The following is a 56,533-nucleotide window of genomic DNA, read 5'->3' on the forward strand; positions in this document are numbered from 1 at the left end:
GCCCGAACGGTCGAGACGATGAGGGAGAACGTGGAGTGCCCGTCGCTGTCACCGGACGGCACCCGAATCGCCTTCAAGGAGGCGATCGACGCCGACCCGGCGAAGGGTTGGCGGCTGTCGGTCCTCGACCTGGCGACCATGCGGGTCACCGCGACCGCGGAGACCGCCAGCGTCGATGACCAGGCCGCCTGGCTGGACGACGCGACACTGGCCTACACACTGCGCCAGGACGACGGCAGACCCGACGTGTGGAGCGTCCCGGCCGACGGGTCCGGTCCGCCGAAGTTGGTGATCCCCGGCGCCGAATCGCCGTCCCCGCTCACCTGACCGCCTTGGTGCGGACAGCATTCCGTCATGCCGGACTCCGCGCCGCAGCCATCGCCGTTCATCGACGCCTTCGAGGGTATGGCGCATGACAAGGCTGGGCCGTCGCACAATCATCCTTTGTGGACGGGCTGCCGTGGGTGCCGCGGGTGACACCCTGTCTCGGGGTCAGCCGGCGTGGCCGGGATCGCCGCTGCCTCTCGGCGCCGCGCCGTCGGGGGAGGGCGACGGGTTGTCCGTGGCCCGCAGGGTGATCGTGTCGTCGGAGTGGGAGACCTCAAACAGCGTCCCGGCAGGGAAGGCGGCCAGCGTCTCCGGCGGCAGCTGGATCGTGCCGTCACCGGCCGCCACGGCGAAGTCCCGGCCGTTACGCCCCTCGGCGCCGACCCGGCCGTCGCGGATGGTGACCGCTCGGCCCAGCTGGGCACCGACCTCGCCGTCATGGGTCACCACGACCACCGTGGTGCCCCGCTCCGCGTTGACGGTGGCCAGCGCCGCGAGCACCTCGTCGCGACCCGCCACGTCGAGCTGACTGGTCGGCTCGTCGACCAGGAGCAGGCCGGGCCCGGCCGCGAGCCCCTGCGCCAGAGCCGCCCGCTGGCGCTGCCCCGGCGTCAGATCGCCCACCCGCCGTGCGCCGGCACCGGCGAGACCGACCAGATCGAGGATCGCCTCCGGTGGGTCGAGCCGGCGTCCAGCGAGGCGCGCCGCGGGTCGCTGCGCCAACCAGATATTGCGGGACAGCGACAGGTACGGCAGCAGGTTGCGCTCGGCGCCCTGGAGCACAGTGCCCACCGTGGCCCCGCGCAGGGCGGCCAGGCCCTTGGAGGAGAGTCGGGACAGCTCGTCGTCGCCCACGTAGACCCGCCCGGCGGAGGGTTGCATGAGCCCACCGAGGATCGCCACCAACGTGGACTTGCCAGAGCCGGACGGGCCTACCAGCGCCAGCATCTCGCCGGCCGCGATGTTCAGGTCCACGCCGGAGAGAGCGACGACGTCACCGGTGGCGGTGGGGTAGATGTGGATCAGCCGGTGGCAGGTGACGGCCACGCCCCCGTCCGGCTCTGCGGCGGTCACCGGCGCGTCCTGCCGCGCGGCGGTCATCGACCGCTCCGACGGCGCACCGAGGCGGCGACGATCCGACCGAGCACGACCGCCGTGAGGGCGAACAGAATGACGGCTGGCACCGCGAACAACAGCAGCCGGCCGACGTCCGGCCAGTCGGGTAACGGGACCGGTGATCGGCCGTCACTGAACAGACGCTGCCCGCCCCGGGTGAGGAGCCAGATCACCAGGGTGACGAGAGCACCCGACCCCACCGCGAACACGACCGGCCACCCGTAACCGCCACGCACGGCGCGTGGTGGCAACCCCTGCCGACGGAGGGCCACCAGCATGGCCACCCGGGCGCGCTGCTCGGCGGAGGCCGTCGCCACCATGCCGGCCGCCCCGATCAGCACCCCGGCCAGCGCGGCAAACACGTTGAAGCGCAGCGCCAACGCCGCTCCCTGCCGATCGAAGTCGTCTCGTACCTGGGCGATCGTCCGGTCATTCCGCACGACCAGACCCTGTGCGCGAAGCCGGTCGAGGACGTCTGCGGGAGCCGACCGCGTCAACCAGACCTCCTCGTTGCCGTTCTGACTGGCGACGGCGAGTCGGTCCGCGTACTCCAGGTCGACGATGAGACCGGATCCACCGAGCCGCGGCAGGCGGTCGGCCAGACCTCGAACCGACCCATTGGTCGGTGTCCCGTCGACACCGTCGTACGGGTGAGACCCGCCGAGCCCTGTCCCCTTCGACCGGGTCAGGTAGATGGGCAGCGGGAACGGCGCATCGACGACACCGACACCGGCCGGCATTGCCCGGCGGTTTTCCGAGATCTCGAGGACCAGCGCCGCCTTCGTCCCGCTCGCGGCGCTGAGAAACGTGTCATCCGGATCGAGCAGCCGCCACCGCCGCGGATCGGCGAGCTGCGCGCCGGTCAGCACGACCGTCTCGCCTTCGCCTTCGGCTTCGCTGGTGCGCAGCTCCTCGAACTGGACCTTGAGTTGCCGGGACACCACGGGAGCGACGATTTCGATCTTGACCAGGCGGCATTCCTGCGCGCACTCGGGCACCTGGAGGACGTAATCCTTGCGGCCGGGCAGGATGTCGTCGCGCGGGGGGAGGACCACCCGGGTGCCGTTCCTTCCGGAGATCGTGACGGCGAGGCGGACCCGATTCCCGGCGAAGACCTCGGCGTCGAAGTCGGCGGAGACCGCCATGATGAGCTGTCGACCCCGCAGCTGCACCGGTGCGCCCGGTGCGGCTGGGTGGATCTTTCGGGCGATGTCCGCCAGGGACACGCCGTAGGACGGATGCGACGCGGCCACCGTCGCCAGCCGGTCGGAGTCCACGGCCAACAGCGGTGTGCCGGCCGCGGCGGGCGAACCCGACACCACAGCGGCCATCGCGAATCTGCCCTCGGGATCGACCGCCCGCACGGCTGCCAACAGGTGTGAACGGGACGTCGCGTCGACCTCGACGACGCGAGGCGCGCCGACCTCGACGGCCGCCCGGTCGCGATAGGCGGCCGAAGCGACCTCACTCGTCGCGACGGTGAAGGCGAGCATTGCGACGACCACGGTGAGCAGGGCGATCAGGGGCCGGAACCGTGGTTGCCGGGCCACCTGCACCAGCGCCAGACCGACCGCTGTCCGGCCGCGCACGAGCAGCGCCGCACCCACCGCGGCACCGGCGATCATCGCGACCCGCGCCAGCAACACACCTGCGGCGAGCGCTCCGGCGATCGGTGCCACCAGCGCCAGGCCACTGGGCGATCCGCCGGAGCGCAACTGCACCACGGCGGCCACGGCGATGGAAACCGCGACGACGTCTCCGATGGTCGCCCGCCACCCTCGTACCCGTGCCGGCACCCGGCGCAGCAGGTCGACGACCGGCGCGGACATCATCCGAGCCTGGGCCAGCAGCACCGCGGCGAACGCGCCCACGGCGCCGATGGTGGCGAATCCGATCGTGGTCGCGTCCACCGCGACGTCGGCGTGGGTCGGGAGGGTGTGCGCGGCGAGCAGTTTGGCAGCGGCCAGACCGGCCAGGCAGCCGAGGGGAATCGCGACCAGGACGGGCACGGCGTGCTCGCCGATCGCCAGCGCCCACAGTCGTCGGCGCTGCACGCCACGGAGCAGGAGCAGGCCCTGCTCCGGTCGCCGCTGGTCCGCCGCCGAACCGACCGCGACGAAGAGGACCAGCCAGCAGAGCAGGACGAGCAGCCCCGCGCCCAGCACCACGCCGTCGGCCAGCTGCCCGCGTTGCAGCGTGACGCGATCCAACAGACCGGGCAGGCTGGTGCCGCCCCCGAAGCCTTCACGACTCCCGTCGCGCTCCAACACCGCGAGCGCCGCCTGCAGGTCCTGCACGGATCGGCTGTCCAACAACTGCTCGGTGGCGTAGAGATCGGCCGTCGACCGGTACAGGATCACCTGATCGTCGACGAGGGGTGAGGCCTCGGCGCTGAAGATGGCGTCCTCGGCGCTACCCGGGATCGACGTCGTGGCCGAGTCCGCCGCGGGTGGCCGAATGAGCTCCTCGCCAAGCCAGAACGGATCCTTCACGTCCAGCGGCTGGTAGACGCCGGTCACCCGCACCGGCACCGCGCCGAACGTGAACTGATCCCCGACGGCGACACCGAGCCGCGCCGCGGTGTGCGTGCTGACCATGACCTCGGGGAGCTGACCCCTCGAGGTGGCCCGGGGGCAGGCGCCGGTCACGGTGACCCGTTCGCAGACCCCCGCCCGATAGGTCAGGTTCGAGGTCACCGTGCCGACACGGCCGGCGGCGACACCCCCGCTCTGGGCGCCCAGGACGACGTCGAACCCGGCCGGCGTCAACTGCCGGACCTTGCCGGCGAACACCGACCTGCTGGGATCGCCGGGCATCCCCGGAAATTCGACCGGCTCGGTGAGTCGCACCCGGAGTTCGTTCGGCTGCGCGGTGGACAGTTCATGGCGTGCCAGGGCCTGCCCGGCCGCGGCGACGTAAGTCGGTGCGGCCGCGGCGGCGGCACTGGCGAGCAATGCGAGCAGGAGCACGGCCGTGGCCTGCGCCCGGCGGGCCGCGAGCGCTGCCCAGATGATGGTCAGCATTGCCGGTGATGGTATCGGCGAGGCCCTCCGCGTGTTGCCCCCTGCGGGTGCCTTGAGACCTGCCGGTTATGGCACGCCCATCAACCGCGGACGATCTCCGCCCGACCCTCGACAAGGTGCAGCTCCGCTTCGCAGGCGGCGGCCACCTCCGGGTCGTGGGTGGCGAACACGACGGCCGCACCCCGGCGTGCCTCGTCGTGCAGCAGATCCAGAACCCGCTGCCGATTGCCCGCGTCCAGTTCGCTGGTCACCTCGTCGGCCAGCAGCACGCCGCCGCGCAGCGCCAGACCGCGAGCGATGGCCGTACGCTGCTGCTGGCCGCCGGACAGCTCCTCGACCAACTGGTCAGCCTGGCCGGAGAGACCCAACCGATCCAACATCGCGGCGGTCTGCTGGCGGGCCTCCGGTGCTGCGACGCCGCCGGCGACCAGTGCCACCTGCAGGTTCTCGGCCGCGGTCAGGATCGGGGCCAGACCGTTGTCCTGCGGGACGAGGACGATGCGGTGCTCCACCGCGTGATCACGGTCGCGTAGCGCCTTCCCGTCGACTGTCACTGTGCCGTCTCGCGGGCCCAGCAGCCCGGCCATCGCGTTGAGCAGGGTGGTCTTACCGGCACCCGACGAACCGGTCAACGCCAGCACCCGACCCGGACGGACCGTCACCGACACGTTCCGCAGGACGGCTGGCGCGTCGCCGTAGCCGACCGACACCCTTTGAAGAGTCAACATCTGCGCCCGCCCCCTCCGGTATCGGCGTTCCGCACAGTGCCACGCCCGACGGGATCGCGCAATCCTCGTCCACGGGCCTGCCGGGCACGGCGAGCAGGGCGGTGCGCAGCCCGACGGCGGCCAGCGCGGGCAAGGAATCCAGGATGTAGAAAACCTTCGATATGTTCGTTGACTTCGACGATTTGCTACATGACAATCAGCGTCAATATCGACGGTTGTCTCTCGGTTGTCATCCGGAAGGGGACTCCCGGGGCGGAAACCGGCGGCCCGAAACCACATCCGAGAGCGAGGCCACGATGAGACACGGTCGACGACTGGTCGGCGGCGCAGCCGCGGCCCTGTTGATGGTCACGAGCCTGATCGGGGCGGCCCCCAGCGCCGCCGCCGCGGCCGTCACCCCCGCGCTCACCGCCGCGGTGACCGCCAAGCTGCTCGGTTCCGCCGAGCTGTCCACGGCCGACGCGCGACCGGACACTCGGATCACCGTCAGCCGCACCAGCGGCCGGTGGGCGTTCGGCACCGCCGTCGCGCTCGCGCCCCGCCAGGAGGACGCCCACCCGACCGGGTCGATCTTCATCGCCCGGTCCGAGCCCGCCGGGTGGCGGATCGCCTTCGACGGCGAGGCCGCCTTCGGTGAACTGGCCGCCGAGTCGCCCCTCATGACGGGTCAGGAGAAAAGCGTGCTCACCACCACGCCGGCCCCGATGTACGCGGGCGGCGACTACCGGACCGGAATGGCCCTGCCGTTCGGTGTGGGCCAGACGTGGACGCTCACCAGTGGCCCGCACGGCTGGGGCGGAACCGAGTCGCCGTACAGCTCGGTCGACCTGGCCGGCGGTGACCAGGTGGTCCGTGCGACCCGGGCCGGAACGGCGTACACGATGTGTCAGGGGTGGATCCGAGTCATCCACGACCGGGGCTACTCGACCGACTACTACCACCTGTGGAACAGCATCTCCGTCAACGGCGCGGGCGTCGGGCAGGGCGCTGTCCTGGGCAACACCGGCACCGACGTCACCTGTGGCGGCGCAGCCTACGGCCGGCACGTCCACTTCGGGCTGCGGCAGAACAGCGCGTACGTGCCGATCGCCGGCCACGACATCGGCAAGTGGGTGCTGGCCAACGGCGGCGCCGCCTACCAGGGCGGGGCACGGCACGGGTCGGCCTATGCCGGTGTCGGCGGCGGCCTCTACAACTACGGCGCGCTCGGCTTCAACCAGGGGGTGGTCGACGCGAACGGCGGTGGGGTGCTCACCCGACGTGCCGGGCCGGGGACCGGCTACGGCTCGCTCGGCTCGGTGGCCGACGGCGCCACCGTCACCATCTCCTGCTCCGCCAACGGCACCGCCCACACCGGGCGGTACGGCACCACGGCGCTCTGGAACCGGCTGAGCGACGGCAGTTGGGTGTCCGACGCCTACCTGTCGACGGGTGTGAACGGCCCGATCAACGGCTGGTGCTGACGAGTTCGACCACCGAGGTTGGCGGCTCACGGGCCGCCAACCTCAGTCACCGCAAGGAGTGCTCATGTCCGTTCGAAGCTTCCACCGAGCCCGGCTCCTGCTCGCCCTGACCACCGCCCTCGCCGGAGTCGTCACGGTCGCGTCACCGGCCGCGGCCGATCCCAGCGGGACGTCAGCGTCGTCCCGCCCGCTGGCGACCGCGTTCGACACCGCCGCCGCCCGATACGACGTTCCGCGCGACCTGCTGGTGGCACTCGGATATGCCGAGTCGCGGCTGGACATGCACCGCGGCGTGCCGAGCGCGGCCGGCGGGTACGGGCTCATGCACCTGGCGCGCAACACGCAGGTGCACACCCTGGAGGAGGCGGAAACGCTCACCCGGCTCACCCCGGGCGCGCTACGGGACGAACCCGCCGCGAACGTCCTCGGGGCGGCCGCCGTGCTGCGCTCGTACGCCGATCAGGCCGGCCTCACCGACGTGGCCCGCGACGACGTGAACGGTTGGTACGGACCGGTCGCCCGGTACGGCGGCTCCACCGAGCCGTCGGTCGCGCGGCTCTACGCGGACACCGTCTACGACCTGCTGCGCGCCGGGTTCACCTCGGCGCGCGGCGAGACGGTGGTCGGGCGGCCCGTCGCGCCCCGGCGGGGTGGCCTGGAGCGGGCCGCCGTGCTCGGCGGGATCGGCACCCTCAGCACCGACTACGGGCCGGCCGCGTGGGCGCCGGCCAGCACGAGCAACTACACCGTGGCCAGTCGACCGGGCAGCCACCCGGTCACCCGCATCGTCATCCACATGACGCAGGGCTCGTACGCCAGCGCTGTCAGCTGGTTCCAGAACCCGGCCGCCCAGGCCAGCGCGCACTACACCTTCCGTTCCTCCGACGGGGCCGTCACCCAGTCGGTGCGGGAGAAGGACATCGCCTGGCACGCCGGCAACTGGACCTACAACACCGGGTCGATCGGCATCGAGCACGAGGGGTACGTCGACAATCCCGCCTGGTTCACCGATGCGATGTACCGCGCCTCCGCGGTGCTCACCCGTAGCCTCGCCACGAAGTACGGCATACCGAAGGATCGGGCGCACATCATCGGGCACGCCGAGGTGCCCAGTGCCAGCCACACCGACCCGGGCCCGAACTGGAACTGGACCTACTACCTGCAACTGGTCAACGGGATCACCGGCATCGGCTCCGGCACGGTGAGCACCAGCGCGAGCACCCTGAACGTGCGCTCCGGCCCCGGTGCCAGCTTTCCGGTCGTCGGCTCGGTCGCCGACGGTGCCACCGTCGCCATCTACTGCCAGGCCGTCGGGAGCACGGTCACCGGCCCGTACGGCACCACGTCCGTCTGGGACCGGATCGGCACGAATCGCTACGTGTCCGACGCCTACCTGCTGACCGGCTACGACGGATACATCCCGAACGTGCCGCGCTGCTGACGCGGTTCGGCACCTGACCGCGGTCGCTCAGGCACCTGTCGGCGAGCCAAAGAGCAGGTCCAGCTGGGCATCCAGCGCGCCCAGCGCCTGCTCGGCGGTGTACTGCCCGCCCAGCAGATAGAGGCCCAGCCCTTCCATCAGCGCCAGCAGGCCGGCAGCGGCGGCGTCTCCATGCCCGTCGGGCAGGACGCTGGCGATGAACTCGGTGAGCTGCCTGGTGTCCTCACGCAGGCCGGGCGCGGCGGCCGGACGCACCGCCGTGTAGGCGAGGAACGCCAGTGCCACCCGTCCGTCGTCACGGGTCCGTTCGTCGAGCGGTAACAGCGCCGCGATCATCGTGCGCAGCAGCAGCCGGGGGGAGGGGCTCTCACCCAGGCGCGTCAGGGCCTCGGTGACCCGGATCTGGCCGCGCTCGCGGACCACTGCCAACGCGAACGCCATCATCTCGTCCTTGGTCCGGAAGTAGTGCTGGACCATCCCGGCGGACACGCCGGCCTCGGCAGCGACGTGGCGGAGGCTGACGGCCTCCAGGCCCTGGTCCGCGGCGACCCGCATCAACGCGTCCGCGATGAGGGTACGTCGCTCCTGGTGATCGACCTTCTTGGGCATGACCTCGATCGTTTCACAGTGGGTGGTCCGGAGACTCCGCCTGCGTGGGCACCTATCGGCTGACCGCTCCGGTCGCGGGGGTGCCGCGAGCACTGCGCAGCAGGCCGGCCGGGTCGTCGGCATACAGTCGCACCTCGTCGACGGGCTCGGTCCGGCCCCCGGGCAGGTCGAAGGTCATCGGCCGGCGTAACCGGACGTCGACGCTGGTCTGACTGCCGACCGAGATGTGCAGCACCCGGCGGTCTCCCTCCAGCTCAATCTGCACGGATTTGCTGGAGGGCAGCGAGCGGTAGCGCTTGTGCAGCGCCTCGACGTCCGTCCACGGGATCCACAGGTCGATGCCCGAACTCAGCCGCACCCGCAGGCCCGTGTCGCCCACGACGTGTGGGTGGATCTTCATGCTCGCGAGGAGGCCGAGCATCCAGAGCAGGCCCCAGACGCCGAGTACGAGCACAATCCAGCGAGCTGGTCGCCACGGCACCACGTTGCTGACGATGAGGTCGAAGATGGGAATCTCGATCGCCGACAGGGCGATGAAGATGCCGAGGATCGGCTTGACCACGTCGAGGTAGCCGAACGGGTCGTCGCCCGGAGTCAGCGGCAGCGGCCTGCGCCGCGCCCAGACGTACAGGCTGCGCCACATCGCGCCCTCGGCTGCGGCGGCCCGGCGTAGCAGCGGGCCGATCGTGGCCCGGGCTGGGGGGTTCGTGTCGATCATTCCTCGTCCTCCGGGTGGTGATCGGGAGGACGGCGCGATCATCCGCGAGCCCACCCCTACGCAATGCGGTTGCAATGCAACCCACCGTACCCCTTTTGGCAATGCGACTGCAATGCCATCGGTCGGGGGTGAACGGCGGACCGCGACCCGCAACGGACGCCTTGCCGGCGTCTGCCATGCTCGGGCCGGTGACGACCGGCCGCCCCACCAGAGCCCGCACCCATCGCCGCCCGCGGAGCCGAACCATCGGCCTGCTCGTCGCACTCGTCGCGTTGGCGGTCGTCGTCGGCGTGGCCCTGGTCGTCGTGCCGCTGCTGCGGCCGGTGGGCCCACGCCCGCTCTTCCAGATGCCTGTCACCTGCGGGGAGACCTGGCAGCTCAGCACCTATCCCGGCCACGACGACTACGACGTCGACCTGTTTCCGATCGAGGGCGAGGCGTGGGGGCGACCGGTGCTCGCGTCCTACGACGGAACCGTCACCGTGGCGGGCATCAACGGGTCACTGGGTGGGCGTACCCCGGAGAACCCGGAAGGTCCGCGCGGTCGCGGCGGCGGTTACTGGGTGAAGATCGACCACGGCGGCAAGTGGGAGACGCAGTACCTGCACATGCTCGAACCGCCACTGGTGAAGGTCGGTCAGGAGGTCGCGCAGGGTGACCAGATCGGGCGACTCGGCAGCACCGGCAACTCCGGCGCGCCGCACCTGCACTACGAGCAGCGCCGAGGCTGGGACAAGGTCGAGACCTATTTCGACGGTACGGCGTCGGGCATCACCACCGACGAACGCGAACAGACGCTCCGGCGGGTGAGCAACAACTGCGGTCCGGTCTGAACGTCAACGGCGTCGGGCCGTCTCCTGGGGACGGCGGGGTTTTCCCCGGCACGGCTCGGGGCACTGAACCGGTGGACAGTTCAGACGCGGAAAGGAGCCGGCGATGGTCAAGGGTGACGTTGACACTTACCACGAGGACGGGCAGTGGAAGAACCGCCCGGAGGGCAACGAGCGGGCCAGCAGCACGCACGACTCCAAGGCCGACGCGCAGGCGCAGGGCCGCGAGATGGCGGCCGACCGTGGCGTGGAGCACGTGATCAAGAAGCAGGACGGCACGATCGGTGAGAAGAACACGTACCCCCGCAGCCGTGACCCCCGGGACATCGAGGGCTGACAGCTTCCAGCCCCTGTGGACTGACCCCTTCGGCGTGGCCGACGGGGTCAGTCCGCTTTTGTCAGGCCGGAACCACGTAAGGGAACGTGTCGGCGCGAGCGCTCCTGGTCACGTCCGCCGTGAGGCCGGAGGTCATGGCGGTGTTCAGCACCAGGGCGAACATCACCTCGGGCGCGTTGTCGGCCATCGTGCGGCCGTTGCGGGCGGCGAAGCCGTAGTTGGCCGCCGTCCCGACCTTGTAGGTCAGCACGTCGGGATAGAGCTGCCGCGCCACGCTCCAGCCGTACGCCTGCGGGTCTGGCGCGGTGCCGTTCGCGGCGACGACCCCCGCGACCGACGATGCGATCCCCTCGCCGTCCTCCTTGAGATCGTCGCTGGGGTGCCGGACGTTGGCCGGGTTGGAGAAATCGGTGTCGGTGGGCCAGAAGATCGGCCACATCATCGGGTGACCGGCGCGGTTGATCTGCCGCCACCCGCCGGCGTCGGTGGCCAGCATGGTGCGACACCAGACACCGATCTCGGTGCCGTCGCGCAGCAGCGGCTCGTCGTGGGAGACCTCCAGGACGATCGACTCGACGGTCGTGCCGGCGAAGGTGTTCGTGGCCTTGTCGGCTCGCCAGGTCGAGTGGTCCACCTTCGCGCCGTTCTGGACCGCGCCGTTGATGGTCGCGAGCCCGTCGAGGTCGACGAAGAACGGGTCGGTGATCCGCCCGGCCCAGACCCGGGCGTTGCCGCCGGTCGACACCTCTCCGGTCCGGCCCTGGACGATGGGCGTGCCCATGGCGGCGTCGTCGCGGGCATCCGCGCTGGTGAGCTCGTACAGCTGGAAGGTCTGCCGACTGTCCCCGTCCGGCTCACCGAAGGCGAATCGGTAGGTCAGTTCCTCGTTCTCCCCGCCGTTGAAGTGAATCTTGAACTCGTACCGCGCCTCGGCGTGGAAGCCCCGCTTGATGTCAGCCTTCGTCACCGAGCTGTTGACGTCCATGACGAACACCGTGGAGCGGTCGCCGCCGAAGACGAACAGGTCGTCGATGAAGAGCTGGCCGCTCTTGGCGGCGAGAGGGGTGTCAAGGTGGTGCGACATGGGTTCACTCCTGGCGGGGTCGGACTTTCGGGAATAATCCGAACATAACGCCCGTGTTGTGGCTTCCTCGCGGCAACGGCGGAAGCGGCCCCGTACGCGCCGATGCCGGCGGGTCAGAGCCTTCGCTGGGCGATGATGGCCGCGCGGAGACGGTCGAGGGCTTCCGCGCGGGCGCCGGTCAGCGACGGCTCCTCCGCCAGCCGTGCCGGGCGTACCTCGACGTGGCGGGGCATCCGGGTGAAGGCCGTGATGATGGCGTCGAGGATCGTCGGGTGGCCGCCCCAGGAGCCGCCGATCATCACCAGCCGCGGATCGGTGAGCGCGACGATGGCGGCGAGCACGCCGCTGACAGCGCGCCCCAGCGCAGCCCTGCCGGCCGCCGGGAGAAGGCGGACGCGCTCCACGTCGATGGCCGTCGTGCCAGCGTGGCGAAGGTCGAGGTCGTCGAACACGTCGATGAACCGGGTTGCCCGGTCGTGCGGGCCGGTGGTCACCAGGTGCGCGATCTCGCCAGCGACCCCGGTGTGGCCCCGGCGTACCGCGCCGTCGCTGACGACCGAGCACCCCAGTCCCTCACCGAGGAAGACGTAGGCGAAGTCGCTCAGGCCCGCCGGATCGATGTCTCGTTCGGCCTGCGCCGCCCAGTTGACGTCGTTGTCGACGATGACTGGGCCGGCGACGTGTGGCGTCAGCACCTCGACCGGGTCGAGTTCGCCGAGCAGGAACGGGGCGTCGGGCAGCCGAATCAGCCTGCCGGTGGCGCGTTCCACCGGGTCGGCGGCGCTGACGACCGCCAACCGGATGATTCCTTCGACGCCCTCCTGTGCCTGCGTTGCGGCAGTGTGCAGCGCAACCGTCACCTGCTCGGCCGGGGCCGGCCTGCTGATGTCGTGCCGGGTCCGTCCAACGATGTCGCCGTGGGCGTCGACCCGCTCCACCACCACCCCGTCCGGGGCGATGCTGATGGCCAGGGCGGTGCCGACGCTGTCGGCGAGGGCGTAGTACGAGCCGACGCGACCACGGCCCCGCCCGCCGGGAGTCCGTTCCCCGGTGTCCACGACCAGGTGGGCTTCGGTCAATCGGCGCACACTCTCGCCCACCGTGGGCTTGGACAGGCCACTGCGGGCCGCCAGATCGGCCCGGGTCAGCCGCCGTTCCCGCATCAACTCGCGCAGCACGTGCTCGTCGGTCAGCGAGCGGAGCAGCTCCAGTGAGGGCTTGACGGTGGTCACGTCACGATTCTAGGCAGGAGCCTTGCCTAGAAGGGTGCCGTCCCCCTACAGTCTTCCAAGTAGGAGCCCTTACTAGAAGGAGTCGCGCCATGGACGCCCACCCCGTACTGGCTGCGGCCCCGCTCCCGACCCTGCCGCACTGGGAGTCGACCCCCGCCGACCTCACCGCCGCGATCCGCGAGATCAAGGCCGCGCTGCGGGCCCGGATCGAGGCCTCCGGCCGTACGGTCGAGGAGGTCTTCGCGGTCGTCGAGCAGCGGGTCCGGGCCAGGGCCGAGGAGATCGCCGACGCGCGGGACCGTGGCGAGACGATCTGGCCCGTCATCGAGTACGCGGACATCGCGGCCGGCACCGTGCCGGCGGAGGCGGTGACGAAGCTGCGCCAGCGGGGTTGCCTCGTCGTGCGCGGCCACTTCGACCGCCAACAGGCCCTCGACTGGGACCGCGACATCGTCGACTACGTGGACTCCAACGAGTTCTTCGAGGCCTACCGCGGTCCCGGCGACGACTTCTTCGGCAGCGTGGGTTCCAAGCCCGAGATCTACCCGATCTACTGGTCCGCCGCCCAGATGCAGGCCCGTCAGAGCGACCGGATGGCCCGGGTGCAGGCGTTCCTCAACAGTCAGTGGAAGCACGAGTCCGAGGGCGTCCGCTGGTTCGACCCCGATCGTGACTCGCTCTACCCGGACCGGATCCGCCGCCGGCCGCCGGGCGCCGACTCCAACGGCCTGGGTGCCCACCTCGACCCGGGGACCCTCGACCTGTGGATGACCGAGGCGTACCAGACCGCCTTCCGGCACCTCTTCGACGGAACGGTCGAGCAGTACGACCCCTGGGACGCCGCCCACCGCACCGCCGGACCGCAGTATCCCGGCACCACCATGTGCTCGGCCTTTCGCACGTTCCAGGGCTGGACCGCCCTGTCAGACATGGACCACGACCAGGGGGTGCTGCACACCGTCCCGATCCCGGAGGCGATGGCCTACCTGCTGCTCCGGCCGTTGCTGGCCGACGTGCCCGCGGACGACATGTGCGGCGTCACGGTCAACCAGGTCTTCCCCGTCAGCGAGACGTGGCACCCGCTGCTCATGGACGCCCTCGCCGGCATTCCCGACGTGCGGGCGGGCGACTCCGTGTGGTGGCACTGCGACATGATCCACAGCGTGGCGCCGGTGCGGGACCAGCAGGGTTGGGGCAACGTCATGTACATCCCCGCGGCCCCGTGGTGCCCGCGAAACGAGCGGTACTCGGTCGCCGTCCGCGAGGCCTTCCAGGACGGGTCCAGCCCGACCGACTTCCCGGCCGAGCACTACGAGCGCGACTGGCCCGACCGCTTCCAGCCCGACGGCCTGAACTCCACGGGGCGGCGCGGTCTGGGCCTCGACTGATCGTCGGCACGGGGGCCGCCCGGCCATGTCGTCGGGCGGCCCGCTCGTGTCGGTGTCGTCAGATGCGGGACCACTTCTGGTTGGCGGCGCCAAGGCAGTCCCAGAGGTGCAGCTTGCCGCCGTTGTTGGGGTTGGCTTCCCGGACGTCCACGCACTTGTTGGCGTTGAGGTTGACCAGGTCGCCGGCCCCGTTGAGGGTGAAGCGCTGGGCCGGATTGCCGTTGCAGGTGACGAGGTTGACCTCCGTGCCGTTCGCGGTGCCGGCCCAGGCGGGGTCCATGCACTTGCCCATCGCGCGGACGGTCCCGTCCGAGGCGAAGGTCCAGGCCTGCGCGGCGGTGGTGTTGCAGTCCCAGATCTGCAGCTTGGCGCCGTCGACCGGGTTGGCGCTGGGGATGTCGATGCAGCGACCGCTCTGCGTCCCGCGGATCCGGCTGGTGCCGGGAGCGGGGTCGCCACCACCGCCGGAGGTGTAGCTCGACACCCGGACGTAGTCGACGAGCATCTGCTGCGGGAACTGCGTGGAGCCGTCCGGGTAGCCGGGCCAGTTACCGCCGACCGCCACGTTGAGAATCATGAAGAAGGGGTGGTCGAACACCCAGCGGTTGCCGCCGAGACGGGCGGGGTCGACCCGGTGGTACTGCACCCCGTCCACGTACCAGGTGATGACGTTCGGCTCCCAGTCCACCCGGTAGGTGTGGAAGGCGTCGGCGAGCGGCGCCCCGAGAGTGCGACTGCCGGTGATGCCTCCGCCGCCGGAGTACCCGGGCCCGTGCACGGTGCCGTAGACGGTGTTGGGCTCCTTGCCGACGTTCTCCATGATGTCGATCTCGCCGGCGTCGGGCCACCCGCCGCCGGTGCCGAGCATCCAGAACGCCGGCCAGATGCCCTGGCCGCGCGGAATCTTGATGCGGGCCTCGAACCGGCCGTACGTCTGGGTGAAGGTGGCCGCGCTCAGCAGCCGCGCCGACGTGTACTCGCAGCGCCCGTAGTGGCACTGGTAGTTGGCGGGGTTGTCCCGGCGGGCGGTGATGACCAGGTTGCCCTGGCCGTCGTGGACGGCGTTGCTGGTGCTGTTCGTGTAGTACTGCCGTTCGTTGTTGCCCCAGCCGCTGCCGCCGATGTCGAACCGCCATTTGTTCTGGTCGACGGGCGTGCCGGCCGGGGAGTTGAACTCGTCCTGCCAGCTGATCGGGCCGATGGCGGCCTCGGCCCGGTCGGATTGTGCCGGGACAACGAGCGCCGCGGCGGTCGCGACGAGGGCGACCGCCGCGAGTACGACGGGGCGAAAGCGAAGACGGGGGCGGGCTGTGAACACGGAAGGCTCCTCAGCGAGGGGGTGGCGGAGGCGGTGTGACCGAGAGGCAGAGAGCGCTCTCTAGACTGAAGCATGTCGATATCATGTCTTTCTGTCAAGAGTGTTTCCAATGCGACGACCGTCCGTTACCGCCTGATGCTGACCAGTAAGCGTCGGCTCGCCGAGCGGCGAGGCAGGACCATGGCACGACGTCGATCCATGCCTCCGAGATGGACGGCGACGGCCCACCGGAAGGGTCGTCGACGCGCGGTCGAGTGGTACTCGATAGCGGTCGAGTCGACCCTTCCTATTGCCGTGGGACGTCCACGCGGGACAGGATGACGAGGCGCGCAGGAAACCTCCCCGTAACCTGCGCGCTGCTGGTCTCTGTCACAAGGAAGTGGGAGTCAGTCATGAGCGACGCGTCGACGGCGCTGGGTGTGCGCCTCTACCCGGACCTGGTCGAGCGGGGTGGTCTGGCCCCCGCGCTCATCGAAACCGCTACCCGCCACGGGCTCGACCTCGGCCGGGTGACTGCCCCCGAGCAGGGGCGGACCCGGTTCACCTGCGCCGAGCTGCACTCCGACCAGGGCGTGGTCTGCATCGGGCTGGGATCACAGGCCCGATACTTCATGATCGACCTTCGGGTCGCGGGGGAGGTCCTCGCGCGGGGCGACGTCATGGACCTCGTTCAGGTCGCTCAGGTGGCCTCGGCCTGGCGGGCCGGGCTGACGATCGCCGAGCTGACGGCCCGATTCCCGTTCATGGAGGAGATCAAGCACCGCCCGGCGCCGGTGGTCCAGGTCAGCTAGCCGGCGGAGCCCGCAAAATGGCCGCGGCCGTTCGACGGTTCCTCTTTCGAGATCTGAGCGGCCACATCCTCGCCCATTCGCCATCGTGACGGGTGCAAGATCGTGCTCGATCCTGGATGTAGTGGTGTCGAGGCTGGGGGGAGCGCACTACATCCTGGAAGTAGCGCGATCTTGAGCGGCTGAGCGGCTGAGCGGCGGCTCCGCACCGGCGAGCCGACTGGCGGCCCCTCGGCGAGTTCGGCTACGCCGCGATCTCGGCGAAGAACTGCCGTAGAGCGTCGGCGACCAGGGTGGGTGCCGTCATGGTCACGAAGTGCGACTGGCCCGGCCAGACGATGTGGCGCGCCGGCCGAATCGTCGTCGCGAGGGCGTTCATCGTCGTGGGCATCGGCTCCCACGTGTCGGCACCTGCCAGCAGAAGGGTCGGCACGGTGATCGAGGACCACCGGGTGATGTCCGTGCTGTCCTCGGCGAGTGCTTCGAGATCGTGCAGCCAGCCGATCGCCGAACGCCTCGCCTCGACCGGGTCGGGCCTCCGGTCGCCGGCCGCGGCGGCGAGTGCGGCGACAACCTCCGCCGGAACCCGTGTCACGTCGTTCAACGCCGCTGCCATCGCCTTGGCGTCGTCGCGCTCGAAGGCGGAACGGTACCGGCCGAGCAGGGGTGCCATCTCCGCTCCGGCCGCGAAGAGCGGTGGCTCGAAGATGGCCAGCGAGCGTATGTCGCGCGGATCCGCCGAGGTGGTGTGCAACGCCAGGGTCGCTCCGTAGGACGCTCCGACGAGGTGGACCGGCTTGCCCGAGGGCTGGCGTGCCGCCTCGATGACGGCGATCAGGTCGGCGGTGTCGTCCTTGAATGACTTGGTGCCGGGCGGGACGTCGCTGGGGCCGTATCCGCGCCGGGCCGGCATCCACACCTCGTGGTCGTGGGCGAGGTGCTCCGCGACGGCGGCCCATGAGTGCAGCCCACCGCCCGATCCGTGCACAAGGACGACGGGGTCGCCGGCACCCAGGCTCCGGACCACCAGGCGGGTTCCGTCGGCCGACTCGACGTACTGATCGTGGCTGTTCACTTCTGCTCCCGAGTTCCGGTTGGCCAGTTGCTCAGCGTGGTGTGCACGGCGTCGAGGATCGATTGCCAGGACGCGTCGACAGCGCGGGGATGCCCGAAACCGTCGACCGCTTCCAGACTGGCGAAGCCGTGAAAGGTGCTGCGGACGAATCGCACCGCGTCGGTCAGAGCCGGCTCGTCGAGCCCGTACCCGCGCAGCATCGCGTAGCTCAGCTCGATCAGGCGCAGGTGCCCCACCGAACTCGTACCGACCTCGGGCGGTAACTGGAGCTGCGTCGCGGCGTACTGCCCCGGGTGCGTGACGACGAACGCGCGCCAGGCGTCGGCGAACCCGACGAGGGCCTGCTGGCCTGCTCGACCAGCCACGGCGATCGCGAGTTCGTCGGCGAACGCGGCCGCCGCCCGGACCGCGACCTGCTCGATCAGCGCGTCGCGACTGCGGACGTGCACGTACAGGGCGGCGTCCGAAACCCCGAAGTGCCGGGCGACGGCCGCTACGGTCAGCCGCGACAGACCGACCGAGTCCGCCAACTCAGCTGCGGCCGTCGAGACGCGCGCGCTTGTCAGACCCTGCCGTGGCATACCGAACCTTTGGTCAGCTAGCAAATAACTTAGGGGCCCTAAGATAGCACCGCCGCGAGCCTGCTCCGCCGCACCAGGGGCATGAACGGCCCAGTCGGGGGAAGACCGGCTGTTCCGTCGTCGAACAGGAGAACCGGGATGAGAGCCGTCGTCTATGCGGACGTTCGGACCGTCGCGGTCCGGGAGGTGCCCGACGCGACGCTGGAGGCGGAGACCGACGCGCTCGTGCGGATCACCTCCACCGCCCTGTGCGGTACCGACCTGCACATGTACGACGGACGGACCGGTGCCGACCCCGGGCTGGTGCTCGGCCACGAACCGCTGGGTGTGGTGCAGGAGGTGGGCAGCGCGGTGCAGACCGTCCGGCCGGGCACCCGGGTGGTAATCCCCACGCACCTGTTCTGCGGGACGTGCGTGATGTGCGCCCGAGGGCTCTCGGCGGCCTGTCTCCGGGCCCGCGCCGAGGGGCCGGGTGCGGCGTACGGCTACGCCGGGATGGGTCCATACCGGGGTGCCCAGGCCGACCTGCTGCGGGTGCCGTGGGCCGACGCCAACTGCGTGCCCCTGCCCGGTGAGCCGGGGGACGCGTACGAGGACGACTTCGTGCTGCTCGCCGACGCGTTCGTCACGGGGTGGCACGCCGCCGCCACCCTTGCCGAGGTCGGGCCCGGTGACACGGTGGCCGTGTTCGGTGCCGGCACCATCGGCCTGCTCGGCACCTACTCGGCGCTGCTCCGAGGTGCCCGGGTCGTGTACTGCGTCGACGGCGTCGACGCCCGGCTCGACAAGGCCGGCGAGATCGGTGCCGTGCCGATCGACTTCCGCCGTGGTGACCCGGTCGAGCAGATCCGCGCCGACCGGGCCCGGACCGGGTTGCCGCTCGGCGAGGAGAAGCTGGGTGGAGTCGACAAGGTCATCGACGCGGTCGGGTTCCAGGCCCGCGACCGGGAGCACCCCGACCAGGAGCGCCCGGACCAGGTCGTCTCCGACGCGGCCCGGCTGGTCAACCCCGCCGGGGCGATCGCGGTCGCCGGCGTCTATCCGGAGAAGGACCTGCAACCGCGTCCCGGAGCGAGTGCCCGCGAGGATCTGGTCGCGCCGTGGGGGACGCTGTTCAGCAAGGGCGTGGCTGTCCGTTTCGGCCGTACCCACGACCGCCGCTACACCGTCCTGCTGCGGGACCTGGTCGTCGCCGGTCGTGCCCGGCCCAGCGTTGTCGTGACCCACCACGGCACCCTGGCCGACGCGCCGGAGCTGTACCGCCGCTTCGACCGCCGGGAGGACGGGGTGATCAAGGCGGTGCTGCGCCCGAGCTGACCGCGCGGACCGCGGCCGACGGCCCCGAATCGGCCTTAATGGTTGTTAAGGCGCGGATCCCTCTCCTGGTGCCGGACGGGTCGAGACGACCGTCGTCGATCCGGGTCTTCGATGGAGGCGTGGGTCACACAGTGGGTCGAGGGTCGTCGTAGCGTCCCGGAGGGGGCGTCGGCGTCGCAGCCCGATCAAGATCTTTCGATGGGGCGGACACGCAGGTACGTCATTGTTCGTCCGGTCACTGCGGATCACCCCTGGTGGGGGCCTGTCGAGGATGGTCAAACTCAACCGCGGGCGTCGCTGCCATTTGACAACGTTGCCACCGGCACGCGAGGGTGCCGGGAGGGGCTGGGGGGCGGGTGTGACTGGCGAAGACAGTGCTACTTCTATATTGCCGAATTGTTACATTTTCAACAGGCCCTCGCCTTGCGGATGGCCCTCCGGCCGCAATACGTTGCCGTCAACAACAAAACCGAGTGAAGGTCAAACCTTCCGGAGGCAACGATGACGTTGGCGAGGTGGTACGAGCGATGAGCGACGTGCCCATCCTCCTTGAGATGCGCTCCATCACCAAGGAGTTTCCCGGAGTCAAGGCCCTCTCCGACGTCAACCTGGTGGTTCGCGCCGGCGAGATCCATGCCATCTGCGGCGAGAACGGCGCGGGCAAGTCCACGCTGATGAAGGTCCTCAGCGGGGTCTACCCGCACGGCACCTACGAAGGCAAGATCGTCTACCAGGGGTCGGAGAGCAAGTTCTCCGACATCCGGGCAAGCGAGAACGCCGGAATCGTGATCATCCACCAGGAGCTCGCACTCATTCCGGGCATGTCGATCGCCGAGAACATCTTCCTCGGCAACGAACCGCGCAAGCGGGGCGCGATCGACTGGAAGGCCGCGAACCGGATGGCGCTGGACCTGATGGCCCGGGTCGGTCTGCAGGAGGACCCGGACACTCTGATCAAGGACATCGGGGTCGGCAAGCAGCAGCTCGTGGAGATCGCCAAGGCGTTCGCCAAGGACGTGAAGCTGCTCATCCTGGACGAGCCGACCGCAGCTCTGAACGAGGCCGACTCCCGGCACCTGCTGGACCTGCTGCGTGGTTTCCGCTCTCGCGGCATCACCTCGATCATGATCTCGCACAAGCTGAACGAGATCGAGGCGATCGCCGACCAGATCACGATCCTGCGTGACGGCCGGACCGTGGAGACCCTGGACGTCAAGGCGGACGGGGTCGACGAGGACCGGATCGTGCGGGGCATGGTCGGCCGCGAGCTGAGCAGCCGGTTCCCGGACCACACTCCGAAGATCGGCGAAGTCTTCTTCGAGGTCCGCGACTGGAACGTCCGGCACCCGATCTCCGCCGACCGGCAGGTCTGCAAGAACGAGAGCTTCGTGGTGCGCCGCGGCGAGATCGTCGGCTTCGCCGGCCTGATGGGCGCGGGCCGCACGGAGCTGGCGATGAGTGTCTTCGGCCGCTCCTACGGGGTGTTCGAGTCGGGCACGATCATCAAGGACGGCAAGGAGATCGTCCTGAAGTCGGTCGCGGACGCGATCGACAACGGGCTCGCGTACGTCAGCGAGGACCGCAAGGCGATCGGCCTCAACCTGCTCGACGACATCAAGTCGTCGACGGTGGCCGCCAAGCTGTCCAAGATCTCGCACCGCGGCGTCCTGAGCGAGGTCGAGGAGTACCAGGCGGCTGAGGCGTACCGCAAGGAGTTGCGGACCAAGGCCCCGACGGTCGATGAGAGCGTCTCGAAGCTCTCCGGCGGCAACCAGCAGAAGGTCGTCCTGGCGAAGTGGATGTTCACGGACCCGGACCTGCTGATCCTCGACGAGCCGACGCGCGGCATCGACGTGGGTGCCAAGTACGAGATCTACGGCATCATCCAGCGGCTCGCCGACCAGGGGAAGGGCGTCGTCGTCATCTCCTCGGAGCTGCCTGAGCTGATCGGGCTCTGCGACCGCATCTACACCGTGTTCGAAGGCTCCATCACGGGCGAGATCGCCCGGGCGGACGCCACCCCGGAAAACCTCATGAAGCAGATGACCTCGACGAAGAAGATGCTGACACGATGAGCCGATTGAAGGACCTTCAGAAGAACCTGTTCGGAGGCACCACCTCCAACGCTCGCCAGTTCGGGATGATCTTCACCCTGGTGGCGATCGTCGTCCTGTTCCAGATCCTGACCGATGGCCTCACCCTTCGGTCGGACAACCTGATCGCGCTGTTCCAGCAGAATTCGTACATTCTGATTCTGGCTATCGGCATGCTCATGGTGATCGTGGCCGGGCACATCGACCTCTCGGTCGGCTCCGTCGCCGCCTTCGCGGGCATCCTGGTGGCCAAGTCGATGGCCGACTGGTCGCTGCCCTGGCCCGTCGCCATCCTGTTCGGCCTCGGGATCGGTGCCCTCATCGGTGCCTGGCAGGGCTTCTGGGTGGCGTACATCGGGGTGCCGGCGTTCATCGTCACCCTGGCCGGCATGCTGCTGTTCCGTGGTGGCAACCAGTACATCGGTAACGCCAACACGATCCCGGTGCCGGAGGGCTTCCGGGAGATCGGCTCGGGCTTCCTGCCCGAGTTCGGTCCGAACACCGGCTACAACAACGCCACGCTGCTGCTCGGTCTGGTCGCGGCGGTGGCGGTGGTGTGGCGCGAGATCCAGGCCCGCAAGACCCGTCGGGCGATGGATGCCGACCCGGCGCCCATGTGGATCTCGATCCTGCGGATGGCCATCATGGTCGGGGCGATCGCCTTCGCATCGCTGCGCTTTGCCAGCGGTCGCGTCGGCACCAGCTTCCCGATCTCCGGCATCATCCTGCTGGTCCTCGTGATCGCGTACTCCTTCTACACCCGCAACACGGCCGGTGGCCGGCACATCTACGCGGTGGGCGGCAACTCCCGGGCGGCCGAGCTGTCCGGCGTGAAGCTCAAGCGGGTCAACTTCTTCGTCATGATGAACATGTCCGTCCTGGCCGCGCTGGCCGGCATGATCTTCGTGGCCCGTTCGGCGGCCTCCGGACCGCAGGACGGCAACGGCTGGGAGCTGGACGCCATCGCCGCGGTCTTCATCGGTGGCGCGGCCGTCTCCGGCGGTATCGGCACCATCAGCGGCTCGATCGTCGGTGGTCTCGTCATGGCCGTGCTCAACAACGGCCTGCAACTGATGGGCGTCGGCACCGACCGCGTCCAGATCATCAAGGGCCTGGTCCTGCTGCTGGCCGTTGCGATCGACGTCTACAACAAGAGCCAGGGGCGCTTCTCCGTCATCGGGAGTCTGATGCGACCGTTCCGTCGCGAGGACTCCGCCCCACCCGGCTCACCGCCGGACGCGGAGCGCGAGCCCGCCAAGGCAGCGGTGTCCGGCTGACGGCCACCGACCTCTCCACCCTTCTCCACCTTCAGAAAGGCAAGTCCTCACATGCGTAAATCTTTCGGCACCTCGGTGGTGGCCATCGGTGCCGCCGCCATGCTGGCCCTCGCCGGCTGCGGCTCCGGCCGCGACGACGATTCCGGCAGCTCCAGCGGTGACACCAAGGGCTTCGCGGCGAACTCGCTGATCGGTGTGGCCCTCCCGGCCAAGACCTCGGAGAACTGGGTCCTCGCCGGTGACCTGTTCAGCAACGGTCTCAAGGAGGCCGGTTTCCAGGCTGACGTGCAGTACGCCGGCGCGTCGACCACGGTCGCCGACCAGCAGGCTCAGATCACGGCCATGACCACCAAGGGCGCCAAGGTCATCGTCATCGGCGCGACCGACGCCGCGCAGCTGTCGACCCAGGTCGCGGCGGCCCACGCGGCCGGCGTGAAGGTCATCGCGTACGACCGGCTCATCACCAACACGCCGGACCTCGACTACTACGTCGCGTTCGACAACTTCAAGGTCGGCGAGCTCCAGGGTCAGGCCCTGCTCGACGGCATGAAGGCCAAGAAGCCGAACGGCCCGTACAACATCGAGCTGTTCTCCGGCTCGCCGGACGACAACAACGCCGGTGTGTTCTTCAACGGCGCGATGAGCGTGCTCAAGCCGGAGATCGACAAGGGCAACGTGGTCGTCGCCTCCAAGCAGACCGACGTCAAGCAGACCGCCATCCAGGGCTGGAAGGCCGAGGGTGCGCAGGCCCGCATGGACCAGCTGCTGACCTCGACCTACGGCAGCAAGGAGCTGGACGGCGTCCTCTCCCCGAACGACACGCTGGCCCGCGCGATCCTGACCTCGATCAAGGGTGCTGGCAAGCCGACCCCGGTCGTCACCGGTCAGGACTCCGAGGTCGAGTCGGTCAAGTCGATCGTCGCTGGCGAGCAGTACATGACGATCAACAAGGACACCCGCAACCTGGTGAAGGAGACCATCAACATGGTCAAGGCTCTCCAGGCCGGTAACGCCCCGCAGGTGAACGACACCAAGTCCTACAACAACGGCAGCAAGGTCGTCGACACGTTCCTGCTCCCGCCGGTCGCCGTCACCAAGGCGAACGCGGCTGAGGCGTACGCCAACGACCCGAAGCTCGCGCCGCTCACCAAGTAATCACCACACGGTAGGCAGCAACGCCGATGGGTCCCGGATCTCCTCTTCCGGGACCCATCGTCGTCCTTGCGCCACCGCACCACCCGGTACCGACCCGGAAGGAGGTCTGACCGTGGCGATACCCGTCCGGTCCAGGCCAGCCGGCGTCGGCCGTAACACCGAATCCCGGCTGCCGGCGGCTCCCAGTGCCAGCCAGGAGGAGGTCCGGCGGCAGAACCTCGGCGCTGTGCTGCGCTACGTCCACCTGCACGGGCCGACGTCCCGGGCCGAGCTGACCACCCGACTCGGCCTCAATCGCAGCACCATCGGCGCCCTCGCGGCTGATCTGGCCGCCAGCGGCCTGGTGACCGAGGAGGCGCCGACCACCGCCCGTCGTGCCGGCCGCCCCTCGCTCGTGGTCAGCCCTCGCTCCGATCGGGTCTACGCACAGGCGCTGAGCATCGACGCGGACCGACTGCGTGCGGCCCGGGTCGGCCTCGGCGGGCGCATCCTCGACCTGCGCGAGGTCGCCCGCCCCAGCGGCATGTCGACGGTCGACGCCGTCGGGCCGCTCGCCGACCTCGTCCGCGACATGGAACGCTGCGTGGCCGCCGATGCGCTGCTCGTCGGCGGAGCGGTCGCGGTCACCGACACCACCCGGGACGCGGACGACAGGATCCGGATCGTCGGCATCGACGGAACTCTCGGTGCCGCGCTCGATGCCGAACTCTCCGCCGGCCCGGGTTTCGTGGCCGGAGATCTGGCCGACATCGCCGGCCTGGCCGAGCACGTCCGCGGCGTCGCGGCGGGCGTCGATGACCTCATCTACCTGCACGGCGGCCTGGGCATCAGCGCCGGCATCATCATGGGTGGTCGACTGGTGATCGGGCACCGGGGCCACAGCGGCAAGGTCGGGCACATGGTGGTCAACCCGAACGGGCTGCCCTGCGGGTGTGGCTCACGCGGCTGCTGGGAGACCGAGATCAGTGAGACCGCGTTGCTGCGGCACGCCGGCCGGGATCCCCACGACCGTGCAGCGGTGGCCGAGGTGCTGCGCGCGGCGGCGGACGGCGACCGGACTGCGCGAGAGGCGGTCGAGCGGGTAGCCGACTGGCTGGGCTTCGGCGTGGCCAATCTGGTCAACGTGGTCAACCCGGACGCCGTGGTGTTCGGCGGTTCGCTGGGCGACATCTTCACGGCCGGAGCGGACGTGGTCCGCGAGCGACTCGACGCCATGCCGCTGGCGGTCTCCCGTGAGCACCTGCGCCTGGAGGCGGCGGCGCTCGGACCGGACGCCGTCCTGATCGGCGCCGCCGAGTTGGCCTTCGACAAACTCCTGGCCGACCCGCTGAACGTCGGCGTCGCCGGTCAGCTGAGGACCACCAACCCCGCGTAGCCCTCCGGGCCGATGCGCCAAGCGTGGTCGGGCTCAGCGATCACCTCGAACACCTGACCGTCACCAACGGACCGCGATGCCCCATGCCATTCGCTGCCGTAAGTGCTACCGTACGTCGTACGACAGGGCGACGGTGGCATCGAGGGGGAGCGACGTGACGATCGGCGAGGACGCGATAATCGCGCAGGGCCTGCGCAAGCGGTATGGGGACAGATGCGCGCTGGACGGCTTCGACCTGCGGGTTCAGGCCGGCACGGTGTACGGCCTGCTCGGCCCGAACGGAGCCGGCAAGACCACTGCCGTACGGATCCTCTCCACCCTGCTGCGCTTCGACGAAGGTCGGGCCGAGGTGGCCGGGTTCGACGTGGCGCGTCAGCCCGAGCAGGTGCGCTACCGCATCGGGCTGGTGGGGCAGCAGGCCGCGCTGGACGAGATGCTCAGCGGCCACCAGAACCTCGTCATCTTCGGCCGGCTGTTTCACCTGAGCCCGAAGGCGGCCCGGCGTCGCGCCACCGAGTTGCTGGAACGGTTCGGCCTCGCCGACGCCGGCGACCAGCCGGTGAAGGCGTACTCGGGTGGCATGCGCCGGCGGCTGGACCTCGCCGCCGGGATGATCCTCACCCCGTCGGTGCTCTTCCTCGACGAACCCACCACCGGCCTCGACCCGCGCGGTCGCAACGAGGTCTGGGAGTCGGTCCGGGAGTTGGTACGCGCCGGCACCACCGTCCTGCTCACCACCCAGTACCTGGACGAGGCCGACCAGTTGGCCGATCGGGTCTCCGTGGTGGACGCCGGCCGGGTGATCGCCGAGGGCACCCCGGACGACCTCAAGGGCCGCCTCGGCGGCGACCGCCTCGACCTGGTCCTCCGCGACCGCGCCGATCTCGCCACCGCCCTGCTGCGGCTGCGGCAGGTGGTCGGGGTCGAGCCGAAGGTCGACCACGACCGGCGTCTGCTCAGTGCCCGGATCGGGGACCGGGCCGCCACGCTCACCGCCGTGCTCCGGGTGCTCGACGAGGCAGGCGTGCAGGTGGCGGACGTCGCGCTGCGCCGCCCCACCCTGGATGAGGTGTTCCTGCAGCTCACCGGGCATCGACCGCAGCCCGCCGAGGACAGCGGGGCAGTGGCGGTCGGAACGACCGCCAGCGAGGAGGTTTCGGCGTGACCATTCTGACCCTGCCCGGCACCGGATCGCCGGCCCCGCAGCCCGGCCGCCCCACCCTGCTGGCCGACAGCATCACGCTGACCCGCCGGGGCCTCGCCCACTGGCGCCGCGATCCCGGGCCACTGATCGGCTCACTCGGTTTCGACATCCTGATCGTGCTGATGTTCGTCTACCTCTTCGGCGGCGCCATGGAGGTGCCAGGTGGTGGGAGCTACCGGGAGTTCCTGCTGCCCGGCATGTTCGTGATGACCATGGTGTTCGGCATCAGCCTCACCACCATCGCCGTCTCGGCCGACCTGGACCGCGGGGTGACCGACCGCTTCCGGTCGATGCCCGTCTCGCCGCTGGCCCCGCTCCTGGGCCGGGCGGCGGCCGACATGCTGTTCGCGTTGGTCACCCTCGTGGTGATGCTGTTGGCCGGTCTGGCGCTCGGGTGGCGGGCGCACGGCGGTGCCGGCGGCACGCTGGCCGCGGTGGGGCTGATCCTGCTGCTGCGGTTCGCCCTGGTCTGGGTCGGCATCTTCCTGGGCCTGGTGATGCGGGGTCAGCAGGCGGTAGCGGGGGTCCAGATCCTGGAGTTTCCGCTCGGCTTCCTGTCCAACGCGTTCGTCGCGCCGTCCACCATGCCCGCCTGGCTGGGCGTGGTGGCCGAGTGGAATCCCCTGTCGGTGACCGTCGGCGCGACACGTGAGCTCTTCGGCAACGCGGGCTGGGGCGGTGACTCCTGGGTGGTCCAGCAGTACCCGTGGCTGGCCATCGTGTGGCCAGTCGTCCTGGTCGCCGTCTTCCTGCCGCTCTCGGTGGCCCGCTACCGCCGACTGAGTGGTTGAACCGGAGCTTTCGAACGTCGTACATCACGATTGTCGGGTCGGTGGGCGGCCGCCCACCGACGATCGATCAGGAGGCAGAGTGTCGTTCGTGGTCGTCTTCACCCCGGGCGACCCGCCCCGGACCGGTACGGTCCACGTCCACCATCCGGCCGGCGACGCGCTGCCCGAGGAGTTCGACGGGTTCGGCGAGGGCGGCGAGCTGGGGCTGGTCCTCCCGCGCGGCGGCCAGCCGGAGCTGTGCACCGTTCCGGTCCGGTCCAGCCCGATGGGCGACGCGGTCCGCCGGCTGGTGGCATTACGCGACGGCCATCAGCTCGACCCGGCCGCCGCGTTCTGGTCGGCGGTCGCGGTCACCGGGCTCCACCTCGCCGCCCGAGGGCGGATCCTGCCCGGAGTGTCCCCGCAGGGGTACGACTCCTGGCGGGCCGGCCCGTTCGACATCGACGACGTGCGACGTATCCGGGCGCTGGCCGCCGCGATGCCCCCGTCGGCGCGCGCGGTGCCGCTCGACCCGACGGCGCGACGGCTGGTCCTCCCCGACCCGGAGGACCTGGTCCGCGCCTTCCTCGACGCGGTGGCCGACACGCTGCCGCGCACCCCGGCCGCGCCCTGGCTCACCGGGGATCCCCGATTGACCGCCGCGGCGCCCCAGCCGGCCGAGGAACTGCGCGGCTGGGCCAGGCAGGTCTCCGCCGGGGTGGACACGGGTCTGCGGGTGGCGCTGCGAGTGGAGATGCGGGGGGATTTCGGCACCACCGCACCCAGCGCTGTGGTCCGGCTGCGCAGCCTCGCCGACCCGGCGGCCGGCCACCGGGGCGCCATGGATCAGCCGGCCGGGCGCAGCACCCGGCCCGGTCCGGCGGCGTTGTCGGCGGCGGCCTGGCTGCGCTGCGCCCCGGTGACACAGACGTCGTCGCCGAGGAACGCCTCGCGCCACACGTAGCCGGCGACGCAGGTGTGCGGGCCGTACGGGCCGTTGACCCAGCGGCTCGCCGCGGCGGCATTGTCCGCGAGCACCTGGGATCGCGTCGTGCCGGTGACGCAGACGTAGTCGGACTGGTCGGCGTCGCGCCAGACGTACCCGCTGACGCAGCTGCTCGGGCCGAACACCAGCCGGGCGGGATTGCGCCGGGACGCCGCGGCGGCGTTGTCGGCGGCGGCCTGGCTGCGCTGGGTGCCGGTGACGCAGACGTCGTCCCCGGCGTACGCCTCGCGCCACACGTAGCCGGTGACGCAGGTGTGCGGGCCGTACGGGCCGTTCACCCAGCGGCTCGCCGCCGCGGCGTTGTCCGCCCACACCTGGCTTCGGGTGGCACCGGTGACGCAGACCAGGTCGCCGGCGCGGGCCTCGCGCCAGACGTACCCCTGAAGGCAGCGGTTGACCACGTCGGTGGTCACGGTCACCGAGGCGGCGTTGCCGGCCACCCAGTTCACGCCGATCTGCACGCCATTGGCGTTGAGCGACTGCGCGGGACCGCCGCCGGGGCCGCTGCGCAGCAGGGTCGGGGTGCCGTCGCGGACCTCGTGCAGCAGCACGGTGTCAGCAGGGATGCCGGCGCTCCAGCCGGTCTTGCGACGAAATTCGACGGTGTAGTAGCGGAACAGGTCGGCCGGGTCGAACGGGATCCGGACCAGTTGCGGGCCGCTCGCGGCGGGCACCTCCAGCGGCGCCAGGGTGAGGGTGCGCGACCCGACCCCGTCGGCGGCCATGGTGAAGACCCGGTCCTTCGGCAGCCAGCCCAGCTCGTCACGGTGCGGCCCGTTGAGCCCGACCGCGCTGGTGCCGTAGTTCGCGGTGCCGAAGGCATGGATGTGCATCGCGCTCATCTCGTCCCACGGGTCGTCGTACTCGCCCGGCTGGGACCATGGCGCGTTCTGGTACGTGGTGTCGTTGGAGAACGAGTGGCCCAGGTTGTAGCCGTGCAGCATCTCGTGCGCGGCGAAGCCGACGTTCCAGGCGCCCGGGTCGAGCAGCACCCGGCCGCCGGCCGCGCCCGAGTCGACCCAGTCGTTGAGCATGACCGCGATCCGGTTGCCGGCGGGCACCGCGTAGCCGGCGGACGCCGCGGTGTCCACGCACCGCTGGATCCGGGTCCACCGGTCGGTCGACTGGAACTGCGCCAGGGTGTACGGCATGGTGTACCAGCCTCGGACCACCGAGCCGGCCAACGACACCCGCCCGCCGGACTGGTCGGCCAGGTAGTCCGCCACCCCGCCGGTGCCGATGCCGGCCGCGGTGAGGAAGTTGGCGAAGTGCGACGGCGGTTGAGGCTCGGCTGGTTTGTCACTGAACTTGCACAGCAGCACCGACCAGGCGGTCGCGTTGCGGATCGGACTGGCTGCCGCCGGTGCTGCCGGCAGCGCCACCGCGCCCAGCACGGTGCAGGCGAGCGCCACGGTCGACGCGGCGACCCGACGAAGGATTCTGGACTTCACGCGTGCGCTCCCATCGCTGCGGCCCGCCGGACGCGGGCCCCGCGGTCCACATGGGAGCACTGATCGTGATCGGACAGACGCGTTCAGTCGCCTTGGTGACCGGCTGGAATCCGACTCCGCTGGTCGACGCCATGTCGGTGGTCGCCGTTAGGCTCGGCGGCGTGGAGGTGCACCAGATCGATCGCGTGCAGGCACGACGCATCGCCGTCCGGGCCCAACTACTGGCCGCTTCCCGGCCGACCGACCTGCTGACCGCGGGTCTATCCGGCCGGCACGCCCGTCGTCCCGTTGGAGCAGGCGCACCGGCTCCGAGCTGCGCGACCTCGCGTCCTGGTTCTCGCTGACCGTCGAGGGCCTGCGCTGACGGGTGATCGCCAGGCCCCGTGGCCCGGGCGATCACCCGTTGCCGAGCTACGCGATCCGGCGGACCCGGCGCACGGCCAGGTAGAGCAGTAGCAGCGCAAGGGCGACGAAGATGCCCGTTTCGATGCCCTGGAACAGCCAGAACCGGTCCGCCGGCTGGTACAGCTGCCAGTTGTACGCGCCCGGTTCGAGGCCCAGCTCGGCCCCGCAGGCCCGACCGTCCGGCCCCTTTCCACCGGGCGGGCACTGGATCCGGGTGTCCTCCGCGATCATCGTCCCGTCGGGGTTCCGGACGCCCTGGGCGAGGATCCAGTCCCCCCGGCTGATCTCCGGGGTTCCGTCCCTCTCGATCGGGAAGGTCTGGGTGCGGGCGGGCTGGAAGTGCGGTCGGGCCAGGATCGCCACCGCCGCCCGTACGCCGATGAACCCGGCCAGGGTGATGCCCATGGCGGGCAGCATCCGCTTCCAGACGGTGCCGGCGAAGATGCCGAGCGCCACGGCGAAGAGGGTGTAGCCGATCGGGGCGATGCCCTGTAGGTCGAAGACGATCAGGCCGAGCCGGCCCTCGTACGCGGCCTGGGTCAGTGGCTCGACCCACCACGACATGCCGAGCCCGTAGCAGACCGCCGCGAGCACCGTCGCCGCGCCGACCAGGCCGAACTTCACCAGCGCCCAGCGGGCACGGCCGACGCCCTGGGTCCAGACGAACCGGTGCGTGCCCTGCTCCACCTCGCGGGCGACCAGCGGGGCGCCCCAGAACAGGCCGACCAGCACCGGCAGGGTGAGCAGCAGTACGGCCACCAGGTTCAGGCTGCCGTACCGGTTGGTGAAGCGGCGGAAGCCCGCCTCACAGGTCTCCCGGGTCGCGTCGGCCACGTTCGTGCCGGCGAGCTGGCGTGCGCAGTCCACCAGCCCGAGGTCGGCGAAGCTGTGCCGCATGGACAGGCCGATCGGCACCATCAGGGCGGCCAGCGCCGCGAAGCCCAGCAGGGTGAAGAACGCCTGCTTGCGGTGTTGCCGCCAGGTCAACCAGATCATGCTGGCACCCCCCACTCGCTGTGACTGGTCTGCGTGGTGCCGTCGGCGAGGTAGGCCAGGACGATGTCCTCCAGGCTCACCTCGCGGACCGTCCAGGCCGGATCGGTGACCGGGCCGTCGGTCTGGACCAGCAGCGTGGACTGCCGGTCGGTGTGGCTGGCCCGGACGACGGCGGCGACGCCCCCGATCGGGCCGCCGTCGTGCCGTGGGCCGACCAGCTGCCGGTGCCCGGACACCAGGTCGTCGACCGCGCCGGAGAGCTGCACCTGGGCGGCGTTGAGCACGATCAGGTAGTCGCAGACCCGTTCCAGGTCGGCCAGCAGGTGCGAGGAGAGCAGCACGGTGGTGCCCGCGTCCGCGACGCTGCCCATCAGCGACTGGAGGAACTCGCGCCGGGCGAGCGGGTCGAGGCTGGCGACCGGCTCGTCGAGCAGCAGCAGCCGGGGCCGCTTGGCCAGCGCGAGGGCGAGCGCCACCTGGGCCCGTTGCCCGCCGGAGAGCTTGCCGACCGGCCGGTCCGGCGGTATGCCGAGCTGGGCCAGGCGGGTACGGGCCAGCGCGCCGTCCCACCGCCGGTTGAGCTTGCTGCCGGCGGTGACCAGCTTGGCTGCCGTGAAGTCTCGGTACAGCGGGGTGTCCTGTGCGACGAACCCGATGTCGGCCAGGCCCTCCGTGTCGCCGTGCGGCGACCTGCCGAACACCCGGACCTCACCCGCGTCGGGTTTGAGCAGGCCGACGGCCAGGTGCAGCAGGGTGCTCTTGCCCGCACCGTTCGGCCCGACCAGCGCGGCGATCCGGCCGGCGGGCAGGTGCAGCGAACAGTCCCGCAACGCCCAGGCGCTGCCGTATCGCTTGCCCAGCCGGTCGGCCTCCAAGACCATGTCCATCCTCTGTCCTCTCATTCCGCTCATGCCACCGCTTGCCGGCGGTGCGAGCGCTCGCTGCTGTGCCTGATGGTTCGCCCACTCACGCGGGCTCCTTCTGTGGCGCTTCGTCGGTCAGGGTGGCTCGCAGCGTGGTCTCCACCAGGGCGATGACGTCCTCGGCCGTGAGGCCGGCGGCCTGCGCCCGGTGCAGCCAGGCGACCAGGTCGTCGCGCAGCTCGGCCTGGTTGGGCAGGGACGCGCCGGCCAGGGTGCGCCGAACGAACGTGCCCACCCCGGGTCGGCCGCCGACCAGACCCTCGATCTCCAGCTCCCGGTACGCCTTCAGCACCGTGTTCGGGTTGATCGCCAGCGACTGCGCGACGTCCCGGACCTTCGGCAACTGGTCGCCCGGCACCAGCAGGCCAACCCGCAGTGCCTGTTTCACCTGCTGCACGAGCTGCATGTAGGTGTTCACCTTCGACCGGCTGTCCAGCACAAACTCGATCACTCGAGACGATCCTTCCTGTTGTCCTACGACAGTAGGACTAATAGACAGCTTCACCGGGTGCCCGATTGCTGTCAAGGGCGGCGCGGCGAATCGCCCGAACGGGTGAGGCCCCGGGCCGGTCGGCGGTGTTGGCACCGGAAGGCCACCCGTTGGCACCGACGGGTCAGCGGGCCGGGAAGGGAACGGGCACGCGATCCATGCCCGACGGGGAGGTGTTCGATGGTCACCAACGAGCTCACGGTGTCGACGGCGACGCCGTTGCAGGCCGCTCGTGCCCGGGGCCGGGTACGCGGGCGGCTGATCCTGCTCGGCCCGGCGTTCGTGGCCGCCGTCGCGTACGTCGACCCCGGCAACTTCGCCACCAACTCCGCCGCCGGCGCCCGCTACGGCTACCTGCTGGTCTGGGTCGTGGTGGTGGCCAACCTGATGGCGATGCTGGTGCAGACACTCACCGCGAAGCTGGGTCTGGCCACCGGGCGCAGCCTGCCCGAGCTGTGCCGGGAGCGCCTGCCCCGGCCGGTGAACCGGCTGATGTGGGTGCAGGCCGAATTGGTCGCCATGGCCACCGACCTGGCCGAGGTGATCGGTGGCGCGGTCGCCCTGTACCTGCTCTTCGGCATCCCTCTGCTGCCCGGCGGGATCATCATCGGCACGGCCGCGTTCGCCGTGCTCGCCCTGCGCTCACGCGGGTACCGCGCCTTCGAGATCGCCATCGCCGTACTGCTCGGCGTCATCGTCCTGGCCTTCGCCGCGAACCTGCTCGCCGCCGGCTCCGATCCCGGCTCCGCCATGGCCGGTCTGGTGCCCCGCCTCCAGGGCACGGACAGCGTGCTGCTGGCCGCCGGCATCCTCGGCGCGACCGTCATGCCGCACGTCATCTACGTGCACTCCGCCCTGACCCGCGACCGCATCCCCGCCGCCGACGACACCGAGCGTCGGATCCTGTTCCGTGGCCAGCGCACCGACGTGCTGCTCGCCCTGAGCGCGGCCGGCGCGGTCAACCTCGCCATGCTGCTCATCGCCGCGGCCAGTTTCCGGGGCGGCGGCCCGGGTGGCGCGGACAGCCTGGAGGGGGTGCACGCCGGGCTCGGCCAGACCATCGGCACCGCCGCCGCGTTCGGCTTCGCCATCGCCCTGCTGGTCTCCGGGCTCGCCTCCACCAGCGTCGGCACCTACGCCGGCGAGGTCATCATGCAGGGCTTCCTGCGCCGCCGGGTTCCGCTGCTGCTGCGTCGGCTGGTCACCCTGGTACCCGCGCTGGCCGTGCTCGCCATCGGCCTCGACCCGACCCGGGCACTCGTGCTGTCGCAGGTCATCCTCAGCTTCGGTATCCCCTTCGCGCTGATCCCGGTGGTCGCCTTCACCCGCCGTCGCGACCTGATGGGCAACCTGGTCAACCATCCGCTCACCACCGCCGCCGCGTCCCTGGTGGCCGTCCTCGTCGTCGCGCTCAACGTCTTCCTGCTCTGGCAGGTCATCGCCGGCTGAGCCGGCCTGGCGGGCTGAGCCGGCTGAGCCGGCCTAACGGGCTGAGCCGGCTGAGCCGGCCTAACGGGCTGAGCCGGCTGAGCCCTCGGGCGGGTGCCGAGCGTGTAGGCCGGGTCGGAGCGGGTACCGCGTTCGGGCTGGTCGGGGCACGGCCGGCGATGAGCCGAGGTGCCGTACTGCGGAAGGATCCTGCCGTGGGGTCGTACCGGATCGGGTGGACGGCCGGAAGCCAGGTGCGACCGGATCCGGTGGGCCGCCGGCCGCTGACCAGGCTCGCCACGGCGGGCCTGGCGGCGCACGTGTTCTTCGAGCTGGGCGCCGGCGTCGGCATGCCGGCGGCCTCCATCCTGGGCCCGGTGCCCGCCGCCGGGGTGTGGGCCCTCGGCACCGGGACGTTGTGGCGGGCGGCCGGCACAACTCCGGCGTCCGGCGACGCGGTGTTCGCCGTCTGCAACGGCGTCGGGTTGGCCGCCGTGTTCGCCCACCTGCGTGGCTGGCCGCGCCGACGCACCCGGCTGGGCCTGCCGTGGCTGCGCGAGTGCGAGGGGCTGGGGCCGGAGCTGATGCGGTTCTACAACCCGATCCTGTACGTGTGGGGTGCGGCCGCGTTGGCCGCGTCGCTGCGGGAGAACCGGTCGGCGCCGCGCTACCTGCCGCTGCTGGCGCTCGGCCTGGTGCCGTTGTTCATCGTCACGCAGCACGCGGAGCACTGGCGGCTGCGCGAGGTGGCCAGCCGCCGCCCGGGGTGGTGGAACCGCCGGCTGCGGCAACTGGACTGATCGCCATCGGACGTGGCTCAGCCGGTGGCCGGCACGGTCACGTCCGCCGGCCCTCGTCGCGGGTGGGGATCTCCTGGCGCTGTTCGAGGACGTCGGCTGCGTCGGCCTCGGCCGGGAGCGACGTCGCATCCTCGAGCGTGCCCGCCGGCAGGGATCCCTGCTCGGCCAGATCGGCCTCGGACGCCTCCGGGTCCACGTCACCCGACATTCGGTCCGGCGGCCCCAGGTCGACCGCTTCCTGCCGTTGCTCCAGGGCGTCCGCCTCCGGAGGGGGAAGCGGATCACTCTGCTCGTCCCGGTACGTGCTCATCGCGGCCTCCTACCCGGCTGTTGTCGACATACCGCCGGGCCGCTGCCTACCCGTCATCGTCCCACTCACGCCTGACCGCCACGGTCCGGTCGCCTCCGTACCGCCCGCGGCGCCGGGCCGGCCGTTCGGCGCAACCAGCGCGGCATTCGGCTCCCGCCCGCACCAGGCCGGCCCCGACCACCCAAGCCATAGCTGAACATCGATGCACGCGTCCAGCTGTGAGGGCCGTCTTCGGCGCACGGCACCACCACCGAAGTCCCTGGACGACCGGCGAGGAGAGGGATCAAGCATGCGATGGAACGCACGACGGGCCGCCGCCGGCGGCTTCGGGCTCGTCCTCGGCGCCGTGCTGGCGCTGGCCCAGGTCGCACCCGCACAGGCGGAGTCCAACGGCGGGGTACGGGTGATGCCGCTCGGTGACTCGATCACCGACGGGTACAACGTGCCCGGCGGGTACCGGATCAACCTGTGGCAGCGGCTGGCCGGCGGCGGCTACACCGTCGACTTCGTCGGCTCCCAGTTCAACGGGCCGGCCAGCCTCGGCGACCACGACCACCAGGGCCACTCGGGCTGGCGCATCGACCAGCTCGACGCCAACATCGTCGGCTGGTTGCAGGCCACCACCCCGCGTACGGTGCTGCTGCACATCGGCACCAACGACGTTAGCCAGAACTACGACCTGGCCAACGCGCCGGCCCGGCTCTCCGGCCTGATCGACAAGATCAGGTCGACGGTGCCGGGGGTCGAGGTCTTCGTCGCCACCATCACCCCGATATCCGACGCGACCCGGGAGGCGCGGGTGCAGGCGTACAACGCGGCGATCCCCGGCATCGTGGCGCAGAAGGGGAGCCGGGTGCACCTGGTCGACATGCACGCCGCGCTCGGCACCGGCGACCTCGCCGACGGCGTCCACCCCAACGCCGGCGGGTACGACAAGATGGCCGCACGCTGGTACGACGCGCTGCGGTCGGTGCCCGACAGCCTGATTCCGCCGGGCCCTCCGGTCGGCACCCCGGTCGGCCTGGCCAACCCGAACTCCGGGCGCTGCCTGGACGTCTTCGGCGCCAGCACCACCGCTGGTGCCCAGACCATCATCTGGGACTGTCACGGCGGCGCCAACCAGCGCTGGACCCGCACCGCCGCCGGGGAGCTGCGGGTCTACGGTGACCGCTGCCTGGACGTGAACGGCGGGGCGAGCGCCGACGGCACCAAGGTGCAGATCTGGACCTGCAACGGCGGCGCCGCCCAGCGCTTCACCTTCCGCGCGGACGGGGCCATCGTGCTCGCCTCGGTCGGCAAGTGCGTGGACCCGACGTCCGCCGGCACCGCCAACGGCACCAAGGTGCAGCTCTCGACCTGCAACGGCGGCGCCGCCCAGCGCTGGTCCGTGCGGTAGCGGTCGAGGGCCGGTCCCCGGTGGTGTGGGTCAGTCGACCAGCGCCACCGGGGACCGCTCCCGGCGGGGCCCAGCGGTCAGCCCCAGCGCCAGCAGCGCGCACACCGTTCCGACCAGGAAGAACAGCGAGGCCGCCGGCTGGCCGAGCCACTCCCACAGTGGGTGCCACGCCGGGTGCGGCTCGCCGAGGTGGTGCTCCATCAGTTGTGGCGCGGCCAGCAGCACGGGCAGCCACCACAGCACCATGGTCACACCGAACAGGACGCTCGCCGTGCCACTCACCCGGCGCCCCTCGGTGCGTCGGCTGGCCCAGCCGAAGACCAGCCAACCGGCCACCGCGCCCAGCAGCGCGCCGAGCACCGCGGCGGGGACCACCGCGGGTGGCGGCGCGCGATGCAGCTCGACCGCCAGGTAGGAGGCGTCGATCGCCGTCTGCGAGGAGATCGAGGCGGTCAGGATGGTGTCGCCGTGTCGGGCGACGAGGGTGGTCTCGGTGATCGCCAGCGGGGTGGCGCACAGCTTGTCCCCGCAGCTCGTGCCGCCGGTCACCTCCGGGTCGTACACCCGCCAGCCGGCACCGGTCAGGCGCTCCCGGGCCACCGCGACGATCTGCTCGGCGGGCACCGGTGGTGCGCCGAGGGCGTAGGCACCGGTGGCGCTCTCCTGGTATTCGCCGCCGTCGCCGAGGAGCACCGTCTTGACGTTGCCCAGGCGCAGCGGCTGCCCGTAGACCACGAAGAGGGCGGGCGGAGTGTCGATGTCGCCGAGGTCGTGCCCGGGGAAGACCTCGGTGAGGATGGCGCCGGCCTCGGCCCGGTCGGGTTGCGGTCGGGAGGTCTCCCAGGCGGCCCGGCTGGCCAGAGCGCCGGCGAAGAGGCCGCAGATGACCGCCGCCAACGCGGCCCACGTGACGACGGTGCGACTGGCGGGGCGGCCGAGCCGGCACCGCAGCCCGCCCCGGACCAGGTCGGCGGTCTCCCGGGCGGTGGGCCGGGTGCGGCCGGCCGGCGCCGTGTCGAGCAGCAGCGTGATCACCTCCGCCGCGCGGGCTCGCCGCCAGTCGCGGGGATAGCAGCGCAGTAGCCGTCGGTACCGGCGGGCCAGGAAGGGGTCGGTCGACGGCATGGCCATTCCTTCGGATCCGAGGTCAGGCGGGGCGAGAACGCAGGTGACGCAGCCGCGCCTCGGCGGCGGTGGTGAGCTGGCGGAGCCGGGCCGTCTCCGTGTCGAGTGCGGTGATGCCGCCGCTGGTGAGCCGGTAGTAGCGGCGTAGCCGACCGTCGACGGTCTCGTCGTGGTCGTGCGCGATCAGCCCCTCGGCGGCCAGCCGGTCCAGTGCGGCGTAGAGGGTGCCGGCCAGCAGAGTGACCCGCCCGGCTGACAGTTCGGAGACCTCGCGGACGATCCCGTAACCGTGCCGTGGACCGTTGGCGAGCGCGGTGAGGATGAGGAACGTTGGCTCGCGCATTCCTGCCATGCCGGCACTATAGATAGATCATCGATGCATGGGCAAGGATCTGGTCGTGTCCCCCTCCCAGGTCCACCACCTACGGACGGGATCAGCCAGGATTGGCGAGGGCGGCCGAGGCACGGCCGCGATGAAGGGTGGGTCATGGGGGTACGGGAGTGGGTCACCTGGGGGCGGCACGCCCGCGCCGGTGTGGCACTGGCCAGCCTGCTCACCGGCGCGGTGGTGCTCGTGCCGGGTGCGGCGGTGGCCGGCGCGCCGGGGGCGGGGACGCCGGTGTGCCAGGTGCGCGACGACCGGCTCCGCGAGCTCTCCGGGATGGTCGCCACCGACGACGGGTACGTGGTGATCAACGACGGCGCCGACGACGAGGCCCGTCGCCGGATCTTCTTCCTCGACCGGCGCTGCGCGGTGGTCCGGACGGTCTCCTACCCGTCCCGGCCCCGCGACACCGAGGACCTGGCCATCGGCCGGGACGGCACCATCTGGGTCGCCGACATCGGCGACAACGACCGCTCCCGACCGACGATCGCGCTGTGGCGGCTCGCACCGGGTGCGGACCAACCGGTGCTGCACCGGTTGACGTACCCGGACCGCCCGCACGACGCGGAGGCGTTGCTGCTCGACGCGGACGGGCGGCCGTTGATCGTCACCAAGGGCGGCAGCGGCACCGCCTTCCTGTACGCGCCGACCACCGCGCTGCGGCCGGCCGCGACGACGCCGCTGGCCTCGGTCGGCCAGGTGACCCTGCCGACGACCAGCACCAGCAACCCCTTCTCGTTTCTCGGGCGGGGTGTGATCACCGGTGCGGCGAGCGCACCGGACGGGCGTCGGGTCGTGCTGCGCAGCTACGCCGACGCCTTCGAGTACGACGTGCCCGATGGTGATGTGGTCGCCGCGTTGACCTCCGGCACCGCGCGGATCACCCCGTTGCCGGACGAACCCCAGGGCGAATCGATCACCTACAGTCGCGACGGCCGGTCGTTGCTCACCGTCTCCGAATCCGCCGACCAGCCGCCGGGCACCCGTCCGACGATCCTGCGCTACCCGGCCACGGCCACGCCGGCCACCGCCGTACGCCCGACGGGATCCGTTGGCCCGGTGGCGCCGACGGCAGTCCGTCCGGTGGCCGAGAAGTCCGGTGGCGCGGGCGACCGGACCTGGCCGCTGGTCGTCGGCGCCGGGACACTGCTGGTGCTGCTCGGGCTGGCTGGTGTGCTGCGCTGGAGGCGTACCGCGCGCCGGTGAGCGAACAGGGCGGTGCGGCAGGATGGGTGCATGGCCGTGCTGTCCACGTTGCGTCACCCGATCATCGCCGCCCCGATGGCTGGTGGCCCGTCCACGCCAGCGCTGGTGGCAGCCGTCTCCGCAGCCGGTGGGCTGGGCTTCCTGGCAGCCGGGATGATCGACACCGGGCGGCTGGTCGCCGACGTCGCTGAGGTCCGCGCGCGCATCGACCGGCCGTTCGGCGTCAACGTCTTCCTGCCCGACCCCGGTGGCGTCGACGACGCCGCCATCGAGGCGTACGCCGAACGGCTCGCCCCGCAGGCTGCCCAGCGCGGGGTGAGCCTGGGTGACCCGGTGGGCGGCGACGACGCGTACCCGGAGAAGCTGGCCGTGCTGCTCGCGGACCCGGTCCCGGTCGTGTCCTTCGTGTTCGGGCTGCCCGATCGGGCAGCGGTGACCGCCCTGCGCGAGCGGGGCACCGAGGTGTGGGCCACGGTCACCCGCCCCGACGCCGCGAGGGCCGCCGCCGAACTGGGCGTGGACGTGGTGGTGGTGCAGGGCACCGAGGCGGGAGGGCATCGGGGCGGTCTACCGGACGACGACGACTACGCGCTGCTGCCGCTGCTCCGACTGGCCGCCGCCCGTTGCGACCGGCCGCTGGTGGCCGCGGGCGGAATCGTCGACGGCCCCGGAGTGGCCGCCGTGCTGGCTGCCGGTGCCGCCGCCGCGCAGCTCGGCACGGCCTTCCTGCGCTGCCCGGAGGCGGGCAGCTCGCCGATGCACCGGGCGGTGGTGGCCAGTGCCGCGCCGACGGCGTTGACCCGGTCGTACACCGGCAAGCGGGCCCGTGGCGTGGCCAACGACTTCCTGCGCCAGCACGACGCGGCGGCGCCGAGCGGCTACCCCCAGGTGCTTCACCTGACGCGTCCGCTGCTCGCCGCCGCCCGGCGCGACGAGGACGCGTCGGTCGCCAACCTGTGGGCCGGGCAGGCGCACCCGCTGGCTAGGGACCTGCCAGCGGCCGAGGTGGTCGCCGAGGTGAGCGCCGGCGCCCGGGCCGCGCTGGCCGCGGTGGTCGAGCGGTCGACCCGCTGGGGCTGACCAGGGCGCCGGAAGTCCATGTGGGCGGGCGGGACAGACCGGGCGGGAAACCCGTTAGAGTCTCGCCGTGATCGAGATCGGTGCGCAGGTTGACCTGTCCCACCCGCCTGACCGGGTCTGGCTTGCACTGACGGATCGGGAACTGCTCGGCCGGTGGTTCGCCGAGGCCGAGACGATGGAGGGCCTACCGGACCGGCTGTTGGTGCACACGGCCGGGCTGCCCGGCTTCGAGGCCAGCGTCGAGGTCGAGGTGACCGAGCAGCGGGTGCCGGAGCTGCTGGCGCTGCGCTGCGACGAGGCCGGCCGGCTCTCTGAGGCGACCTTTGCCATCACTGCCACGAAGCAGGGCTGTTGGCTGGAGGTACGGGAGGTCAGGACGCACGGCGCGTGGTCCGCGGAGCAGCACGAACCACGAGAGCAGCAGCTCCGGCAGGCGCTGACCGTGCGGCTGCCGGCCATCCTCGACTGGCTCGCCTTCCAGCAGGTCGACCTGCGCCGCAGCGACGGCGGGATGACGGCCGAACTGCCGTTGATCGGCGCATTCGGCAAAGGGCGCGCCCGTCGGCGTCGCCGGAACCTGGCTGCGGTGCTGGTTTCAGTGGCGGTCGTCGGAGGAGTGGCGGCGTGGGTGGCGCTCCCGGCCGCCGAGTCGAACCAGAGCGCGCCGCCGCCCTCGGCCCCGTCGCCGTCGTCGTCGCCGTCCGTGACGGTCGCCGCGCCCGCCGCCGCGCCCCGGGCGACGCCCTCGGTGCGCCCCTCGCGGACGGCCGCGTCGCCGACCGCCCGGCCGAGCCAGAGCGCGTCGGTCAAACCCTCGCGGACCCCCACGTCGGCGCCCCCGCCCCCGCAGCCGTTGACAGCCCGCTACGACACCGACTCCAGCCGGCTGTTCGGCTACACCGGCGAAGTGGTGGTCGACAACCCTGCTGGCACACCGGTGGGGGACTGGGTCGTGGTGGTCAATCTCGCGGAGGGCAGCACCGTCGACGACGCCGACGGCGCGGACTGGCGACAGGACGGGCGGGCGGTCACCTTCACCGGGGCGGCCGTACCGGCCGGAGGGTCGCAGACATTCCGCTTCGACGTGCGCGACAACCGGCCGAAGGCCAGGGAACCGGAGGCCTGCACGGTGGGCGGCAACCCCTGTACCGGCCTCTGACCTAGGCTGCCGTCATGGCACTGCTGCACCGGGCGACCCTGCGCCCCACGAAGCTCGACCTGCTGGCGGCCTGGCTGCCCGGCCGACCCTGGTTCGTCGGGCCGACCGGTGTCGAGGTGGTGAGCCGGGGCGCATACCGCTTCGACGACCCGGCCGGCGAGGTCGGCGTCGAGACGATGCTGGTTGGCACCGCCGACGGCCCGGTCCATCAGGTCCCGCTCACCTACCGTGCCGCGCCCCTCGACGGTGCCGACGACTGGCTGGTCGGCACCACCGAGCACTCGGTGCTCGGCCCGCGCTGGGTGTACGACGGCTGCGCGGACCCGGTGTACGCCGCCGCGCTCGCCCACGCGATCCTCTCCGGCAGCGGCCAGGCGGAGCAGTACGTCGAGGTCGACGGCCGGCGCGAAGTGCGTGAGCCGACCATGACGGTCGTCAGCGACGCGGGCGACGCCGACGTGCCACCGGTCGGCGCCCTGCGACGGGTGGTCGACGAGGACCACACGCTCATCAGCACCGATTCCGTCGAGCTGGTCGTCGTCCGCCGGCCCGGCGCCGGGGCCGACCGGTCAGCCGGGGTCACGCTGAGCGGCAGGTGGGACGGTCAGCCGACGGCCGTGCCGCTGGCGTACGCCCGAGTGCTCTGAGTGTGCGGTGGGCGGCCCGAACTCCTCGGGCCGCCCACCGCGTTCACCACCGCGCCGGAGGCGGGGGCGGCGACACGGGTGGCCGGTCGTCGCAGGTGATGGTGTTGGGCAGCAGCCACGGGGCGAGCCACCCGCCGTCGTTACCGCCGAGGTCGGTCAGGGTGAACTCCGAACCGGCCGGGGTGAAGTGGAACGAACCGCAGTTGTTGACGCCGACCGCGCCCACGTTGCGGGCGTCCACGTTGGCGAACGAGGCCGACCCGGCCGAGCGGGCACTGACCACCGAGGTGCCGGTGCCGTCGACCCGGATGTCCCGGAACTGCACGTTGGCGATCGAGTAGAGGTCTTTCACCGGCCAGTCGCTGACCAGCATGATCGCGTTGTACGTGTTGTCGAGGTACGCGTCGCCGGTCACCTGGATGCTCGCGTCGATGCTCCGGTCCAGGGCGAAGATCCAGATCGCACCCAGCCCGATGTTCCAGTTCAGCTCGTACGTGCCGGCGCGGGCCGTGGTGTTGTTGGTGAACCGCAGGTGCCCGGTGAACGGCTCCGCGCCGAAGCGGGAACCGGCGTGGATGCCGCTGCCCTCGCGGACCGGATCGGCGATGAGGTTGTGCGAGACGGTGGTGTCCGTGCCGCCGTAGATGGCGATGCCGTTGGCCAGGGTCGGTGACTGCACGGTGTTGTGGTCGAACGTGTTCCGGGCGTTCGCCGTCTTCTCCGACCACATCGCCAGGCCGTCGTCGCCGGTGTTTCTGACGAAGTTGTGCGCGACGACGGAGTCGGTCACACCAGTGTGGAAGTTGAGCGCGTCGGCGATCTGGTCGACGATGATGTTGTTGGTGACCCGGAGGTTCCGCATCGGCCCGTCGAACCACAGGCCCACCTTGGTGTGGTGCAGGTAGAGCCCGTCGATGGTCGAGTCGCTCATCGCGCCACCGATCGCGTTGACCTGGTCGGTGTCGATGCGCTCCCGGACGTCGCCCTCGATGGCGAAGCCGGAGAGGTGGACGTTGCGGCTGCCGCCGTCGGCGGCGTCCCGGCCGTAGAAACCGACGCCGGTGTGCACCGAGCCGTCGGGCGTGGGCTTCGGCAGGGCGACCTCGCGGCCCTTGATGATGGTGTGCCAGCTGCCGGCGCCCTCGATGGTCACGTCGTCGACGATGATGTGCCGGTTTACCTGGTAGGTGCCCGGTGGGACGTACACCTTCAGGTGGGTGCGCCGGGCGAAGGCGATGGCCCGGTCGAGTGCGTCGGCGGAGTCCCGCCGGCCGGTGGGGTCCGCGCCGAAGGCCAGCACGTTCGCCGCGAGCAGCCGGATGCGCGGCGGTGCGACCAACTCGGAGTCGAGCAGGTCGATGACCGTCCAGGCGGCTGCGCTGCCGGGAGGCGCGGTGAGCCGGATCTTGTCACCGGCCCGGTAGGTGCGCCCGAGCAGGAGTCGCTGTTCGTCGTAGAAGTGGCTGGGCCGAAACGGCGTGCCGATGCTCGGGTACGGCGTGGTGGCCGACGGCACGCACTGGCACTCGGTGATCCACCAGTCCGGGTGCAGCAGCCCGGCCTCGGGGTCGTTGGAGAACGGGTACTGGTTGTAGAGCCACGAGTACTGCGACGTCAGCGTCATGTCGCGCACGTGCTTGCCGTTGACCGCGACCCGCAGCGGCGCGGTGATCCCACCGCCCTGCGGCGCGTCCGGGATGCTGTACCGCACGGTGATCCCGTTCGCCGCGCTGGGCAGGACGAACTCCACGTACTCGCCGGGGGTGAGCCGGACCGCCCGGCGGCCGGAAGCCTCCGCGGGCAGTGTGTAGGCGGACCGGTCGGGTCCGATGAGGTCGCCGTTGGTGCGGGCGTTCTCCGCCTCCTGCTCGACGAAGTCGACGTCCGCGCCACGTCCGGCGACCAGCGCCGGATCGAGGGCGGCCCGGGTGACCACCGGCGCCGCGCCGGGGGACGTGGGTGGGCCGGCGGCGGCCACGGTGGGGCCGACGACCAGCATGGTGAGGCCGGTCGCGAGCGCGACGGTGGCGGCGCCCGGCCGGCCTGGGCGTCCCCGCGCCGGCATGATGGTCCGAAACATCGGTGACCCTCCTCAGTGGGTGGTGGTGGGAGGTCCGCCCGGCGCCCCCGACGCCCGACATTGATCGTCATGATGCCAGCACTGAACACCACGTTGCAAGACAACAATCGAACAGCGAAAAGAAACGACAATGAGACCGCAAGAAATGGACGGTCGTCGAGTTGAGGTGTCGCGCGTCGCCTACCCCCAGCCTGCAGACTGCCGGCGTAGGCTGAGCCGCGTGGATCAAGAAGACCGGATCGCCCTATTCCTCGACTACGAGAACCTCGCGTTGGGCGCGCGCGACAACCGTGGCGGCGCGGCGTTCGACTTCCGTCCCATCGCCGACGCGCTGGCCGAACGGGGGCGGGTGGTGGTGCGCCGGGCGTACGCCGACTGGTCCTACTTCGACGAAGACCGCCGGATGCTCACCCGGTCGCACGTCGAGCTGATCGAGATCCCGCAGCGGATGGGCGCGTCCCGCAAGAACGCCGCCGACATCAAGATGGCCGTGGACGCGATCGAGCTGGCCTTCGAGCGCGACTACATCTCCACGTTCGTCATCTGCAGTGGCGACAGCGACTTCACTCCTCTCGTCCACAAGCTTCGTGAGCTGAACAAGCGGGTCATCGGCGTCGGGGTCGAGGGGTCGACGTCGGCGCTGCTCCCGCCCGCGTGCGACGAGTTCCTCTACTACGACCGGCTGGAGGGTGTGGACATCCCGCCGACCCGCAGCCAGCGCGGCCGTCCGACCCGGCAGGCCGGTCCGGACCAGCGCCCGCCCGAGCCGGAGCCTGAGGTGGACCGTCGACCGGCCGGCGAGGAGCCTGGACGGGACGTGGACACGCTCGCCGTGCTGGTTGCCCAGACGGTGGCCGGTCTGCAGGGCAGCGCCAACGGCGAGGTCACCGCCTCGCGCCTCAAGCGCACCCTGCTGCGTAAGGATCCGACGTTCAGCGAGTCCGACTACGGTTTCCGTACCTTCGGCGAACTGCTGCGGCATCTCGCCCAGCACAACGTGATCGAGCTGGCCGAAGGCCCCGCGAAGGGTGACCCCGAGGTCTCGCTGCCCGAGCACGGCGACCGGGAGGTGGCGTTCGGCCTACTCCGCGGCGTGGTGGCGGAGCTCGGCAGCGGTGGCAACCCGGTGGCGCTGTCCGGGCTGAAGAACCAGCTGCGCCGGGCCCGGCCCGACTTCAGCGAGAAGAAGCTCGGCTACCGCAGCTTCCTCCAGTTCTGCAAGGCCGCCGCCACCGGTGGAGCAGTCGACCTCCGGTGGAGCCCCGAAGCCGACGACTACCTGCTCACCGCGCAGGGGTGACCCGTTCGTCATCGGGAACGCGATCCTCGTGCTCAACAGAGCGGGTACGCCGGCACTCTGAGCCGCCGCTCAGGCGGGGGAGGGGTCGCCGTTGCGGTACCAACCATCAACACTAGACCCGATTTGCGCCTGAATTGCGGCTCTTACCCCGGTATACACCCACCTGCGCCGTACCCTCGACGCAGAAATTGCTATACGGTCGGCGAATGAAGGTCGAGGAGCATTGGTGGAACGGAGACACGACTCCGCGCGGGCGCCGGGACGTGTATATCCGTACTGATGGGCAGGGTTGGGAGGTCCGCGCCCAGATCGGTGGGGCGTCGGGTCGTGAGCGGGTGCAGCAGTGCCCCAGCCGGGCCTCGGCGGCCATTCTCGCCGACGCCTGGCGCGGCACCCACCCTTCCTGGCGCGAGCTGAAGCAGCGCTGATCCGGCACCGGGCCGGGCCGGCAACGCTCCTGGCTCCAGCCCGGCGCGGCCGCCGGCCGGCCCGGTGCTCGTCTCATCCGCCGAAGGCAGCCCCTGCTCGCCGCGGCGCCGCGATCGGTGGCAGCTCAGCGATCGGTGGCAGCTCAGCAGGGCGGTGCTCGGTGTGTCGAGTTGCTCAGCTGCCAACGATCAAGAAAGCGGGACCGGGAGTACGACGCCCTCGGTTGCCGACCGGTGGGCCAACTCGATCAGCTCGACCGTGGCCACCGAGTCACGGGGGTCCACCGGCATTTGCGCGCCGTCACGCAGTGCCGTCGCCACCTGCTCGTAGAAGCTCTGGTATGCGCCGGGCTCAGTCGGCACCGGCCGCAGCTCACCGTCGACGCCGAGCATGCCGTACCGCTCCGGCGGGACCTCGCCCCAGCCCGGCTGGTCCGGACGGCCGCCGTCGTGCAGCGCCGCCTCCTGCACGTCCAGGCCATAGCTCGTGTACGCCGCCCGGTCGCCCAGCACCCGCAGTCGTGGCCCAAGTTGCCCGGTCACCGCGCTCATCCACAGGTGCGAGTGGACCCCGTTGGCGTGCGTCAACGCCACGAACGCGTCGTCGTCGACCAGGGCGTCCTGCCGACGGCGGTCCACCTCCGCGTAGACGCGGTCGACCGGCCCGAACAGCTGCACCGCCTGGTCGATGAGGTGCGCGCCCAGGTCGTAGAGGGCACCGCCGGCCTCGCCGGGCCGGTCGCTCTCCCGCCAACCCGCCTTGATCTGTGGCCGCCAGCGCTCGAAACGGGACTCGAAGCGGGTCACCCGGCCCAGCTCGCCGCCCTCGACGAGCCGACGGACGGTGCGGAAGTCACCATCCCAGCGCCGGTTCTGGAACACCGTCAGCGGCACCCCACGCTCGGTCGCCTCGTCGATCAGCGCGCGACCCTCAGCGGCTGTCGCGGCCAGCGGCTTGTCGACGACGACCGGCAGCCCGGCGGCCAGCGCCGCCCGGGCCATCGGCACGTGCTGCCGGTTCGGCGTCGCCACCACGACCAGGTCCAACGCGTCCGGCGTACGCCACAACTCGTCGGCGTCGTCGACCAGGCGGGCGTCCGGGAAGTGCTGTCGCGCCTGCTCGCGCCGCTGCGGATCGCGGGTCACGATGGCGTCGAGCCGCAGCCCGGGGGTCGCGGCGATCAGCGGTGCGTGGAAGACCCGGCCCGCCAACCCATACCCCAGCAGACCGACCCGCAGCGCCTCCGCCATGCCGTACCCCTGTCTTCCCGGTCCGCGCCCTGAGTGACGACGATCCCGCTGATCGAATCTACGCCCCGCGCGGTCGTGCCCGATCTCGGCCCGGTGCTGGTCAGCTCACCGGATCGGCCCGCAGGTAGGTGAGTACCGCGAGCACCCGACGGTTGGTGTCGTCGCTGGGCGGCAGGTCGAGCTTCAGCAGGATGTTGCCGACGTGCTTGCCGACCGCCGCCTCACTGACGTGCAGTCGGCCGGCGATCGAAGCGTTGGACCGGCCCTCGGCCAGCAGCGCCAGCACCTCGCGTTCCCGGTTGGAGAGTGCCGCGAGCGGATCGCGCGGGCGGTGCAGCAGTTGCCGCACCACGTCCGGGTCGATGGCGGTGCCGCCGGCGGTGACCCGGCGCAGCGTGTCGACGAACTCGGTGACCTCCGCCACCCGGTCCTTGAGCAGGTAGCCCACCCGCTGGCCGTCGCCGCTGTCCAGCAGCGCCGCCGCGTACCCGGTCTGCACGTACTGGCTGAGCACCACGACCGGCAGGTCAGGCCGCTCGGCGCGCAACGCGACTGCCGCGCGCAGCCCGTCGTCGCGGTGACCCGGCGGCATCCGGATGTCGGTCAGCACCAGGTCCGGTTGGTGTTCGCGAGCCGCGTCCAGCAACTCGGGCGCGGTGCCGACGGCGGCGCACACCGTGAACTCGAAGCGGGTCAGCAGCGCGACCAGGCCCTCGCGCAGCAGCACCTCGTCCTCCGCGAGCACCACCCGGGTCAGCGACGGCACGGCAGCTCCACCCGGACCAGGGTAGGCCCGCCGGCCGGGCTGGCGAGCAACAGCCGGCCGTCCGCGGCGGCGACCCGGTCGGCGAGGCCGGTCAGACCGGTGCCCCGGGCCGGGTCGGCGCCGCCGTGGCCGTCGTCGGACACCTCGACGACGAGGTCCCCGTCGGCCCGGGTGAGGCGCACCTCGGCGCGGGTCGCCTCGGCGTGCCGGGCGACGTTGCCCAGTGCCTCGGACACCACGAAATAGGCGGTGGTCTCGACGATCTCCGGCAACTCGCCGTCGAGATCGGCGTGCACGCCGACCGGGATGGTGGCCGCGTCGGCCAACTCGCGTACCGCGCCGGCCAGGCCGAGGTCGGTGAGACTCTGCGGCCGGATGCCGTGCACCAACTGCCGCAACATCACCATCAGACCCCGGGCCTGGTCGTGCGCGACGGCGAGGGGCCGGGCGGCGGGGGAGTCCTCGGGTACGTCCAGCCGGGCCAGGCCCAACTGAAGGGTGAGGCTGGTCAGCCGGGGTTGCGCGCCGTCGTGCAGGTCCCGCTCGATCCGGCGCCGTTCGGCCTCGTACGCGCCGACCAGTCGGCTCCGGGACCGGGCGACCTCGCGCAGCGCCGCCGCGTCCACCGGTCGGGCCAACACCCACCGGGCCACGGCGGCCTGGATGGCGGCGAGGAGCCCGGCCGCGTACCCGAGCACCGGGAGAAGCAGCACACCCACGACGGCGTACGGGATGGCCTCACCGGTGGAGTCCACCGTGCCCCAGAGCACGACGACCTCGTCGGCGTCGCCGGCCAGCCAGGGGCTGGCGATCAGCCCGAGGTCGAGCACCACGAGCAGCAGGAAGATCCAGTACGCGACCGGCGCGAACCCGCCCAGCCAGAACAGGTACGCCACCTCCCGCCAGGTGGCGGCCGTGCGGTAACGGGCGGCCAGGCCGGGCCATGGTGACGCGGGCAGCGGACGACCGTCCACGAGCCTGAGCTGCCAACGCTCGACGGCGGCCACCGGGAAGCTCACGATCGGGGCCAGCGCCAACAGGATGAGGCTGCCGGCCGCCAGGAACAGCGTCAGGCTGATGGTCGGCGGTCGGCTGTGCAGCCGAAGCGCGTTGATGGCGGCCAGCATGGGTGCGCCGATGACGAGCAGCCCGACGGCGAGCAGGCCGGCGATCGGCACGGTGCTGATCAGATAGGCCACTGCACGCCAGGGCCAGGCGGAGATCAGCCAGTCGCGGCGGCGCAGCGCCTCAGCCAGGTGACGAGGGTGTTCCGGGGTCATGCCGCAGACGCTAATCGGGGTAGCCGGGCCGCCCCAGCCGTCCAGATCCACTTCCGGGGGTATGCCCAGCCCTACCGTGACCGTCCGGACGTTGGCGCTGATGGGGTGGAAATGGGTGTGGTGCGGCCGGAAATGGGAAGAACGCGCCGTCACGCGGCCCGCGTGACCTGTGCTGGCGGCGGCTGGAGAGACATGGGTGCCAGAACCTTCGTGGTGGTCGGCGGGACCAGCGGGCTCGGCCTCGCGGTGGCCCGGCTGCTGGTCAACGAGCACCAGGTCGTGGTGTTCGGCGATGTGTCGGCCGAGGTTGCCGCAGCGACCGACGAACTGGGTTGCGACGGCGTGCTCTGCGACATCTCCTCGTACGAGCAGGTCCGCGACGGGTTCGCCGAGGTGGTGGAGCGCTACGGCACGATCGACGGGGTGGCGGCCTGCGCGTCGATGTGGGCCGGCGGCGACCTGACGGACCTGTCGGTGGAGCACATCCGCCGGGCCGTGGAGATCAACGTTCTGGGCATCACGTACCTGCTGCGGGAGGCGGTGGAGCACCTGCACCGGCAGGGTCACGGGAACGTCGTGTACATCGGCGCGATGGCGCTGACGGCCCCCAGGCCCGGCATCCCCGTCTACCGGGCCACCAAGAGCTACGGCAACAGCCTGGTCGATTCGCTGGCCGAGGCCCAGCACAGCAACCGGGTCAAGGTGATGCAGCTCCATCCCGGGCCGATGCCGACGCGCCTGCAGGAACGGGTCGGTGCCGAGTTCCTGGACGAGGTGTACGCCATGCCCGAACAGGTCGCCACCGAGGTCGTCCGGTTGCTGTTGCTCGAACCTGACGATCTCTACGTCTCCGGCGAGCGCGTGCTGCGCGCGGACGGGCGGTGGTGACGGCCGCAGCCGGACCCGACGACCGTCCGGCCTCGGCGTGGGCGCCGCTGCGGACCGCGGTCTACCGCAACCTGTGGCTGGCCCTGCTCGCCGCCAACATCGGGACCTGGATGCAGACGGTCGGCGCCCAGTGGCTGCTGATCCACCAATCCAACGCCTCCACCCTGGTCGCCCTGGTCCAGACCGCCAGTCTGCTGCCGGTGCTGCTGCTGGCGTTGCCCGCCGGGGTGCTGGCCGACAGCTTCGACCGTCGGCACCTGCTGATCGCCGTGCAGCTGTTCCTGGTGGCGGTGGCGGTGGCGTTGACACTGCTCACCCTGACCAACCGGATGCCGCCGGCGCTGCTGCTCACCCTCACCTTCGCGTTCGGGGTCGGGCAGGCGCTCACCCTGCCGGCCTGGGCGGCGGTGATCCCGGAGCTGGTGCCACAGGATCAGCTGCGGTCGGCGTCCGCGCTCGGTTCGATCAGCGTCAACGCGGCGCGGGCGGTCGGGCCCGCGGTGGCCGGCGTGCTGATCGCCCGCACCGGCGTCGCCCCGGTGTTCGGCCTCAACGCCGTCGCTTTCCTGATCTTCGCGTACGCGTTGTGGCGCTGGCGGCCCGGCAACGCCCGCGCGGTCGAGGTGCCCGAGCGGTTCACCGCCGCGCTGCGCGCCGGTAGCCGCTACGTACGCCACTCGCCGATCGTGCGCCGGCTGTTGCGTCGTGCGCTGGTCTTCGTGGTCCCGGCCAGCGCGCTGTGGGCGTTGCTGCCGTTGGTGGCCAGCCGGCGGCTGGGGCTGGGCTCCGGCGGGTACGGGCTGCTGCTGGCCGCCCTCGGGGTGGGCGCCATCGTGGGTGGTGTGCTGCTGGCCGTGATCCGCACCCGCCTGTCGGCCAACCAGCTCCTGCTGATCGCCGGGGTGTTGTTCACCGTGGCGCTGACCGTGGTCGGCACCGTGCGGGTGGTGCCGCTGGTGCTCATCGCCCTGCTCCCCGCCGGGATGGCCTGGGTGACGGTGCTGGCCAACGTCAACGCCGAGATGCAGCTCTTCCTGCCCAGCTGGGTGCGGGCCCGGGGCCTGGCCGTCTATCAGGTGTGTTTCGCCGGCGGGCAGGCGGTCGGCGCGCTCCTGTGGGGGCTGGTGGCCGACATGGCCGGGCTGTTCGTCGCCTACCTCGCGGCGGCGGCGCTGATGCTGGTCGGCACCCTGACGAGTCGGATCTGGCCGCTGCCGGACCTGCGGTCGGTGAACCGCGAACCGGCGGCCTACTGGCCGCAACTGCACCTGGCGCACGAGCCGGACCCGGGGGTGGGGCCGGTGCTGGTGACGGTGCAGTACACCGTCCGCCCCGAGCGGACCCAGCCGTTCCTGGCGGCGATGGACCAGGTGCGCGGCGCGCGGCAGCGGACCGGCGCGATGCGCTGGGGGTTGTTCCGGCCGGCCGAGACGACGGACCGGTTCGTCGAGGTGTACGTGGTGCCGTCCTGGGGCGAGCACCTCCGCCAGCACGGTGGCCGGTTGACGGGCGAGGACCGCGAGGCCGAGCAACGGGCCCGGGAGTTGACCGACGGGGAGCCCGAGGTCCGACACCTGGTGCCCGCTGCCGCCGGCCCGCTGCTGTCGGACGACCGCGAGGCGCTCTGATCTCCGTGTACGCGCGGCGTACGGCGTACGCCCGCGTTGTTAGGATGGCCGCACCATGGCGAGTGAGCGCAAGGCGACCGCGGACCCGGCCCGCAGCCTGGCCATCCTCTGGCGCACCCGGGAGCCGACCAGCCGCAGCGCCGGGCCCGGGCTCAGTGTCGACCGGATCGTCCGGGCCGCGATCGAGATCGCCGACGCCGAGGGCCTCGATGCGTTGACCATGCGTCGGGTCGGTGAGGCGCTGGGTGTCGGCACCATGTCGGTCTACACCTACGTGCCGGGCAAGGCCGAACTCGTCAACGTCATGGTCGACACCGCGTACGGCGAGATGCCGCGCCCCGCCGTCGAGGGCGACTGGCGGACCAGGCTGGAGCGGATCGCCCGCGACAACCTGGCGCTCTACCAGCGGCATCCCTGGATGCTGCGGGCCGAGACGACCCGACCGGTGCTCGGCCCGCACCTGGTGGCCAAGTACGACCACGAGCTCGGCGCGGTCGACGGCATCGGGCTCACCGACGTCGAGATGGACGCGGTGCTCACGCTCGTCCTCGGCCACGTGAAGAGCGCGGCGCGGGCCGCCTCCGAGGTGGTCGACCTGGAGCGGGAGACCGGCATGACCGACGGTCAGTGGTGGCAGTCGCACGCGCCCTGGCTGGCGACCTTCATGACGGCCGACAGCTACCCGACCGCCGCGCGGGTCGGCACCGCCGCCGGTCAGCAGCACGGTGCCGCGTACGGCCCGGAGTACGCCTTCGAGTTCGGCCTGCAACGCGTCCTCGACGGGATCTCGGTGGTTGTCGTCGAGCGGGCGTCCAGCGGGTAGCCGAACCGGTCAGGGGCGCCGCGTCACCAGCGGCTCGCCCATCCTGCTCCTGCCATTGCCAGGAAAACCAGGAACCCGGCTGTCGCCCGTTGCCCGGGTGACAGTGTCTGGCGTAGGCGTGATCGTGACCTCCGTCGGCTGCGGCAGCTGAACGCCGGGAAGGGTGGCGATGGTGAGCGGGCTCTCCGGGCGGCTGCTGCAACCACGGGAGAATCCCCGCCGAGCGTCGTTCCTGGAGCTCTTCTTCGACCTGGCCTTCATCTTCGCGCTGACCCGGCTGTCCCAGGCGCTGCTCGACGACCCCAGCCTCAACGGCGGTTTCCAGGTGCTGCTGATGCTGGCCGCGCTCTGGTGGGTGTGGTTCGTGACAGCCTGGTCGGCGGACTGGTTCGACCCGCGTACCCCGCTGATCGTCGCCCTGCTGCTCTGGGTGATGTTCGGTGGCCTGCTGATGGCCGCGGCCGTGCCCACCGCGTTCACCGAACACGCCATGGTGTTCGCCCTCGCCTACGTGGCCATCCACCTGGGCAGGGCGGCGCTGCTGGTCCCCGCCCTGCGGGGGCACCCGCTGCAACTGCGCACCGTGCGGGTGGCGGTCTGGTTCGCGATCTCCGGCGTGCTCTGGGTGGTGGGGGCGGCCGTCGCCCCGGCCCGGGAGGTGCTCTGGGCGCTCGCCCTGGTGCTGGAGTACTCCCTGGCGCGGTTGCGCTGGCCGTTTCCGTGGCTCGGGCGCAGTTCCTGGCCTGACCTGCAGGTGAACGGCGAACACCTCTCCGAGCGCTACCAACAGATCTTCATCATCGCGCTGGGTGAACTGATCCTGATTTCCGGCATCACCTACAGCGGCTCCGCCCTGGACCGGGACAGCACCGTGGCGTTCGCCCTGGCGTTCGTGACCGCGGTGGCCCTCGCCCGGCTCTACCTGGTACCCGCCGGCGCGCGGCTGGGCACCAGCATCGAAGCGGCGGGCCCGCCCGGCAGCAAGCTGGCGCTCACGGCGGGCTACCTGCACTTTCTCATGATCGTCGGCGTCCTGGCCACCTCCGCCGGTATGGAGATGTCGATCGATGACCCGGGGGCGCACACACCGGCGCGACTGGTCGTGTCCGTCGCCGGTCCGACGCTGTTCCTGACCGGCCGGATCCTGCTCTCGGCGCTCGTCGACGCCAGCCTGCCCCTGGCCCGGCTGATCGGCGTACCCGCCCTCATCCTGGGCGGTTTCGCGAGTGTGAACCTTCCGCTGGTCAGTGCCAGCGGGGTCGTCGCCGGAGTGCTCCTGCTGATCGTCGTGCTCGATGCGGCGCCCGGACTATGGGGGCCGGGTCGACCGGCTGGGCGGACCAATGGATGACGGATCGCCGCCCCACCGCGAGCGGCCGGGACGGCACGACATCGTGGAGTTGCGGGTGCACGGCGTGTCCGGGGCGCGACCGGAGCGGGTCCTCGGCCGTCCGCACGTCCGGCAGGTCGCCGGCGACCACAGCGGCGGCTTCCACCGCCCCGACGCGGACGAGACCGAGCCGGACGGGGTGACGCTGGAGGCGTACCGGTGGGGTGACCTGCCCTCGGGCACCGTGGTCCGGACGCTCTCCATGGTCTTCCTGCTGCCGTTCATGCTCAGCAACGTGGCGGTCTGGATGCGGCCCACCGGCCGCCGCAGCGGTGCCGCAGTCACCGTGCTGTGCCGGCTCCTCGCGCTCAACCTCACCGTGTTGTACGTGGTGTCCATCGCGGGGGTGGCACTCGATCTGCTCGCCTGGCGGTGTCTCGGGGTGGCCCGGTGCCGTGCTCCCTTCGACGCGGTGGCAGGGCTCGACGGCTTCCAGGTCGGGCCACGGTTGGCGGTGCTGGCTCTGCTGCCGATCGCCGCCGTCGCCTTCCTCCGGCTGCTCGGCACCCGCCGGCCCCGCCCGGCCGGCAACCCCTTGTGGGCCGTCGAGCCGTTGGTGGGACGGCTGCGGGCGATCCACGTCGCTGCCGCGCTCGCCACGCTCAACCTGATACTGCTCGTGGCTCGTAGCGCAGGCGGTGGGACGGTCTCGGCGACCATGCTGCTGACGCTCAACGTCGCGGTGCTGTTGGTCTGCGCCGGCCTGCTCGCGGTCCCCGGGCTGCTGGACCGGGCGGCGACCAGGCGGATCGTCACCCGGACCGCCAGCACGGTGGGCGCGGTGGCCGTTGGCCTGAGCGTGGCCACCCTCGTCACCGTCGCCCTGGACGAGCGTGCCTGGGCATCGTCGGTCGGGCTGCCGGGCTACGACGGGATCGCCAGTTGGGCGCTACTCGGCCAGATGTCGCTGCTGGCGGCGCTGAGTGGACAGGTGCTGTGGCACCACGGCCGAGGAGAACGCCGTGAGGCGCTGCCTCGGGGGTTGGGCGCGGCGGTGGTCGCCGCCTTCGCGGTCGGCCTGGGCGGCGCGTTCTCCGCCAACCTCGTCTATCAGAGCGGGCACCTGCTTGGCGGCTACCGCGGTGACGGTGGGCCGCCGTTGGCGTACCAGTGGTCGATCCTGGCGTTCTTTCTGCACGTGACCGCGGGGGTGGTGCTCTGCGGTGCGTTGACCCTCGTGTCGCGGCGACGCCGGTGGCGCGCGGCGGCGGCTATCACCGCCCGCGACTTCCCGACGGTGACGCCCGAGAGCGCTGGGTGGCTGCGGCGGGTGACGAAGGCCGTCGCCCGGGCGCGGTTCGCCGAGTGGCTGGGACTGCTCGCCGTCGCGTACGCGGCGCTCGCGGCGCTCGGCCTGGCCACAAGCCTGCTGAGGCTGTTCGAGCTGGCACCGGACGAGCTGCCGTGGCGGCTTCTCGGGCTTCCGGTCGGGGCCGTCGGCATGGGACTCGCCGCGGGCAGTTACCTCATCTCCCCGGTGGTCCTGGCTCTGCTCCTGGGTGGGGTGTTCGCCTACCGCACGGCGTGGTTCCGTCGGCACGTCGGCATTCTGTGGGACCTGGGCACCTTCTGGCCCCGGGCCGCACACCCGTTCGCACCCCCGAGCTATGCCGACCGGGCGGTGCCGGAACTGGCCGACCGGATCATCCACCTGACCGAGCGACACCGCGGGGTGCTGCTCTGTGGGCACAGCCACGGCTCGGTGCTGCTGGCCCTCGCGGTGCTGCGGCTGCCCCCGCGGGTACGCCAGCGCGTCGCGCTGCTCACCTACGGGTCACCGCTGGACCGCCTGTACGCCCGGCTCTTTCCGGCCCATCTCAACGAGAAGGTGCTGCGCGAGGTGGGGGAGCGGGTCGAGTGGCGGTGGCTCAACCTGTGGCGGGAAACCGACCCCGTCGGTGGTTGGATCTTCGCCGCGCACCGGCCCGGCGATCCGCCCTCGGATCCTGCCGATCCGGCTTGCCGGGTCGACCGGCGGTTGCGGGATCCACGGGACCTGCTGCCTGCGCCGGGGGAGCGCCGTCCGCCGCCGGTGCGGGGGCACCATCCGGGCGAGTCCGACCCCGAGTTCCGGGCGGCGGTGAGTGAGCTCGTTGGACGCCTGCGTGGCTCCGACTGAGCGCCCCGGCTCTGCGGCCGACGGGTGGGGACGGCACCGGTCAGCGCGCCTCGGGCGACCGGTCGCTCTCCGCCACCGTCGCTCGGACCTTACGCAGGGTGGCGTCGGGCGCGCGGATAGCGGCACGCCACCGGTCCAGCGTCCGGGTGAGCACCCGGACCACGAACTGCAACTGGTTGACCTGCTCGCGGAGCAAACCCAGCTCGGATCGCGCGTTCAGCGCCTCGCCCTCCAGCTGGGTGATCCGAGTCTGCAATGGCTGCACCAGGGTGAGGGCGGCCTCGGTGAGGGTGTCGGCGGCGTCGGCCTTGAACTTGCCCCGCTGCGACACCACGGCGGCGATCGCGGCCAGGCCGGTGCCTCCGCCGAGGATGCCGAGCACACTGAGCGCCACCTGCACCCAGGGCGGCGCGGCGGGCGTCGGGGAGGTATTCACGTGACACTTCCCTGTAGCTGTTCGTAGCTCACGCATTCGCAGGCCCGGGCCAGGCGGTGCAGGTCGACGGCGATCTGCCCGGCCCGCC

The 56,533-nt window shown here is 71.3% G+C and carries 52 protein-coding genes (2 of these 52 only partly in view); 29 read left to right on the plus strand and 23 right to left on the minus strand.

Features of this window, described 5'->3' with window-relative positions; genetic code table 11:
* Positions 1-327: the final stretch of a hypothetical protein gene (locus ABZT18_RS08995; protein WP_354994031.1), read on the plus strand. Its footprint begins 660 nt before the window's first position; 327 of the gene's 987 nt are visible here — the last part of the coding sequence; its start codon lies off the left edge, out of view; it ends in the stop codon at positions 325-327.
* A 165-nt stretch (positions 328-492) separates the two neighbouring features.
* Here the strand turns inward: ABZT18_RS08995 and ABZT18_RS09000 are convergent, their stop codons facing one another.
* The 3 genes from ABZT18_RS09000 to ABZT18_RS09010 all read right to left on the minus strand — a co-directional run bounded on the left by ABZT18_RS09000 (position 493) and on the right by ABZT18_RS09010 (position 5,194).
* Positions 493-1,428 (minus strand): ATP-binding cassette domain-containing protein, encoded by a 936-nt coding sequence (locus ABZT18_RS09000; protein WP_354994030.1) that lies wholly within the window; start codon positions 1,426-1,428, stop codon positions 493-495.
* A complete protein-coding gene (locus ABZT18_RS09005) occupies positions 1,425-4,466 on the minus strand; it encodes an FtsX-like permease family protein (protein WP_355250866.1) in 3,042 nt (1,013 codons plus the stop codon). Before ABZT18_RS09005 ends, ABZT18_RS09000 begins: the two co-directional genes overlap by 4 nt.
* A gap of 80 nt (positions 4,467-4,546) precedes the next feature.
* Positions 4,547-5,194 carry an ATP-binding cassette domain-containing protein gene (locus tag ABZT18_RS09010; RefSeq protein WP_355250869.1) on the minus strand — a complete coding sequence of 216 codons (648 nt, stop codon included), beginning with the start codon at positions 5,192-5,194 and terminating at the stop codon, positions 4,547-4,549.
* A 296-nt stretch (positions 5,195-5,490) separates the two neighbouring features.
* On the opposite strand from ABZT18_RS09010, the gene ABZT18_RS09015 reads away from it, so the two are divergent.
* Both ABZT18_RS09015 and ABZT18_RS09020 read left to right on the plus strand, forming a co-directional pair.
* Positions 5,491-6,657 (plus strand): peptidoglycan DD-metalloendopeptidase family protein, encoded by a 1,167-nt coding sequence (locus ABZT18_RS09015; RefSeq protein ID WP_354994027.1) that lies wholly within the window; start codon positions 5,491-5,493, stop codon positions 6,655-6,657.
* Between the two features lie 64 nt (positions 6,658-6,721).
* Positions 6,722-8,098, plus strand: coding sequence for an N-acetylmuramoyl-L-alanine amidase (locus tag ABZT18_RS09020; protein ID WP_355250872.1), 1,377 nt, complete (start codon positions 6,722-6,724; stop codon positions 8,096-8,098).
* Positions 8,099-8,125: 27 nt separating this feature from the next.
* Here ABZT18_RS09020 and ABZT18_RS09025 read toward each other — a convergent pair whose 3' ends face one another.
* Both ABZT18_RS09025 and ABZT18_RS09030 read right to left on the minus strand, forming a co-directional pair.
* Positions 8,126-8,707 carry a TetR family transcriptional regulator C-terminal domain-containing protein gene (locus ABZT18_RS09025; RefSeq protein WP_355250875.1) on the minus strand — a complete coding sequence of 194 codons (582 nt, stop codon included), beginning with the start codon at positions 8,705-8,707 and terminating at the stop codon, positions 8,126-8,128.
* 52 nt (positions 8,708-8,759) lie between these two features.
* On the minus strand, positions 8,760-9,425 hold the full coding sequence (locus ABZT18_RS09030; protein WP_355250878.1) for a hypothetical protein: 666 nt from the start codon (positions 9,423-9,425) through the stop codon (positions 8,760-8,762).
* A gap of 176 nt (positions 9,426-9,601) precedes the next feature.
* On the opposite strand from ABZT18_RS09030, the gene ABZT18_RS09035 reads away from it, so the two are divergent.
* Both ABZT18_RS09035 and ABZT18_RS09040 read left to right on the plus strand, forming a co-directional pair.
* On the plus strand, positions 9,602-10,258 hold the full coding sequence (locus ABZT18_RS09035) for a M23 family metallopeptidase (RefSeq protein WP_354994023.1): 657 nt from the start codon (positions 9,602-9,604) through the stop codon (positions 10,256-10,258).
* Between the two features lie 103 nt (positions 10,259-10,361).
* Positions 10,362-10,592, plus strand: coding sequence for a DUF2188 domain-containing protein (locus tag ABZT18_RS09040; protein WP_354994022.1), 231 nt, complete (start codon positions 10,362-10,364; stop codon positions 10,590-10,592).
* A gap of 61 nt (positions 10,593-10,653) precedes the next feature.
* Here ABZT18_RS09040 and ABZT18_RS09045 read toward each other — a convergent pair whose 3' ends face one another.
* Both ABZT18_RS09045 and ABZT18_RS09050 read right to left on the minus strand, forming a co-directional pair.
* Complete coding sequence (locus ABZT18_RS09045; RefSeq protein ID WP_354994021.1) at positions 10,654-11,676, minus strand: DUF4331 family protein; 1,023 nt, start codon at positions 11,674-11,676, stop codon at positions 10,654-10,656.
* A gap of 113 nt (positions 11,677-11,789) precedes the next feature.
* On the minus strand, positions 11,790-12,908 hold the full coding sequence (locus ABZT18_RS09050; protein WP_355250881.1) for an ROK family transcriptional regulator: 1,119 nt from the start codon (positions 12,906-12,908) through the stop codon (positions 11,790-11,792).
* A gap of 89 nt (positions 12,909-12,997) precedes the next feature.
* Between ABZT18_RS09050 and ABZT18_RS09055 the strand changes: the two genes are divergently transcribed.
* A complete protein-coding gene (locus ABZT18_RS09055; protein WP_354994019.1) occupies positions 12,998-14,296 on the plus strand; it encodes a DUF1479 domain-containing protein in 1,299 nt (432 codons plus the stop codon).
* A gap of 58 nt (positions 14,297-14,354) precedes the next feature.
* Here the strand turns inward: ABZT18_RS09055 and ABZT18_RS09060 are convergent, their stop codons facing one another.
* Positions 14,355-15,614, minus strand: coding sequence for a family 16 glycosylhydrolase (locus tag ABZT18_RS09060; RefSeq protein ID WP_354994018.1), 1,260 nt, complete (start codon positions 15,612-15,614; stop codon positions 14,355-14,357).
* 392 nt (positions 15,615-16,006) lie between these two features.
* Between ABZT18_RS09060 and ABZT18_RS09065 the strand changes: the two genes are divergently transcribed.
* Positions 16,007-16,405, plus strand: coding sequence for a hypothetical protein (locus tag ABZT18_RS09065; RefSeq protein ID WP_354994017.1), 399 nt, complete (start codon positions 16,007-16,009; stop codon positions 16,403-16,405).
* A gap of 241 nt (positions 16,406-16,646) precedes the next feature.
* Here ABZT18_RS09065 and ABZT18_RS09070 read toward each other — a convergent pair whose 3' ends face one another.
* Positions 16,647-17,477 carry an alpha/beta hydrolase gene (locus ABZT18_RS09070; RefSeq protein ID WP_354994016.1) on the minus strand — a complete coding sequence of 277 codons (831 nt, stop codon included), beginning with the start codon at positions 17,475-17,477 and terminating at the stop codon, positions 16,647-16,649.
* The gene (locus tag ABZT18_RS09075; protein ID WP_354994015.1) at positions 17,474-18,058 is read right to left on the minus strand and encodes a TetR/AcrR family transcriptional regulator; all 585 of its coding nucleotides are present in this window, start codon (positions 18,056-18,058) and stop codon (positions 17,474-17,476) included. The genes ABZT18_RS09070 and ABZT18_RS09075 overlap by 4 nt, the downstream gene beginning before the upstream one ends.
* 138 nt (positions 18,059-18,196) lie before the next feature.
* On the opposite strand from ABZT18_RS09075, the gene ABZT18_RS09080 reads away from it, so the two are divergent.
* The 8 genes from ABZT18_RS09080 (at position 18,197) to ABZT18_RS09115 (ending at position 28,213) form a co-directional block, all read left to right on the plus strand.
* Positions 18,197-19,375, plus strand: a complete 1,179-nt coding sequence (locus ABZT18_RS09080; RefSeq protein WP_354994014.1) for a glutathione-independent formaldehyde dehydrogenase — start codon at positions 18,197-18,199, stop codon at positions 19,373-19,375.
* Positions 19,376-19,902: 527 nt separating this feature from the next.
* The gene (gene mmsA / locus ABZT18_RS09085; protein ID WP_354994013.1) at positions 19,903-21,450 is read left to right on the plus strand and encodes a multiple monosaccharide ABC transporter ATP-binding protein; all 1,548 of its coding nucleotides are present in this window, start codon (positions 19,903-19,905) and stop codon (positions 21,448-21,450) included.
* The gene (mmsB, locus tag ABZT18_RS09090) at positions 21,447-22,745 is read left to right on the plus strand and encodes a multiple monosaccharide ABC transporter permease (RefSeq protein WP_354994012.1); all 1,299 of its coding nucleotides are present in this window, start codon (positions 21,447-21,449) and stop codon (positions 22,743-22,745) included. The genes mmsA and mmsB overlap by 4 nt, the downstream gene beginning before the upstream one ends.
* 51 nt (positions 22,746-22,796) lie before the next feature.
* On the plus strand, positions 22,797-23,900 hold the full coding sequence (locus tag ABZT18_RS09095) for a sugar-binding protein (protein ID WP_355250884.1): 1,104 nt from the start codon (positions 22,797-22,799) through the stop codon (positions 23,898-23,900).
* Between the two features lie 169 nt (positions 23,901-24,069).
* Positions 24,070-25,275: an ROK family transcriptional regulator gene (locus ABZT18_RS09100; RefSeq protein ID WP_355251013.1), complete on the plus strand. Its 1,206-nt coding sequence runs from the start codon at positions 24,070-24,072 to the stop codon at positions 25,273-25,275.
* Between the two features lie 154 nt (positions 25,276-25,429).
* On the plus strand, positions 25,430-26,440 hold the full coding sequence (locus ABZT18_RS09105; protein WP_355250887.1) for an ATP-binding cassette domain-containing protein: 1,011 nt from the start codon (positions 25,430-25,432) through the stop codon (positions 26,438-26,440).
* 11 nt (positions 26,441-26,451) lie between these two features.
* Positions 26,452-27,270 (plus strand): ABC transporter permease, encoded by an 819-nt coding sequence (locus ABZT18_RS09110; RefSeq protein ID WP_354994064.1) that lies wholly within the window; start codon positions 26,452-26,454, stop codon positions 27,268-27,270.
* 79 nt (positions 27,271-27,349) lie between these two features.
* Positions 27,350-28,213: a hypothetical protein gene (locus tag ABZT18_RS09115; protein ID WP_354994009.1), complete on the plus strand. Its 864-nt coding sequence runs from the start codon at positions 27,350-27,352 to the stop codon at positions 28,211-28,213.
* Here ABZT18_RS09115 and ABZT18_RS09120 read toward each other — a convergent pair.
* From ABZT18_RS09120 to ABZT18_RS09135, 4 genes are all read right to left on the minus strand, one after another.
* Positions 28,096-29,706 carry a hypothetical protein gene (locus ABZT18_RS09120; protein ID WP_354994008.1) on the minus strand — a complete coding sequence of 537 codons (1,611 nt, stop codon included), beginning with the start codon at positions 29,704-29,706 and terminating at the stop codon, positions 28,096-28,098. The genes ABZT18_RS09115 and ABZT18_RS09120 overlap by 118 nt on opposite strands.
* Before the next feature lie 411 nt (positions 29,707-30,117).
* Complete coding sequence (locus tag ABZT18_RS09125; RefSeq protein WP_354994007.1) at positions 30,118-31,107, minus strand: transporter; 990 nt, start codon at positions 31,105-31,107, stop codon at positions 30,118-30,120.
* Positions 31,104-31,994 (minus strand): ABC transporter ATP-binding protein, encoded by an 891-nt coding sequence (locus tag ABZT18_RS09130; protein ID WP_355250890.1) that lies wholly within the window; start codon positions 31,992-31,994, stop codon positions 31,104-31,106. The genes ABZT18_RS09125 and ABZT18_RS09130 overlap by 4 nt, the downstream gene beginning before the upstream one ends.
* Positions 31,995-32,073: 79 nt before the next feature.
* Positions 32,074-32,481, minus strand: coding sequence for a GntR family transcriptional regulator (locus ABZT18_RS09135; RefSeq protein WP_354994005.1), 408 nt, complete (start codon positions 32,479-32,481; stop codon positions 32,074-32,076).
* A 219-nt stretch (positions 32,482-32,700) separates the two neighbouring features.
* Between ABZT18_RS09135 and ABZT18_RS09140 the strand changes: the two genes are divergently transcribed.
* The gene (locus tag ABZT18_RS09140) at positions 32,701-33,969 is read left to right on the plus strand and encodes an Nramp family divalent metal transporter (protein ID WP_354994004.1); all 1,269 of its coding nucleotides are present in this window, start codon (positions 32,701-32,703) and stop codon (positions 33,967-33,969) included.
* A gap of 194 nt (positions 33,970-34,163) precedes the next feature.
* Complete coding sequence (locus ABZT18_RS09145) at positions 34,164-34,748, plus strand: hypothetical protein (protein WP_354994003.1); 585 nt, start codon at positions 34,164-34,166, stop codon at positions 34,746-34,748.
* A 37-nt stretch (positions 34,749-34,785) separates the two neighbouring features.
* Here ABZT18_RS09145 and ABZT18_RS09150 read toward each other — a convergent pair whose 3' ends face one another.
* The gene (locus tag ABZT18_RS09150) at positions 34,786-35,058 is read right to left on the minus strand and encodes a hypothetical protein (RefSeq protein ID WP_354994002.1); all 273 of its coding nucleotides are present in this window, start codon (positions 35,056-35,058) and stop codon (positions 34,786-34,788) included.
* Positions 35,059-35,347: 289 nt separating this feature from the next.
* On the opposite strand from ABZT18_RS09150, the gene ABZT18_RS09155 reads away from it, so the two are divergent.
* A complete protein-coding gene (locus tag ABZT18_RS09155) occupies positions 35,348-36,454 on the plus strand; it encodes a ricin-type beta-trefoil lectin domain protein (RefSeq protein WP_354994001.1) in 1,107 nt (368 codons plus the stop codon).
* Positions 36,455-36,484: 30 nt separating this feature from the next.
* Here ABZT18_RS09155 and ABZT18_RS09160 read toward each other — a convergent pair whose 3' ends face one another.
* Both ABZT18_RS09160 and ABZT18_RS09165 read right to left on the minus strand, forming a co-directional pair.
* Positions 36,485-37,579, minus strand: coding sequence for a hypothetical protein (locus ABZT18_RS09160; RefSeq protein WP_354994000.1), 1,095 nt, complete (start codon positions 37,577-37,579; stop codon positions 36,485-36,487).
* A gap of 22 nt (positions 37,580-37,601) precedes the next feature.
* Complete coding sequence (locus ABZT18_RS09165) at positions 37,602-37,922, minus strand: helix-turn-helix transcriptional regulator (protein WP_354994063.1); 321 nt, start codon at positions 37,920-37,922, stop codon at positions 37,602-37,604.
* Between the two features lie 144 nt (positions 37,923-38,066).
* Between ABZT18_RS09165 and ABZT18_RS09170 the strand changes: the two genes are divergently transcribed.
* The 4 genes from ABZT18_RS09170 to ABZT18_RS09185 all read left to right on the plus strand — a co-directional run bounded on the left by ABZT18_RS09170 (position 38,067) and on the right by ABZT18_RS09185 (position 42,056).
* Entirely contained in the window at positions 38,067-39,170 is a 1,104-nt protein-coding gene (locus ABZT18_RS09170) for a hypothetical protein (RefSeq protein WP_354993999.1), read from the plus strand.
* A 30-nt stretch (positions 39,171-39,200) separates the two neighbouring features.
* Positions 39,201-40,250 carry a nitronate monooxygenase gene (locus tag ABZT18_RS09175; RefSeq protein WP_354993998.1) on the plus strand — a complete coding sequence of 350 codons (1,050 nt, stop codon included), beginning with the start codon at positions 39,201-39,203 and terminating at the stop codon, positions 40,248-40,250.
* Positions 40,251-40,317: 67 nt separating this feature from the next.
* Positions 40,318-41,409, plus strand: coding sequence for a cellulose binding domain-containing protein (locus ABZT18_RS09180; protein WP_354993997.1), 1,092 nt, complete (start codon positions 40,318-40,320; stop codon positions 41,407-41,409).
* A 14-nt stretch (positions 41,410-41,423) separates the two neighbouring features.
* Positions 41,424-42,056 (plus strand): hypothetical protein, encoded by a 633-nt coding sequence (locus ABZT18_RS09185; protein ID WP_354993996.1) that lies wholly within the window; start codon positions 41,424-41,426, stop codon positions 42,054-42,056.
* 43 nt (positions 42,057-42,099) lie between these two features.
* Here the strand turns inward: ABZT18_RS09185 and ABZT18_RS09190 are convergent, their stop codons facing one another.
* The gene (locus tag ABZT18_RS09190) at positions 42,100-44,136 is read right to left on the minus strand and encodes a glycosyl hydrolase family 28-related protein (RefSeq protein WP_354993995.1); all 2,037 of its coding nucleotides are present in this window, start codon (positions 44,134-44,136) and stop codon (positions 42,100-42,102) included.
* 220 nt (positions 44,137-44,356) lie between these two features.
* Between ABZT18_RS09190 and ABZT18_RS09195 the strand changes: the two genes are divergently transcribed.
* Positions 44,357-45,436, plus strand: coding sequence for an NYN domain-containing protein (locus ABZT18_RS09195; RefSeq protein WP_354993994.1), 1,080 nt, complete (start codon positions 44,357-44,359; stop codon positions 45,434-45,436).
* Positions 45,437-45,642: 206 nt separating this feature from the next.
* Entirely contained in the window at positions 45,643-45,864 is a 222-nt protein-coding gene (locus ABZT18_RS09200) for a hypothetical protein (protein ID WP_030335934.1), read from the plus strand.
* A 189-nt stretch (positions 45,865-46,053) separates the two neighbouring features.
* Here the strand turns inward: ABZT18_RS09200 and ABZT18_RS09205 are convergent, their stop codons facing one another.
* The 3 genes from ABZT18_RS09205 to ABZT18_RS09215 form a co-directional block, all read right to left on the minus strand.
* A complete protein-coding gene (locus tag ABZT18_RS09205) occupies positions 46,054-47,115 on the minus strand; it encodes a Gfo/Idh/MocA family oxidoreductase (protein ID WP_354993993.1) in 1,062 nt (353 codons plus the stop codon).
* A 100-nt stretch (positions 47,116-47,215) separates the two neighbouring features.
* Positions 47,216-47,881, minus strand: a complete 666-nt coding sequence (locus ABZT18_RS09210) for a response regulator transcription factor (protein ID WP_354993992.1) — start codon at positions 47,879-47,881, stop codon at positions 47,216-47,218.
* On the minus strand, positions 47,869-49,161 hold the full coding sequence (locus ABZT18_RS09215) for a histidine kinase (protein ID WP_354993991.1): 1,293 nt from the start codon (positions 49,159-49,161) through the stop codon (positions 47,869-47,871). Before ABZT18_RS09215 ends, ABZT18_RS09210 begins: the two co-directional genes overlap by 13 nt.
* Positions 49,162-49,353: 192 nt before the next feature.
* On the opposite strand from ABZT18_RS09215, the gene ABZT18_RS09220 reads away from it, so the two are divergent.
* From ABZT18_RS09220 to ABZT18_RS09240, 5 genes are all read left to right on the plus strand, one after another.
* Positions 49,354-50,049 (plus strand): SDR family oxidoreductase, encoded by a 696-nt coding sequence (locus tag ABZT18_RS09220; protein ID WP_354993990.1) that lies wholly within the window; start codon positions 49,354-49,356, stop codon positions 50,047-50,049.
* Positions 50,043-51,677 carry an MFS transporter gene (locus tag ABZT18_RS09225; RefSeq protein ID WP_354993989.1) on the plus strand — a complete coding sequence of 545 codons (1,635 nt, stop codon included), beginning with the start codon at positions 50,043-50,045 and terminating at the stop codon, positions 51,675-51,677. Before ABZT18_RS09220 ends, ABZT18_RS09225 begins: the two co-directional genes overlap by 7 nt.
* 55 nt (positions 51,678-51,732) lie before the next feature.
* Positions 51,733-52,500, plus strand: coding sequence for a TetR/AcrR family transcriptional regulator (locus ABZT18_RS09230; protein ID WP_354993988.1), 768 nt, complete (start codon positions 51,733-51,735; stop codon positions 52,498-52,500).
* Between the two features lie 172 nt (positions 52,501-52,672).
* Positions 52,673-53,851: a low temperature requirement protein A gene (locus ABZT18_RS09235; RefSeq protein ID WP_354993987.1), complete on the plus strand. Its 1,179-nt coding sequence runs from the start codon at positions 52,673-52,675 to the stop codon at positions 53,849-53,851.
* The gene (locus ABZT18_RS09240; protein ID WP_355250893.1) at positions 53,844-56,009 is read left to right on the plus strand and encodes a hypothetical protein; all 2,166 of its coding nucleotides are present in this window, start codon (positions 53,844-53,846) and stop codon (positions 56,007-56,009) included. The genes ABZT18_RS09235 and ABZT18_RS09240 overlap by 8 nt, the downstream gene beginning before the upstream one ends.
* Before the next feature lie 40 nt (positions 56,010-56,049).
* On the opposite strand, the gene ABZT18_RS09245 is transcribed toward ABZT18_RS09240, so the two are convergent.
* Complete coding sequence (locus tag ABZT18_RS09245; protein WP_355250896.1) at positions 56,050-56,445, minus strand: hypothetical protein; 396 nt, start codon at positions 56,443-56,445, stop codon at positions 56,050-56,052.
* Positions 56,442-56,533: the end of a hypothetical protein gene (locus tag ABZT18_RS09250; protein ID WP_354993984.1), read on the minus strand. Its footprint extends 358 nt past the window's final position; 92 of the gene's 450 nt are visible here — the last part of the coding sequence; the start codon falls outside the window, past its right edge; the stop codon is at positions 56,442-56,444. The genes ABZT18_RS09245 and ABZT18_RS09250 overlap by 4 nt, the downstream gene beginning before the upstream one ends.

Source organism: Micromonospora sp. NPDC005291, from assembly GCF_040607415.1.
In the GTDB taxonomy this organism is placed as follows: domain Bacteria; phylum Actinomycetota; class Actinomycetes; order Mycobacteriales; family Micromonosporaceae; genus Micromonospora.

What these genes read in the sequence shown, in the direction of transcription:
- mmsB (WP_354994012.1), top strand. Translation starts at nt 21,447, where the DNA reads ATGAGCCGATTGAAGGACCTTCAGAAGAACCTGTTCGGAGGCACCACC.
- ABZT18_RS09020 (WP_355250872.1), top strand. Translation starts at nt 6,722, where the DNA reads ATGTCCGTTCGAAGCTTCCACCGAGCCCGGCTCCTGCTCGCCCTGACC.
- mmsA (WP_354994013.1), top strand. Translation starts at nt 19,903, where the DNA reads ATGAGCGACGTGCCCATCCTCCTTGAGATGCGCTCCATCACCAAGGAG.
- ABZT18_RS09030 (WP_355250878.1), bottom strand. Translation starts at nt 9,425, where the DNA reads ATGATCGACACGAACCCCCCAGCCCGGGCCACGATCGGCCCGCTGCTA.
- ABZT18_RS09130 (WP_355250890.1), bottom strand. Translation starts at nt 31,994, where the DNA reads ATGGACATGGTCTTGGAGGCCGACCGGCTGGGCAAGCGATACGGCAGC.
- ABZT18_RS09185 (WP_354993996.1), top strand. Translation starts at nt 41,424, where the DNA reads ATGGCACTGCTGCACCGGGCGACCCTGCGCCCCACGAAGCTCGACCTG.
- ABZT18_RS09080 (WP_354994014.1), top strand. Translation starts at nt 18,197, where the DNA reads ATGAGAGCCGTCGTCTATGCGGACGTTCGGACCGTCGCGGTCCGGGAG.
- ABZT18_RS09165 (WP_354994063.1), bottom strand. Translation starts at nt 37,922, where the DNA reads ATGCGCGAGCCAACGTTCCTCATCCTCACCGCGCTCGCCAACGGTCCA.
- ABZT18_RS09035 (WP_354994023.1), top strand. Translation starts at nt 9,602, where the DNA reads ATGCTCGGGCCGGTGACGACCGGCCGCCCCACCAGAGCCCGCACCCAT.
- ABZT18_RS09205 (WP_354993993.1), bottom strand. Translation starts at nt 47,115, where the DNA reads ATGGCGGAGGCGCTGCGGGTCGGTCTGCTGGGGTATGGGTTGGCGGGC.
- ABZT18_RS09170 (WP_354993999.1), top strand. Translation starts at nt 38,067, where the DNA reads ATGGGGGTACGGGAGTGGGTCACCTGGGGGCGGCACGCCCGCGCCGGT.
- ABZT18_RS09065 (WP_354994017.1), top strand. Translation starts at nt 16,007, where the DNA reads ATGAGCGACGCGTCGACGGCGCTGGGTGTGCGCCTCTACCCGGACCTG.
- ABZT18_RS09220 (WP_354993990.1), top strand. Translation starts at nt 49,354, where the DNA reads ATGGGTGCCAGAACCTTCGTGGTGGTCGGCGGGACCAGCGGGCTCGGC.
- ABZT18_RS09150 (WP_354994002.1), bottom strand. Translation starts at nt 35,058, where the DNA reads ATGAGCACGTACCGGGACGAGCAGAGTGATCCGCTTCCCCCTCCGGAG.
- ABZT18_RS09190 (WP_354993995.1), bottom strand. Translation starts at nt 44,136, where the DNA reads ATGTTTCGGACCATCATGCCGGCGCGGGGACGCCCAGGCCGGCCGGGC.
- ABZT18_RS09200 (WP_030335934.1), top strand. Translation starts at nt 45,643, where the DNA reads ATGAAGGTCGAGGAGCATTGGTGGAACGGAGACACGACTCCGCGCGGG.
- ABZT18_RS09040 (WP_354994022.1), top strand. Translation starts at nt 10,362, where the DNA reads ATGGTCAAGGGTGACGTTGACACTTACCACGAGGACGGGCAGTGGAAG.
- ABZT18_RS09230 (WP_354993988.1), top strand. Translation starts at nt 51,733, where the DNA reads ATGGCGAGTGAGCGCAAGGCGACCGCGGACCCGGCCCGCAGCCTGGCC.
- ABZT18_RS09240 (WP_355250893.1), top strand. Translation starts at nt 53,844, where the DNA reads ATGGATGACGGATCGCCGCCCCACCGCGAGCGGCCGGGACGGCACGAC.
- ABZT18_RS09125 (WP_354994007.1), bottom strand. Translation starts at nt 31,107, where the DNA reads ATGATCTGGTTGACCTGGCGGCAACACCGCAAGCAGGCGTTCTTCACC.
- ABZT18_RS09175 (WP_354993998.1), top strand. Translation starts at nt 39,201, where the DNA reads ATGGCCGTGCTGTCCACGTTGCGTCACCCGATCATCGCCGCCCCGATG.
- ABZT18_RS09095 (WP_355250884.1), top strand. Translation starts at nt 22,797, where the DNA reads ATGCGTAAATCTTTCGGCACCTCGGTGGTGGCCATCGGTGCCGCCGCC.
- ABZT18_RS09010 (WP_355250869.1), bottom strand. Translation starts at nt 5,194, where the DNA reads ATGTTGACTCTTCAAAGGGTGTCGGTCGGCTACGGCGACGCGCCAGCC.
- ABZT18_RS09015 (WP_354994027.1), top strand. Translation starts at nt 5,491, where the DNA reads ATGAGACACGGTCGACGACTGGTCGGCGGCGCAGCCGCGGCCCTGTTG.
- ABZT18_RS09075 (WP_354994015.1), bottom strand. Translation starts at nt 18,058, where the DNA reads ATGCCACGGCAGGGTCTGACAAGCGCGCGCGTCTCGACGGCCGCAGCT.
- ABZT18_RS09005 (WP_355250866.1), bottom strand. Translation starts at nt 4,466, where the DNA reads ATGCTGACCATCATCTGGGCAGCGCTCGCGGCCCGCCGGGCGCAGGCC.
- ABZT18_RS09000 (WP_354994030.1), bottom strand. Translation starts at nt 1,428, where the DNA reads ATGACCGCCGCGCGGCAGGACGCGCCGGTGACCGCCGCAGAGCCGGAC.
- ABZT18_RS09045 (WP_354994021.1), bottom strand. Translation starts at nt 11,676, where the DNA reads ATGTCGCACCACCTTGACACCCCTCTCGCCGCCAAGAGCGGCCAGCTC.
- ABZT18_RS09140 (WP_354994004.1), top strand. Translation starts at nt 32,701, where the DNA reads ATGGTCACCAACGAGCTCACGGTGTCGACGGCGACGCCGTTGCAGGCC.
- ABZT18_RS09055 (WP_354994019.1), top strand. Translation starts at nt 12,998, where the DNA reads ATGGACGCCCACCCCGTACTGGCTGCGGCCCCGCTCCCGACCCTGCCG.
- ABZT18_RS09155 (WP_354994001.1), top strand. Translation starts at nt 35,348, where the DNA reads ATGCGATGGAACGCACGACGGGCCGCCGCCGGCGGCTTCGGGCTCGTC.
- ABZT18_RS09025 (WP_355250875.1), bottom strand. Translation starts at nt 8,707, where the DNA reads ATGCCCAAGAAGGTCGATCACCAGGAGCGACGTACCCTCATCGCGGAC.
- ABZT18_RS09160 (WP_354994000.1), bottom strand. Translation starts at nt 37,579, where the DNA reads ATGCCGTCGACCGACCCCTTCCTGGCCCGCCGGTACCGACGGCTACTG.
- ABZT18_RS09215 (WP_354993991.1), bottom strand. Translation starts at nt 49,161, where the DNA reads ATGACCCCGGAACACCCTCGTCACCTGGCTGAGGCGCTGCGCCGCCGC.